Raw genomic sequence first — 57,671 nt, forward strand, 5'->3', positions numbered from 1 at the left:
AAGCTGAGCTGCCTGAAGGATGAGGAATGGGACTGTATCATCCTGGATGAGGCGCAGGCAATCAAAAATCCACTGACCAAGCAGACCAGGGCACTCAAAGGGCTTAAGGGGGCGATGCGAATTGCCATGACCGGTACACCGATTGAAAATGATTTGTCAAATTTATGGTCCTTGTTTGATTTGCTGAATAAGGGATTGCTGGGCACAGCAACGGAATTTAAAGCCTTTGTAAACGTCTGGAGGAACATCCGGAAGGATATCAAAAGCTGAAAGCGATGATTGCTCCGTATATGCTTCGGCGTTTGAAAACGGATAAAACCATTATAGCGGATCTGCCTGAAAAGCTGGAATCCGATGAGTATGTCACACTCAGCAAACAACAGGTTGTCTTATATCGGAAGCTGATTGCCGATATGGAAGAGAAAATCAAAGAGTCTGAAGGAATGGAACGCCGTGGCATAGTGCTGTCCACCATCACAAAGCTGAAGCAGATATGCAATCATCCGGATCAGTATCTTAGAGAGGAATCGTACCGGATAAAGGATAGCGGAAAGCTGGAAATGCTGAAAGAAATCTGTGAAACGATATATGAAAAAAGAGAACGGGTTCTGGTATTTACACAATATAAAGAAATCATTCCGTACCTGCATGCTACTCTGGCCAAAATTTTCCATCAGGAGGGCTATGTTCTGCACGGTGGTACACCGGTGAAAAAACGTTCAGAGATTGTTGCCGCATTTCAACAGGAAGCCTATGTTTCCTATATCGTTCTTTCCTTAAAAGCAGCTGGAACCGGATTGAATCTGACAGCCGCAAATCATGTGATTCATTTTGACCGCTGGTGGAATCCGGCAGTTGAGAATCAGGCAACGGACAGGGCATTTCGCATCGGTCAGAAAAAGAATGTAATTGTACATAAGCTGATCAGTAAGGGAACGGTGGAAGAAAAAATCGACGAACTGATAAAATCCAAGGTGGAGCTGTCACAGCAGGTAATCGGAGATGGTAAAGAGACATGGATTACGGAGATGAACAATGAGGAATTGATGAATCTTCTTCGTTTGGATGCGAGGTGAGCATATGAGCAGATATTGGAAAACAGCAGAATATTCTCAGCTATCGGCAGAGGAGCTGCGATATAAGGCTGAGGAAAGTATGAGGAAAGCAGAAGGTAAGGGCCGCAGCATGGAGCCGGTCACGATAGAAGGAAGAGTAATCACCGTCAGCTGGTGGGGAAAGGCATGGTGTGAGAATCTTGAAAAATATGCAGATTTCGCATCACGGCTGGAGCGTGGAAAGCGATATGTGCGTACGGGAACTGTGATTGACCTAAAGATTCGCGCGGGAAGAATTCAAGCTCGGGTTCAGGGACGGCGGAAAGCACCGTACAAGGTGGAAATTCACATATCACCCTTAAAGGAAGAAGACTGCCAGTGCATAATGCAGGCTTGTGCCAATCAGATTGAAAATCTGGAAGCACTGCTCAGCGGTGAATTCCCACAGAGTCTGCAGGAGCTGTTTACCGGTGAGAGCGGCCTCTTCCCAAGTCCAAGAGAAATCAGCTTTCAATGCAGCTGCCCCGACTGGGCGATTATGTGCAAGCATGTTGCGGCAGTATTGTATGGAGTAGGAAATCGTCTGGATGAAAATCCGTTTCTGTTTTTTACACTGCGTGGAATTGATTTAGCTAAATTCATCGACGTTGCAATTGGGAATAAAGTGGAGATGATGCTGGAGCATGCCAATGAAAAAAGTGCACGTATTATGGATAATGCGGCAATTCACGATGTATTTGGATTATAAGGAGATGTTATGGAAAAAAGAAAAAGTGTGTCCATGGATGCGTTCATGGGGAAGTATGCGGGTGTATATTACATAAAGTTGCTGCTGAAGGAGCCGGTTGAAAGTCGTGCTCTTGCAATCAGGGAGCGACTGCTAAAGAGGTTTAACGAGGTAGATGATGTTATAGAGCAGGAGGGTATGTATTCCTATGCACTCTGTAATCATAAAGTAACCTATAAGGATGATGTGAAGGTGCCATCGCAGCTGTTTATAACGCAGATGATTGCGTTTGATAAAAAGACGATACCGGAACTGGTTTTGCAACAATGCTGGAGCTGTGAAAATGTTGAGGAGCTGCTCGAAGACTGTCAATATGAAATCATGTTTTCCGATTTTATGGCAAGTGGGCTTCCTGTGCGGGAGCGTTGTGAAATACTTGCAGCATTTGCGGATATTATGATGGAGGTTTATCCGGAGGCAGTGGCGATGTACTGGCCGCATGCAGGAAAGATTGTACCAAGAGCTGACTGGTTAAACAGCAGCTGGAGCAATCCTGCGCTGCATTTTCTTGATGGCGGTGTCAATGTGCGATTGTTCAATATTGCGGAGAGCTCGGAAAAGATTGTGGATACGACCGGTTTGACAGCGATAGGACTGTGTGATTTGCAGTGTCACTTTCATGATTTGGATATAGATTTTATTATTCGCTATATGTTTAATTTTACATCTTATCTTTATGCACAGGGAGAAGATATTATCAAAGACGGAGATACTATGGATGGTAGGAATGCACAGGAGCGATGGCGTTGTCAGCACGAGGATGCATTAGTTTCTCCAAGTCGGGTGGTTATTGATGTGAATCCCGGTGAATTTGGTGCTGGAAAGCGTGTTGAGCAAATGGAAGCATAAACAAGGCAGCAAAAGATTATAATGTGAGATTCAGCTGCTATGGTGATTGTTAGTAAGTCAAGTGCTATTCTAATCCTATAGATCTAATTTTATTATGGATGAATGCTGTTTTTGGCCTTCGGTCTAGCCTCTCCTGAGGCTAGTGGATCTAAATGCAACTATGATATGGTTAAGCAATCGTAACCCCAGTATAGCCTCTCCAAGGCTAGCGTATCTAAATTCTGGCAGCTCCTTTTTCAATTGTATCTGACAAATGTCTAGCCCCTCCTCGAGGATTATATGTCTAAATTTATGGATGTTAATTTGAAGATAAAAGGAATGATTGAGCTAGACTTCTCTTGATGCTATCAAACAAAATCGCCTATAAATAAGAAAAGACGAGTATATACCGCTCGTCTTTTTACAATTGTTAAAGGTTATTCCCAGGTTTAAAAAATAGCACAACATTGCTTCCGGTATTACATGATTCCTGATTACATAGAGATATGGAACATGCATACATAAGTAATCACACTATCCTCAGCTACAGATTTGTCTTTTTTTCCAGCTGCCGGCACGCCCATAAAAAGCTGAGGCTTCCCATAAGGATAAACAGCAGCAAAACAGCTGTCAGATTCCCTGTGTCTATTCTGCCATATAGAATCAGAGAACGCAATGCCTGGATCATATGGGTAAACGGATTGAGATTGATTGCAGTATGTAAGAAACCGGTAATACCTGTCATGGGAAACAGTGCATTGCTGAGAAAAAACACCGGAAGTACAATCGCGTTCATAACAGTTTCGTATATCACCTCATTCGGAAGGAGCATGCTGATTCCATAAGACAGCCCTGCCATAAAAAATGAGGTCAGAAAAATCAGTGAAATAAAGATGAGATATCCAGAGAGTGGCAGGGAAAATCTGACAGAAAACAGAAGACTGAGAGCTATCATAATTCCTACCTCCAGAAAGGTACACAATACGGCTTCAAAAAGCTGTGCAAGCACAATGGAGCTGCGTGTGAGCGGAGCAATCAGTATACGATCGAAGCTGCCATCCGATTTCATCAGATAATTCATAATTCCACTGCTGCTGCAGGTCGAGAAGCTGAGTAGGACAATCAGTCCCGGAAGCATGAACGCCGTATAATTTTCGATGCCGGAATGCTGCATCGTTGAAGAAGCGATTGCACTATAAAGTATCAGCCACAGAATCGGCTGTAAAGCTGTCATAACAATGGTGAATTTGTTGTGGAATCTCCATTTTATATTCCTGTATAAAAGGGTAAAAACACTCATACACATTCCTTCCTTTCACTCTGTGTCAGTCTCAGATATACATCCTCCAATGTCGGCTGAGCGATTTCTATTCCCTGAAATGCCGCATGCCTTTTCAATAATACTGCCGTTGCTGCTTCTATATCGCTTTGCGGGGTCTGCGTATAAATCAGAAGCTTTTCAGCACGTAGAAGGATTTCCTTTGACATCTGCTCCTTTAGGATGCCACAGCCTTTTCTTGCCTCTGCTTCAGAGGAAAAGGTGATTTCTATCGAATTCTGCCGCAGTAAAGAGCGCAGCTGTGCGGGGGATCCCTGTGTTACTTCCTTGCCATCCTTCATAATGCAGACGGTATTGCTGAGCTGATCAGCTTCCTCCAGGTAATGTGTCGTAAGAAAAATCGTGACACCAAAATCATCTCTGATTTTTCTCATCATTCCCCACATCGCAATACGGGACTGTACATCCATTCCCACCGTAGGCTCATCCAGAAACAGAATTTTCGGATTCGTCATCATATTCAGGGCAATATCCAGACGCCGTTTCACACCACCGGAATAAGAGGATACCGGATAGCGCCGATACGGCTCCAGACCGAAATCAACAATGAGCGTTTCCATCCGTTTTTCGGCATCCCTTTTGGGGATTCTGTACAAACGGCTATGAAGCAGCATATTTTCTTCCAGAGATAAATACGTATCAATGGAGGTTTGCTGGGCAACGCAGGCAATTTGCGAGCGCAGAGAGGCTGCATCCCTACACAAATCCTTCCCCAGCATTGTTATTCTACCGGATGTCGGCTGCAAATAGGTTGTCAGTATTCTGAGCAGTGTGGATTTACCGGCACCGTTTTGTCCAAGCAAAGAGAAAATCTCTCCCCGTTCAACGCAAAGAGATATACCATTCAGTGCCTGTACGCCGTTTTTATACTGCTTGACTACCTGCTTTACCTGTATGGCGCTCATGCTTCCTCCAGAATCGGAAATTGTATTTCCGTGATATATTTTTTCGGATTTCCCTTGAACAGCATTCCCGGCCCCTTGATGAAAACCTCCCGAAAGGGTGCAGAAATCTTTAGGCTGTGTTTGACCGCATACTGATCAATTGCGGCATAGGCAAGCGGCAGTGTCGCATAGGAGCCGATATGGGTAACACATACCGCTTTGATGCGGGGCATTCGCTTTACTTCAATATCCTGAGTGCATGGCACTTCATCCGTTGGAACACAGAGCTCCAGTGCTCCCTGCTTTGTTTCCGGATTCATAGACAGATAGTTGAAAAACGGTGCCCCGTTTGTTTTCCCGTGTATTGATTGAAACACCTTAGGAAATACCCGGTTTGCTTTTGTAACATCTCCTTCATAACTCATGTATGCCACACAAAGCGGCTCAATCTCTCGTATTTCGATTTTATATTCCATGTTTCTTCTCCTCTTCTTTCTGAATGGCAATCCATACATCGCATTGGTTGTCGTATGGTGCCTGCGTCTGCACAGGATATGCTTCAATATCGGGAAGCCGTGCATATTCATAACCGGAAAACAGCAGCCATTCGGTATAAAACCGGCGGAAAATATCCTGTACATTTTCCTTGAAATTCCCCTTGTTTTCAAACACAGCCCAGGTCGCGGCAGGAATGCGCAGCTCATGAAACCGGGATGGAATCTTTTTGCTTGTGGCAACTGCTATATAGTAGAAAATGTGATCGGGATCCTCATATACGCTGATGCCGAAGATTGCATTCGTACCGGCATCAGATAGCTGACAGAGCTCTGTGTATTGCGGACTTTGCATTGTTTCCTTCCAGAAATGGGGGACAATTTTATGATTCTCCTCCATCTCCTCGCATAGGCGTATCCGGATGCCGGCAAAGCGCAGCTCCTTTTTTTCTGCTATATGATAGGCCATAGGACTTCCTCCTGTGATATTGACAGAAAACTGTATCGGCGGATATGCATGCAGTGTTTTGCCGATATTCTTTGCGGCTGTCGGAGGGATACCGTGAACCTTTTGAAAGGCTCTGTTAAATGCGGTTGGTGAGGTATAGCCATACTTGAGGGCAACATCCAGCACCTTGGCATCACAGCGCTGCAAATCGAAGGCAGCCTGCGACATTCTTCGTCTTCGGATATAATCTGACAGCGATATGCCGGCGACATAGGAAAACATTCTTTGAAAATAATAGGGGGAGCAGCATGCGATACGGGCTGCCTCCTCGTACGATATCTCTGCATCAAGATTTTGCTCTATGTATGCGATGGCATCACTAAGCTTTCTTAACCATTCCATTTCTTTTCCTCCCTTGCATATAGGATATGCCAATACGTTTTTTTAATCCTCGCTTTTCCTGCGCTCTTTTGTAAACTATACGCTATATAAAAATTGTGTGCAAGTATCCCTAATTTTCATACCAGGAATACCGTAAGTGCATGGAAAGGCATATATGCAGGCTCTTTTGTTTGCAATCTCTCTTTGAGATGGCGTATAATGATGAACAGATGAGAGGTGACGTTATGTTAGAGAAAAACATATTGGAAGATGTACTGGAAATTGCCTGCAGTACGACGGGTGATTTTGCGGAGATTTTTGAAGAAGTCAATTACAGTACCAGAATATCCATGCTGAATGACGAGGTTGAAAGCACCAACAGCGGTATTCGCTGCGGGCTGGGTCTGCGGATTTATCATGGACTGGAATCCGTGTACGGCTATACCAATGATACAGATGAAAAAAATCTGAAGGAATTTGCGAAAAAGCTGGCGGACAGTCTGGGGGAACAGGGAAAGCATATTCCTGTGCAATTAAAGGAAATAACGTATGAAAATGCTCATATCATACGGCGCATACCGCGCGAAACTGCGCTAAAGGATAAAGTGGCGCTTATGAGGCGTGCTAGCGAAGCTGCACAGTCCTATGATTCGCATATAACGAAGGCGATTGTGAATTATCAGGATGATGAGCAGCATGTCGCAATATCCAATTCGGAAGGAAAATATATTCGTGATGTCCGGATTCGGACTAGAATGGCGGTATCTGCCGTTGCACAGGATGGAGCATTGCGGGAAACCGGAAGCTGTTCTCCCGGAGGCAGTGAAGGAATGGAGTTTTATGATACATACAAACCGGAGGATATCGGAAAAGAGGCGGCGCGCATTGCGATGACGATGCTGTATGCACAGCCGTGTCCCAGCGGTGTTATGCCGGTTATTATCGACAACGGCTTTGGCGGTGTCATCTTCCATGAGGCCTGCGGACACTCTCTGGAGGCACGCGGGGTTGCGAAAAATCAATCCAATTTTGCAGGAAAGCTGGGACAGAGAATTGCGAGTGAATGTGTAACGGCTGTGGATGACGGTACGATTCCCAATGCCTGGGGAAGTGCAAATATCGATGATGAGGGAAATTTCACACGACGCACGGTACTGATTGAAAAGGGAATATTGAAGAGTTATCTGGTGGATACATTGAATGGACGCCGATTGAACATGCCTTCCACGGCATCCAGCAGACGGCAGTCCTATAAATATGAAACAACGTCCCGAATGACCAATACCTTCCTGTTGAACGGTACGGATCAGCTGGAGGATATGATAAAGGAAACCTCGTATGGACTATATGCAAAGACAATGGCTGGTGGCAGTGTGCAGGCAACCGGTGATTTCAATTTCGCTGTCAGAGAAGCATATTTGATCGAGGACGGAAAGATAACAACACCTGTCAAGGGCGCAACACTGATTGGAAACGGCTCGGATACATTGCTGAAAATTGACCGAGTCGCAGGTAATCTTGCGCGTGCACAGGGAATGTGCGGATCCAGCAGCGGAAGCATACCTACAGATGTCGGTCAGCCGGCAATACGAGTTAGTGAAATGACGGTTGGTGGCAGTAAGGGAGGCAAGGAACATGCATAAGCAACGTTGGCTTGACGCGGCAAAGGCTGCGGGTATCGAACAGTTGGAAATCTATGAACAGAAAAGCAGATCCACATCCATACGGCTGTTTGAAGGAAGTGTGGACGGCTACACCATCAGTGAGTGTAACGGATTTGCGATTCGTGGTATATATAAAGGAAATATGGGTATCTGTTTTCTGGAACAGGATGATGATGCCTTACTGGAGGACACGCTCTGCAGGATAAAGGAAAATGCGGAGGTGATTACAAGCAGGGATGAAGTGGAAATTTATGCGGGTGATTCTGCGTATCCCCAGCTGCAGCTGCGCAGCTGTACATGGAATACACATCCGGATGCAGAAAAGATCGAAATGCTGAAGACGGTGGAGCAGTATATAAAGGAATCGGATGCCAGAATCGCTCAGGTTATGAATACCAGCTATGGCGAAGTCGATGTGGAAATTGCCATTGATAATACATTAGGTGTTCATCTGCATGATGCACAGCATGCGGCGTATATCAGTACAGCAGTTATGGCGAAGGATCAAGAGGATACAAAGATTGCAGGTGACTGGCAGTATCTGTATGATGATGTTTGCTTCGACGCGAAAAAATTTGCAGCAGGTGTGAGCCGTAAGGTGCTGGATAAGCTGTCTGCTGAAAGTGTGCAGAGTGCACAGTATCCGGTTCTGATTGAAAATGAGGCAATGGCAGATTTGCTGGCGGCCTTTAGCGGTATGTTTGACGGAGAAAATGCTTACAAAGGTATTTCATTATTGAATGACAGTATTGAGAAACAGATTTTCAGTGATAAAATTACAATTGTGGATGATCCGTTGTTGAAGAACGGCTATAACTCGAGAAGCTTTGATGATGAGGGGGTTGCCTGCAGGAATAAGATACTGGTTGATAAAGGCGTTTTAAAGACCTATCTGCACAATCTGAAATCCGCAAAGCTTATGAATTGTGAAACGACGGGCAATGGATTTAAGGCGGGATATGCATCCAATGTCGGTATAGCTCCAAGCAATCTGTTTATTGAAAATGGAAGTACATCTATGGATGAAATGATTGCATCGATGGAGGAAGGAATCATTGTTACGGAAATAACAGGTCTGCATGCCGGACTGAATGCCATGACAGGTGAATTTTCACTGCAATCTCAGGGCTGGTATGTGAAGGACGGAAAAAAGGTCAAGCCGGTCAATCTGATCACGATCGCTGGTAATTTTCTGGAGGCAATGAAGCAGGTGGAGATGCTGGGGAATGATGGAAAGCTGAATGCTGGATCTATTGGTTCACCGAGTATTTTGTTTACATCGCTTTCTGTCAGTGGTTTATAATGTGATACAGGCATTGTATGGCTGGTGTAACAGCTGCGTAAAAGTCTGCGTAAAAGCATGAATTTTACATTGAAAATGGCATGAAAATATTCTATAATATAGGTGCCAAATCCAAAGACCGAAAGGTCAAAAGAAAGGGACAGAGTATCTTCCACATAACTCTGTCCCTTTTGACGCAGTAAGAGGCACCAAATCCAGGAGTAATGAAAACGGCGAGTTCACCTCCTTTCCGTAGCAGTATCATCCCAGTTAACAGAACACTGAGATTATCTGCTTACTAATGCCGCCGTTTGTATTTCAGGACGATGTACAGGATGATTCCAAGCTCCCGCAGCACTTTCGGTGTGATACCAATCAGTGCGATGAGAAACCAGAATATGTAATCCATCCTTCCTCCTTTCACCTGGTGCATTTCTAAGGTATAGTGTATGCATACCGATGAACCTCCTACATATATACATACGAATGCAATATACAAAACTCCTAAAGGAAATAAATTTTTTTGTAAAATTTGATAAACTGTATCTCATAGAAAGAAGTGTCTTATGTTTCTTTCTAGTTTTGTGTGTTTGCGAAAAGACAGATTCAAATTCTATTGATAAGTACAATCGTGTTGCATTCTTCAGATTTTGAATTTAACCACAATTGGGTAAGCCCCTATACACGCTATTCATTTTCTTCTCTCTGCCTTCCATGTGGATTTCATACCGATAATATCGTAAGTTTCTGAAAACTTTATTAAGAAATGGAAACTCCTTGGTCCCTGCAAGGATTCTATGGTAAAATAGGATACGGTGATAAAATGAAAAGTTTATATGATTTTACATACGATCAGATGGGCGATATGGCTCTGGAGCAGGGCTGGAAAAAATTTCGTGCACATCAGATCTTTCAATGGCTGTATCGCAAACGTGCAGTCAGCATAGATGACATGAGTGATCTTTCCAAGGACACCAGAGAGACCCTGAAGCAGCAGTTTTCTCTCACGCCGCTAAAGCTGCGTGATAAGCAGGTGGCAAGCGATGGGACGACGAAATATCTGTTTGCTTTGGAGGACGGCTCCCTGATTGAAAGTGTGCTGATGCAGTTTGATTATGGTAAGAGTATCTGTGTTACCTCACAGGTAGGCTGCAATATGGCCTGTGCCTTTTGTGCCAGTGGTCTGACAAAAAAGAAACGCAACCTGACAAGTGGAGAAATGGTGGCTCAGGTGCTGTATGTGCAGCGTGATCTGGATAAGCAGGAGGATCGGCTGAGTCATATTGTGGTAATGGGAACGGGGGAACCGTTTGACAATTACGAGCATGTGATGAACTTCCTTTCTACTGTCAATCATGATCGCGGATTGGGAATCGGTGCGCGTCATATTACGATATCCACCTGCGGTGTCGTTCCGAAAATTTATGAATTTGCCAAGGAGCACACACAATACAATCTGGCAATCTCTCTGCATGCGCCAAACAATGAACTCCGCGATCGTCTGATGCCGGTCAACCGTGCCTATCCACTGGAGGAGCTGATGGAGGCAATCCAGTATTATGCACGGGAGAACAATCGCCGTCTGACGTTTGAATATATTCTTCTGCGCGGGGTCAATGACCAGAAGGAGCATGTGGCACAGCTGGCAAAGCTGTTAAAGGGTCTGAATGCCTATGTGAATCTGATTCCCTACAACGCTGTGGATGAAAACGGCTTTCAGGGAGTGGATCATGCCCATGCCATGGTATTCTATGATGCACTCATGAAGCAGGGAGTGCGTTGTACGATTCGTAAGGAGCATGGTGCGGATATCGACGCGGCATGCGGACAGCTGCGTGTTAAGCATCTGAAGAAGGAACAGGAAGGGAGCCGTTCATGAGTATTCAATATTATGGAGCGAGTCATGTCGGACTTCGAAGAAGAAATAATCAGGACAGCATCTGTTTTCTGGAAAACGGAGAGCATGCTCTGTTAGCTGTAGTCTGTGACGGCATTGGCGGCGGTCTTGCAGGAGATGTTGCGAGTCGTATGGCTATTGAGCATATGAAGGAAAGCTTTTTGAAAATGGAAAAATGCAGCTCGGATGTTCAGGTCAAGCACTGGCTGCAGGATACCATACAGGAAGCAAATGATCTGATTTTTACGCAGTCAACACGCAATACAGAACAAAAGGGAATGGGAACCACACTAGTTGGTATTCTGAAATGTGAAACGACGACCTACATTTTCAATGTCGGAGATTCCCGTACCTATGGGCTGTATGCGGATGATTTTCTGGCATTGACAGAGGATCATTCCTATATTGCGGATATGCTGAAGCGCGGAGAATTGAGCGAAGAGGAGGCAGCGGTGCATCCGAATCGCAACATGCTGACCAATGCCCTCGGCATATGGGATACTGTACGCATCGATATCAATAAAATTAAAAATGATTACAAGGCGCTGCTGATTTGCAGTGATGGTTTACACGGCTATGTCAGTGAAGCGATTATTCGCGAGATTTTGGAAAGTAAGCGCAGCGTGGAGGATAAGGTACGCATGCTGATTGACAAGGCTCTTCTTGCGGGCGGCTATGACAATGTGAGTGTCATCATCGTGGAACAGGCAGGTGATCTCCATGAATAACAACAACAAAATGATTGCCGAGCGCTATATGATCGTTTCTTCATTGGGGGAAGGCGGTATGGCGGATGTCTATCTGGCAATCGATACCATATTGAACCGTGAGGTGGCGATCAAGGTGCTGCGTGGGGAGCTCAGCAAGGATCCGGTGACACTGCTGCGCTTTCAGCGGGAGGCCAATGCGGTCAGCAAGCTGAACCATCCCAATGTAGTGGATGTATACGATGTCGGAGAGTTTGAGGGACGTCACTATATCGTAATGGAATATGTACGCGGCCGTACACTGAAGCAGCTGATTTCCCAGCGTGGGGCACTGCATCAGGAAGAGGCTGTAAACATCATGATTCAGCTGACCAGCGCCGTACAGCATGCCCATGAAAACGATATTATTCACCGGGATATCAAGCCGCAGAATGTTCTGGTTAAGGATGATGGTACGGTAAAGATTACCGATTTCGGAATTGCGCTGGCGCACGATACGGTACAGCTGACGCAAAGTGATGCGGTACTGGGCAGTGCGCACTATCTGGCTCCGGAAACAACACGGGGAGAAACACCAAGCAATCAGGTGGATATCTATGCGCTTGGTATCGTGTTTTATGAGCTTTTGACCGGGAATGTTCCCTTCCATGGAGACAATCCCGTCCAGATTGCAATGAAGCATCTGCGTGAGGAGATACCAAGTGTTCGTGATTTCAATCCGACACTGCCGCAGTCCGTGGAGAACATCATCATCAAGGCAACCGTGAAAAACCGCAAGCTGCGCTATCAGAGTGCGAAGGATATGCTGTATGACCTGCACCGCTGCCTGCTTCCGGAATATGCACATGTCGAAAAGCTGGTGTTTGAGGAAGAGCATCCGCAGCCGACAATGGTCATGGAGCAGCGCAAGCAGAAGCAGACTAAGAAAACTGAGGTGCGCAAAAAGCATGTGGAGCCGATTGAAGAGGATGAAGAGGATGATTCCGGTAATCGGAAAATCACAAAAATCATCATTGCTATGATTGTTGGGCTGTGTGTGATCGGTGTTGCGGCCTTTGTACTGATGAGCGGAATTTTTGATAAAGAAAAGATGATTAAGGTCCCGGAGCTGTCCACATCACAGACGCAGCAGGAGGCAATTCAGACGCTGACCTCCAGCGGGTTTAAAAAGGATAATATTACGATTAAGCAGGAGCTGAGTGATGATGTGGAAAAAGGTCATGTTATCCGTGTATCCCCGGATACTGGAGAGGAAATTGGTGAAAAATCCAAGCTGACGCTGACTGTTTCCAGAGGAACCTGGTTTGTGGTTAAGGATTACCGCCATCGTTTACCGGAGGAAGTGGAAAAGGAACTGAATGAACAGAATCCAAACATCAAGCTGGAAATCAGCTATGAGCAAAGGGCGAATACGTGGCCCGGATATATAGCGGAACAAAGCGGCTTGGAAATCGGAGAAAAGCTGGATCCGGATAAAGAATATACATTAAAAATAACTGTCAGTCAGCTGATGAGCTGGAAGATAGAGGGCGTTGTAGGAAAAACGGCAGAAGAGGCCATTGCTTTAATTAAAGAAAAGACGGGAATACTTCCGGTATCGGATGAGCGTTCCTATGATGACCTGAGTGAAGAGGAACAAAAGACCATTAAAAAAGGAGTCGTTACAGACGTGGATCCTGCAGAGGGAACGGAATATGTCCAGCAGATGGAGAATCCGAATGTTATAACGATAAGGTTTTACAAATGACAGAAACAGGAAGAATTATCAAGATCGTATCCAGCCGCTATGAGGTGCTGGCAGCCAATCAGGAGCGGGTGCTGTGTGTTGCCATGGGAAAGCTGCGTAAGGCGCACTCTCCGGTTGTCGGCGATCTGGTGGAATTTGAACGCTTTGCGGATCAAAACGGTATTCAGAAAATTCTGCCCCGTAAAAATGCCCTCGTCCGCCCATCCATCGCCAACGTGGATCAGGCGATCATCGTCATGTCCTGCAAGGATCCGGATTTTTCAACAACCCTGATTGACCGCTTGATTTTCAGTGTATGCTATGCGGGAATCCGTCCTGTTTTATGCATCACCAAGCTGGATCTCATCGCTGAAAATGATGCAATCCATGAGGAAATCCAGCATTATATCGACAGCGGTTATGAGGTGTATCAGAGTGGGAAAGGCTATGCTAGTGAGGATCTGATACAGGCCTTGAAGGGAAATATCAGTGTGCTGACAGGGCAGAGCGGCGCAGGAAAAAGCTCCCTGTTAAACCGGATTGACCCTACCTTTCATCTTCAAACACAGGAAATCAGCAAGGCTTTGGGTAGAGGAAAGCATACAACACGGCATTGTGAGCTGCATGAGATTGCCGGCGGCTGGGTGGCGGATACCCCCGGGTTTTCCTCACTGGATTTTACTGCGATGAATATCACGCAGCTGGCTGAATGCATACCTGATTTTCAAAATGTTCAGGATGCATGCAGATTCCGCGATTGTATTCATGTCAATGAACCGGATTGTGCCATACGTGCTGCTGTTGAGGATGGGACGATACGCAGGGAACGCTATGCGCATTATCTGGAAATTGTGGATATGATACAAAAAGCAAAGTCGCGGTATTGAAACAGCATACAGAAAATACAATACAATTATGAAGGAGGACACACGTTATGAAAGAATTAGTAATCGCTCCGTCCATTCTGTCACTGGACTATTCCAGAACGAGTGAACAGCTGAAGGAGCTGGATGAAAGCAATGCGAAATGGATGCATTTTGATGTTATGGATGGCCATTTTGTACCGAATCTGACCTTTGGACCGGACCTTCTCAAGGGCTTTAAAAAAGCAGTGGATATGGTAATGGATGTTCATATCATGGTAGATAATCCGGATATGGTTGCGGAAATCTTCGCCAAGGCAGGTGCAGATGTTATCACCTTTCATCTGGAAGCTGTGAAGGATGTGGATGCCTGCATTCAGCTGTGCAGAAAAATCCGTGAAATGGGTGTACAGGCAGGTGTATCTGTGAAGCCGAAAACCAGTGTGGACGCACTGCTGGCACATCTGAAGGAAATGGATCTGGTTTTGATTATGTCGGTGGAGCCGGGCTTTGGCGGACAGTCCTTTATGGAGGATACGCTGGAAAAGGTGCGCATACTGCGTGAGCGGATTGAAAAGGAAGGTCTGAATACACGAATTGAAATCGATGGCGGTATCAATGGGGAAACGGCAAAGCTGGCCGTAGCTGCCGGAGTGGATACGCTGGTTGCCGGAAGCTATGTGTTCAAAAACGGTATCGCAGAATCCGTGGATAAGCTGCTGGCATGTCAAAGGTAGTTCTCGTTGCCGGTATGTGTGAGACTGCGCCGGTCATTGCACATGCCGATTATATCGGCGTAGATCATGGAGCTGTCTGCTGCATGCGGCAGGGTATTGCCATGCGCAAGGCCGTAGGGGACTTTGACAGCATAACAAGGGAGGAGCTTGCACAGCTCAAGCAGTATTGTGAGGTGGAAAAGCTCCCCTCCCATAAAAATGAAACCGATACTGAGGTTGCAATCGAAGCAGCACTGCAGCTGGGCTATGATGACATTATCCTATACGGCGGCCTGGGTGGACGTCTGGATCATGAGATGGCCAATCTGCATCTGATGATCTATCGTGAGCTTCCGCTGACCCTGATGAATGATACCAATATCATCAAGGTATTGCATCCGGGAACCTATGAGGTCGAAAAGCAGCATACCTACTTGTCCTTTCTGCCGCTGGAGGATTCCTGCATCAGTGAGGAGGGGGTTGCCTATCCCTTGAAGGAACGCGTTTTGAAGGTTACGGATATTTATCCGCTTTCCAATGAAATCAATGGCAATATTGCGAGGATCACCATACATTATGGGCGTGTGCTGATGATGCAGTGCAGGGACGCATAACAAACCGGAATCAACATATAGGAAGCTTAAAAATGCTTTCTTTGGAGCATGTCTATACGGCGTGTTCCTTTTTCTTTTGTTTTTACCGGGAAGCGGGTATAATGAAGGGGAATATAAACGACAGCTGTATGAAGCAGGGCTGTCTGACATATACTGATGAAAAAGGAGGGCTGATTATGCTGGAGTTGAAGCTGAAAAGCGGTGAGGTGAAGCAGTGTGAAGCAGGTGCCTATGTTCATGAGCTGCTGGAAGCATGGAACGTAAAGGAGGCGGTTTATGCAGTTACGCTGGATGGAAAGCTGCATGATCTGAATTATCGAATCAAAAAAAGCGGTGCACTGGATTATATTTATGCGGATAGTGAAACCGGGAAGCTTATCTATGAGCGCAGCTTGAATTTTCTGTTTATTGTAGCGGTGCGCAGTCTGTTTCCCGATGCCCGTGTCCGCATGGAGCATGCCCTCAGTGGCGGTCAGTATTGCGAAATCGATAAGGCAGGATACTGCAAGCCGCAGGATGTGCGAAAAATTGAAAAGCGGATGAAGGAGCTTATTGCCGCAAAAGAGGTGATTCACCGACGTGTTGCGGCCACAGCAGAGGCACAGGCGTATTTCGACCGTTTGGGAATGAAGAATAAGGCAAATCTTTTGGCATGCAGGAAAAGTGCGACCAGCAGTATTTATACATTATGCGGATATGATGATTATTTTTACGGCATCATGCTGCCGGATACCTCCTATCTCACACATTTTTCCATTCGTTTTTATGCACCGGGTGTCTGGCTGTCCGCAGGAAACGGATTTCAGAATCAGGCAAAGCTGTTTCATGTGTTTCAGGAGTTTGAAACCTGGGGCAGGCTGATCGGTGTATCCAATATTGCAGAGCTGAATGCACAGATTCAGCAGGGCTATATGGATGATCTGGTGCTGATGAGCGAAACGATGGTAGAAAAGAAGCTGGCAGAGCTTGCGGCGTCCATTGTACAGGGGCATCCGCATACGAAATTCATTTTGATTGCAGGACCGAGCTCTGCAGGAAAGACAACCTTTTCCAGACGTCTGGCCATTCACCTTAAGATTCTTGGGAAAAAACCGATGCCGATCTCTATGGATGATTTCTATAAAAACCGCGAGGACTGTCCAAGGCTGCCGGATGGAAGCTATGATTTTGAAGGGTTGGAGGCACTGGATCTGGAGCTGTTTAATGACACCATGCTGAAACTGCTGCATAAGGAAGCGGTGCATATGCCGCTGTTCAACTTCAAAACGGGGCTGCGCGAGCGGAAGGAAAGAGAAACAGTGCTGGAGGATGATCATATCCTGATTATAGAAGGTATCCACGGATTGAATCCTAAGACCTCCGCCGATCTGCCGGAAGAGGCGAAGTTTCGTATTTATATCAATGCATTGACGCACTTGAATCTGGATGAGCATAATCGTATACCCACAAGTGATTACCGTCTGATCCGACGCATTGCCAGAGACTATCAGTTTCGCAGCTGGAGTGCCCAAAATACCATTCATTTCTGGAAGAATGTAAAGCAGGGAGAGGATCAAAACATCTATCCGTATCAGGAGGAGGCAGATGCCATTTTCAATTCCTCCATGGTATATGAAATGTCCATTCTTAAGAAAATTGTGATTCCGCTGCTGGAACAGGTGCATCCTCATGAAGCAGCGTATCTGGAGGCTAATCGTTTGAAAAAGCTGCTTGCCTACTTTGTGGATGGCAGCGAGGAGGCAGTGCCAAGAAGCAGCATTCTTGCGGAATTCATAGGAAACAGTGTTTTTGATGTCTGATCTCCTACTCCCTTCATGCAGTATGATTAAGTAATACAGTGTATGATTCCGCACTATAAACAGGAATTGATATCCCAATGTATTTGCGCACGCTATATGTCTGCTTCAGATATGGATTTATGCCTGCAATAAACAGGATATTGACGGTATTTCTAAATAGAAGCAATCATTGATGGTATTACAAAAAGGCAGATCACCTGTGTATTTCAGGATGATCTGCTTTCTCTATGATTGGCTCCTTGTTTCCTAAAGAAAGAAAAAAAACAGGTTACCCTGTTTCATATCCACTCTTAGATAGCTTTTTTGTTTTTCAGCGTTTTTAATGCACGAGCACTAATACGGATCGTTTGAGGTTTTCCATCAACAACGACTTTAACTTTCTGTAAGTTTACATTCCAGTTACGACGACTAGCACGCATAGAGTGAGAGCGTTTATTACCTGATAAAGGTCCTTTACCTGTAATTGCACAAACTTTTGACATACCGTTTACCTCCTTCCGTACAATACTTTAAAACACAATTTGCTTAGATATCATACCATCTTATAATGTAAAATGCAACAATAATTTTCAAAAATTGTACAGGGAATTCAGTATCAATAAAAATCACTTACAACCTAATGCAAAGACCTTCTGCCTGATAGATGTAAATGCCTCATAACAAAGCGGTTTCAAGTAAGCTTCAAAAGCCTGACGTAAAATAGTTTCCTGTGACAGTTTTGTGATTGAGAAGGCGACAGGTAAAATATTCCGGAATTCCTGTCTTTTTTTCTCTTCCGCAAAAACTTAAGAATTTCATGTGGAAATAAAATTGCATGTTCTCCTACTTTCTTATATAATTAGACTGACAAACTTTATATGAAAAGGAAATGTGATGATATGAAGAAGAAAATTATGATAGGTATAGCGGCTCTTTTATGTGGTGGCATACTGCTTCAGCAGGGCTACATAGGAGCGCAGAATACTGCAGAAAAAGAACCGGAGGCTGTTTCCTCCAGACTTCCGGAGAATCATGTGTTTAAAAGAATAGATGAAAACGGTAAAATCATCATCGAGGATACTGCCAAGCTGGAGGCTGAAACGAAAAAGGAACAGGCGGCCAGAGAAAACATGGCAAAGGTAAAGGGAATCGGCGGTGCCAGAGATATTAAATATGGTGTTGTCAATTTCAAGACGAAGTCAGATTCCGGAAAAAACACCAGCTATACAGAGGTGGGGACCGGCTATACCGGTTATACCAACGGATATTATGCTGCCGACGGGGCGTTTCTTGGATATGAAAGCAATGGTACCAAGGTGAAGTTCATGCTGGCCGGTGTTGTCGGTCTGGTGGATGCCGATGAGGTGGAGATTCTGAATTATGAGGACGAGGATACGGTGCAGTCCGTAAACTATTACATATGCAAAAACGGAAACATTTATCATTCCATCACGCTGAATATCCGGCAGCCGTATTATACAAGTACAGCAATGGTCGGCAAGCAGCAGAGCTATATGAAGAGCAATACGGTATACTACAGCTATGACGGGCATTATTTCTATACGACCTATCAGAAGATGATTGATGACTACAAGGCCAATACAAGAAAGAATTCAATCAATCCGTCACAGCCGTATTATAATTATTATCAGTATGTTTCATCCCGTACGAAAACGAGCTTTACTGCCAGTGATATAAACGGCTATGTGAAGAGCTATCTGGATGATTTATATAACACCAAGGATACAAAGATGTATGAAATGGGAAAATATTTTATTAATTATCAGAATACATATGGTGCCTATGCACTGTCATCCTTTGGTGTTGCTGTCAATGAGAGTGCATTTGGTACCAGCTCTATCGCGTTAAGCAAGAACAATCTGTTCGGGCACAATGCGGTGGATTCTGATCCCGGATTGGCAAACGGCTATTCCTCACCGCAAAACAGTATTCTGGATCATGATAAATACTATGTGAATCTGTGGTATTCCACACCGAAATATGCAACCTATCACGGAGCATTCCTGGGCGATAAGGCAAGCGGTATGAATGTTTCCTATGCTTCCGATCCATACTGGGGTGAGAGTGCAGCGCACTGGATGTGGCAGCTGGATGAATACGTCAGTGGAAAAAGTGATGCAGGCTCCAAAAAGCTGGTCTTTAAAGATCAGGGGGCAATCAATATCCGCAAGGAAGCGACAACCTCCTCAGCAAACCTGTATACCACACCGAAAAATGGAAATATGTCCTTTAACATCCTCGGGAAGGTAAAGGGAGAAAGCGTAAGCGGAAGTACAGACTGGTATAAAATTCAGCTGGATGTACCGTTGAACAGTGCGAGAACGGCGATTGATTATTCCGGAAACAGCTATAATTTCGGAACCAGCTACGGCTATGTACACAGCTCTCTGCTGTCTGAAAACGGCTATACAAGCGACTCCTCCGGCGGAAGTGATTCCGGCAATAACAGCGGTGCCTATAAGCTGGGGGATGTGAATAACGATGGAAAAATCACCCCTGCCGACTATGTCAAGGTAAAAAACCATATCATGAAGAAATCCACACTGAGCGGCAAAGCATTAACGGCTGCCGATGTGAATAAGGATGGAAAAATCACCCCTGCCGATTATGTGAAAATCAAGAACCATATTATGGGGAAGAGTACGATAAAGGAGTAATTTGATGAAGAAATTCAAACTGAAATTTGTAAAACTGGCAGCTGTGTTCATCGTAGCGGCTGGAATCTTAAACCTGTCCGGCTTTATACATGCAGCCAGTCTGAGTGTTACGGCCAGTGCAAGTACGATATATGTCGGTGACAGTGTTACCTTTACGGTTAGCGCATCCGGCGGTGCGGGAAATATAAGTGTCAGCGGAGCGGCTAATGGAACCTATTGGCTGGAAAACAGCTCACAATCCTTTACGGTGACTGCTTCTGCAGAAGGAACTCTGACTGTTTCAGCATCCGGTACGCTGGGAGATTTTAATACGGAAAAGGATGTGCCGGTATCCGGTTCTGCATCCGTGCAGGTTGTCACAAGACCGACAGAAACTCCGAAAAATGAAACACCTCAGAAACAGGAAACACAAAAGCCGGAGGAAAAAAAGCAGGAAGAAAAGAAGCTGTCAAGCAATGCCAATCTGGCAAGTCTGAGTATCTCACAGGGAACTCTGAGCCCGAAATTTACCGCCTCTAAAACGCAATATACCGTAAATCTGAATGGGGATGTTTCCAGTATCAAGGTGAATGCAACAGCTGCCGACAGCAAGGCTATGGTATATGGAACAGGCACAAAGAGCCTGAAGCCCGGAAAAAACACGATATCCGTCAGTGTTGCGGCAGAGGATGGAAGCACGAAGGAATATACGATTACAGTTACTGTCGATGAAACACCGCTTGTATACGTAAGCTACAATGGAGCGAAGCTCGGCTTTGTCCGCAGTCTGGATGGCGTCGATAAGCCTGCGAAATCCTTTGAAGCTGTGAAAATCAAGGTGGACGGCAAGGAAGTAAAGGCATGGAAAAGCAACCTGTTGAAGAAGACGGTTGTCTATCTGCAGGATGATAAAACAAAGGAAAAGAATTACTATATCTATAATACGGATACCAATACAGTCGAGACTATGCTGCGTCCGATGGCTCTGCTGGGAAACAATGTGTTTGTCGTTGATGTGCCGAAGAATCTCCAGACGCGCGAAGGGATGAATTTCACAACGGTGAAAATCGATAACTATGAACTCAACGGCTGGACCTTCAAGGATACGGCATTTGAGAATTACGCTATGATCTATGTCATGGATGAAAAAGGCAACATGGTGTATTACCAGTACGAAGCTACGGAAAAAACGCTGCAGCTGTATTCCGGTGCCGCAACGATACCGCAGAGTGCCTATGATCAGTATCGCAAGGATGTAGATGCGTCGCTGAAGAAGCATAAGTGGGTCATCTATGGCTTGGCCGGCGGCTGTGTGGTACTTGCGGGATTGAGTGCATTTCTCTTCTTCCGCAGGAAAAAGACGGTGAAATATCAGAAGCGGACAATCTCTGATTCAAGAAGAGATGCGGAGGCGGACGCTTTGAGAAACATATCCGATGACAATTAAGAGAGGGAAAACCTCTCTTTATTTTAACCTTTGTGCACCTCTTTGAAAAAAAAGAAAAAATTTATGAGAAATCCTTGGAAATGGTTTTTAAACCGCTTAAATTATGATATCATATATGAGTATAAATGTACGCCAAAGGCTGGCTTAGCCAGTGTGGGTAAGGAGGTAACCTTATGAACAAAAAGGAAATATATGCCTCGATAGAAGTAGCGGATCATGAAGTGCGACTGGTTGTCGGTGAATTTTATGAAACGCGGTTTAATATTCTAAGAGTGGAAAAAGCTCCCATACAGGGAATTGAAAAACAGAAAATCATGGATGAACAGAATGTTGTGAACGGCATTATCAAGGCCAAGAAGCAGGCTGAGGATGCACTTGGATATCATATCGAGCGTGTTCTTGCGGCGATCCCTTCCGTCAACGTACAGCGTCATAACAAAAAAGTAAGCGTTGTTCCGGAAGCAAGCAGTAAACGCATTCGTCTCAGTGATATTCAAAAGGGGTTGAATGAAGCGGTCAGCTTTAAACCGGATCCACAGCTGGAGCTGGTAAATATCGGCTGCGTCAAATACATAACAAACGGTATCACGTCCAGAAAAATGCCGATTGATGAAACAGCAGAGGTTCTGATCATGAATGTGGATCTGCTGTATGCGGATAAAGAGGTTGTATATGCCTATGCGCGCTGCATTGAGAAAGCAGGACTGGAAATTCTGGATGTATGTCTGGATTCCTATGCCATGGCCAATGAAGCAGCCGTATTTGAACAAACAGTCGATAAATATGTTATACAAATCGATCTTGCGAGAGATCATACAACGCTTTCCCTGTTTACACATGGCAAGCTCGTGAATTGTGAAGTTATTGAGGATGGATATGGAGTGTGGCTGCAGGATCTGATGGAACAGTATCATCTGAGCGGCAATGTAAGCTATCGACTGGCACAGAATACCTGTACCTTTGATGCGGACTCCGCAAAGGATCAAATCATCTATATCTGGTCAAAGTCCGGTGAACAGAAGCAAATCAGCGAAAAGCAGGCGTGTGAAGCCATAGTTCCCCATGTGAAGGACTGGCTGAATATGATCAACGAAACCTGTGCTCCAATCATTGAGAGTGGCGATGTGCGCTATCTGCTGAGCGGAGAGGGCTGTGAAATACCTTCCCTGCAGGAGCTGCTGCGCTATCTGAATGCACCTGCACAGATTTATGTTCCGCAGACCATTGGTGTCCGCGACTGTTCCTATGTAACCTGTCTGGGTCTGTTCTACAGCTGGAGAGAGCAGATGGCAATCCGCAGGGATGAGCGTGTGTGCTGCAATCCGCAGGAAGTGGAAGAAACCATGGATACGGTTACGAAGAAAAGCTCCGTCGATGAAGAGGGCGGATTTACAAGAAAACTGAAAAGCATTCTGTTAAGCGATAAATAAAAAGAGAGAGCGAGGAATAACGATGAGCGATTTACAGTTTGAACAGGTAGCAAATATTAAAGTGTTTGGTATTGGCGGAGGCGGCTGCAATGCCGTAAACCGCATGGTTTCCGAAGGTGTCAAGGGTGTGGAGTTTTATGTTGCCAACACAGATCTTCAGGCACTAAATATTTCTCCTGTTGAAAATAAAATTGTCCTTGGACGGGAAGTGACTAAGGGTCTGGGTGCCGGTGCGAATCCGGAAATGGGAAGACGTGCTGCTCAGGAAAATGAAAATGAAATCCGGGAAGCCATCAAGGGAAGCGATATGGTGTTTATCACCACAGGACTCGGGGGAGGAACCGGAACCGGTGCTGCTCCGATGTTTGCGAAAATTGCAAAGGAAGAAGGGGCATTAACGGTAGGTATCGTTACAAAACCGTTCACCTTTGAAGGAAAGAAGAGAATGAAATCTGCCGAGGACGGTCTTGCCGAGCTGAAGCAGTATGTGGATTCTTTGATTATCGTATCCAACAACAATCTGATTGAAGTCATTGGCCGTCGTCCGCTGACAGAGGCCTTCCAGGCGGCGGACAATGTGCTGCGGCAGGGTGTACAGACGATTACCGATCTGATTGCTGTTCCTGCACTGATCAACCTGGACTTCGCGGATGTGCGCACCATCATGGAAAATCAGGGCTCTGCACTGATTGGAATCGGTATGGCAGAGGGCGAAGACAAAGCCCGTGCTGCAGCCGAAAAAGCAATACAGTCTCCACTGCTGGAAGCGCAGATTACCGGAGCGAGCAATGCCATCGTTAATATCACCGGTGGGGAATCGATTACACTGTTTGACGCAGAGGATGCTATGGCGCTTGTACGGGAAGCTGCAGGCAATGACATCGATGCGATTTTCGGTGTTGCTATCAATGAAAAGCTTGGAGACTCCATCATCGTAACCGTTATTGCGACCGGTTTTGACAAGGAAGAGGAAGAAGAGGAAGAAATTCCAGCGGCATCCGCATTTACTCAGCCGGTTTCCCGGCCAAGTGCAAGAGTGCAGACAGAGGAAAAGCCGCGGTATCAGGAATTGGAAGAAGATGACCGTGAAGGTATTCCATCCTTTTTCTCCCGTCGTTAACCATCATGATATTTTATTATATTGATGACAGTATGCTGGCAAGAAATGAGTTTGCTACAGCTGTTCTGCATCGTTTTGAATGCTGGATGGAGCATCATCCGGCAGATCTTGTGCTGGTAAGTACAGCACAAAAGAATCATCCGCAGTTAGAGCACTTTGTGGATGCCATGAAGCGTACGACCGTGCTTGCCAGCCCGGCTCAGTTTGAATTTCAGGGTGTTCGCGGAGATCTTCGCAACGGCTTTCTCTGCGTAGAGGGCTTTCCCGAAATGCAGAGCTTCAGCGGTTCCTTTGTAGCCTATGATACCAAGCGTGCTGCCTGCGAGCGTATCTATCTGGAGCTGTTTATGGAGCATGATGCATCCGATATGGACAGCTTTGTAGAGGAGCTGGAAGAGATGCTCAGTGAGAAGCTGCAGATGCTGCAGAAAAAGAAATCAATCCTGAGCTGAATACGAGGACATGTCATTGCGGCTGTCCTTTTTTTCTTATGCAGAAGCTTTCAGGGCAGATAAAGCTAGGGGTGAGTACAATCGAAGGCCTATAAGCCAAATGGCTTTCTGCTTTCGGATATGAACATAGGATAAAGCAGATCGGTTTAGATGATGCTTGTATTCCTTCTTGAAAAATCCCAAAGCTATGAGCTTACTTTTTTCTGTCTGTTTCACAGAGGTTTTGTCGAAGCACACATATATCCTGTACGGGCACATACATTGTGGTAGTGAAGGAGGGTGTATATGCCTTATCGAATGAACATACAGGAGGTAGTTCAGGAAACCTACAGTGATCTGGATAAGGGGCTGAGTGAACAGGAAGCTGCCGCCAGACTCCGGGATCAGGGAAAAAATGAGCTGCTGAAGAAGAAAAAGGAAACTGTCTTCCAGATGTTTCTGGAACAATTTCAGGATCCGATGGTAATTATATTGATTATCGGAGCAATCGTATCCATATTTTTAAAGGAGTATATTGATGCATCCATCATTCTGACTGTGATTATCCTGAATGCCATCATCGGCGTTGTACAGGAATTCAAGGCGGAGAAAGCAATTGATGCACTGGAAAAGCTGTCTACGCCGAAGGCTTTTGTTGTCAGAGAGGGTTTTCTCAAGGAAATCGACTCCAAGGAGCTGGTTGTTGGCGATCTGGTGGAGCTGGAAGTGGGGGGATACATACCGGCCGATATGCGTCTGGTGTCATCCGTCAATCTGAAGGTGGAGGAAAGTACACTGACTGGAGAAAGTGAAGCGGTGGAAAAGGATGCGGCCCTTGTATATGATGAGGAAATCAATATCTCCGATCAGAGAAACATGGTCTTTATGTCCACCTATGTTACATATGGAAAGGCCAGAGGCATTGTTGTACGCACCGGCATGAGCAGTGAGGTCGGTAAAATTGCGCGGATGCTGGATGAAACCAAAGAGGACATGACACCGCTGCAGGTGCGTCTTGCCCATCTGTCTAAAATATTGGGAATCGGTTCCGTCGGTATCTGTATTGCGATGTTTGTAGTTGCTGTATTGCAGGGACGAGACCTCTTTGATATGCTGCTGCTTTCAATTTCTCTCGCTGTCGCTGCCATACCGGAAGGACTTCCTGCAGTCGTTACCATTGTACTTGCATTGGGGGTTCAGGTCATGAGCCGCAACAATGCCATTATCCGTAAGCTGCATGCTGTGGAAACACTTGGTTCCGTAAGTGTCATCTGTTCCGACAAGACAGGAACGCTGACACAGAATAAAATGCATGTGGTTTCCTCCTATGCAAACGGTGCCTTGCAGAACCGCAGTGAGGAGCTGCTGCGCGGCTTCTGTTTATGCAACAATGCAACCGTGCAGAAGGAGGAAATCCTCGGAGAGCCTACCGAAGCCGCTTTGATGGCGTTCTGTGAAGAAAACGGGATGCATAAGGACGCAGAAGACCTGTCCTACGTGAGAGTGAATGAGATCAGCTTCGATTCCACACGTAAGCTCATGACAACGATTCATCAGCATGGAAAAGAGTATGTGGCATTCACCAAGGGTGCCCTGGAAAAGGTACTGGATTTGTGCACACAGGTTCGTATGGATGGCACAACCGTGCGGATGAGCAGCTATGAGAAAAACCGCATACTGGAAGCAAGCAAAAAGGTAAGCAGTGATGCGCAGCGTGTTCTCGCTTTAGCAATGCGCTCCCTGAAAAGTCCGCATGAAAGTGCTGTGGAGAGTAAAATGACGTTTATAGGCTTTGCCGGCTTAATCGATCCGCCTCGCGAGGAGGTACGGGATTCCATCAGGCTGTGCCACAAGGCTGGAATACAGGTTGTTATGATTACAGGAGATCATCCGCTCACTGCATTTGCCATTGCCCGCAATCTGGGAATCGCAAAAACGGAGCAGCAGGTGATCACCGGAAAAGATCTGGATGAAATGAATGAGGAAACACTGGCGCAGCATGTACAAAGCTATTGTGTATATGCCCGTGTAACACCGGAGCATAAGGTGCGAATCGTCAACGCATTTAAAAAGCATCAGCTTGTCGTTGCCATGTCAGGAGACGGCGTGAACGATGCACCGAGTTTAAAGAATGCCGATATCGGTATCGCTATGGGAAAGACGGGAACTGATGTATGCAAGCAGGCCTCCGATATGATTCTTGCGGATGATAACTTCGCAACGATTGTTGAGGCAGTGGAGCAGGGAAGAAATATATATCTGAATATTCAGAAGGCTGTGCTTTATCTTCTAAGCTGCAATCTCGGTGAAATCATGTCGCTGTTTCTTGCCATTGTCTTTATGCCGCATGTTGTCTCCACCCTATCTGCCATACAGATACTGTGGGTCAATCTTGTGACAGATGCCTTTCCGGCACTGGCGCTTGGCGTGGATCCGATGGATAAATTCATCATGGAAGAAAAACCGCGGGACCGAAGAGAAAGTCTGTTTGCGCACGGCGGTATGATATTCACGATTATGAACGGTATGTTCATCGGTACCATTACTCTGGTTGCCTTCCGTAACGGTCTGGATGTCAGCCCTGCCAAGGCACAGACCATGGCCTTCATGGTATTATCGATTTCCCAGCTGTTCCATGCATTGAACCTGCGCTCCCGTACACATTCCATACTGGAGGTTGGAATCATGCGCAATAAGTGGCTGATTCTGACAATGGTGTTTGGAATCACACTGCAGATTGCAGTCTGCCAGCTGCCAATCTTCAATATGCTGCTGAAAACCGTTCCGCTGGATCTGTCCTCCTGGACAATGGTTCTCGGCATGTCCTTCAGTATTATCCTTATCAATGAAATCAGTAAATGGATAGCCAAAGAGAGGTAGCATGTAGCCATAAAAATATGGTATACTACTCCTGTTGACCATTGGCAGGTACATATGACTCTGGTCCTGTGTGCCTGCTTTTTCTATGGTCTTTTTGAAAAGGAGTAGATGTATGAAGCATTTTGAAGAACATGTTGAGGATGTTTCTCTCATTCTGGACGAAGAGGAATGTTCTGATACAAAACAAACGGATATGATTCTGGATGTCGGGGATCGCCCGCCGCTTCTGCAATGGCTGTTTCTGAGCTTTCAGCACGTATTTGCAATGTTTGGGGCAACGATCCTGGTGCCTACACTGACGGGCTTACCCGTTTCGGTGGCACTTTTTGCAAGCGGTGTGGGAACGCTGATTTATACGTTTGTGACAAAGCGCAAAGTACCCGTATATCTGGGAAGCTCATTTGCCTATATCAGCGCAGTGGTAATTGCAATCAAGGCGATGGGTGGCAGTGTGGATGCTGCACAGACAGGACTGATGCTGGTTGGTGTGATCTATGTAGTTGTTGCATTGATTGTACGTGTTATCGGAAAGGAATGGATCGATAAGCTCCTTCCACCCATCGTAATCGGACCGATGATAGCGGTTATCGGATTGGGTCTTGCCGCGAATGCTGTCAGCAATGCACAATTCATAAAGGACGGGGATCCCCGTGCCATGATCGTCGCAATCGTCACCTTTTTGATTGCGGCCCTGATTTCCACAAAGGCGAAGGGCTTTTTCAAAATTATTCCGTTTCTGATTGCCATTCTCGGAGGCTATGTGTTATCCCTTTGTCTGGGACTGGTTGATTTTCAGGCCGTCGTGGATGCCAAATGGCTGTCCTTTCCTGATTTTATCCTGCCTTTTAAAATTGGAAATTTCCGCACCTATAATCTGTACTTCGGTCCGGAAACGCTTGCGATTCTTCCGGTTGCACTGGTTACGATTTCCGAGCATATCGGCGATCATACGGTACTTGGAAAAATCTGTGGACGCAATTTCTTAAAGGATCCGGGCTTGGAGCGTACACTGATGGGAGATGGTATCGCAACCGCGGTTTCTGCCTTCCTCGGAGGTCCGGCGAATACGACCTATGGAGAAAATACCGGTGTGATCGGTATGACGAAAATAAGCAGCGTATATGTAACAGGCGGTGCTGCCTGCATCGCCATTCTGCTGTCCTGCGTTGGGAAGATTTCCGCCTTTATCTCAACGATTCCTGCCTGTGTACTGGGTGGTATGAGTATTCTTTTATACGGGGTCATTGCCAGCAACGGCTTGCGTGTACTTGTCGATAACAAGATTGATTTCGGAAAGCAGCGCAATCTGGTAATCGCCTCTGCCATGCTCGTCATCGGTCTTGGCGGTGCCATACTTCCTGTGGGAAGCTTCATGACCCTTTCGGGAACCGCGTTATCTGCGCTTGTCGGCATTATCCTGAATCTGATTTTGCCCAAAGCGTCTTAATACTTGAGAACAACGTAGCATATGAAAATGGATGAATCCCTGCAGATACCGGGTGTTCATCTGTTTTTATTATGGATTGAAATCAGTTAATTTTTTTATTTGCTATACAGATATCACGTGAATTCCGTTATAATATAGGATATGAACGAGGAAATAAAAAAGGCTTTGACACCAAAGGAAGCAAAAAAAGAGAAGATGAGAAGAAAACGGCAGCTGCGAAAGGAACGGGAAATACGAAAATTGTGCAGGGATACAACAAAAGAGGATCTGCTGTTTCGCGTCATGAAAACATATTCCGTGAATGAAGCAATGGCGCTGAAGACACTGAACGAATACCATATCGAAATAACCCGGCAACAGATTGCCTTTGCAAGGAACAGGATGAAAGGAATCCAGGCGAATAATAAAAGAAAGAAATCACATAGGAAAAAGCGAAAGCAACGATTGTCGGAGGAAAAGGAATATCAGGCATATAAAGAGGATGTCTGTCTGCGTTTTATGGAGACAGGGCAGGTATACACGCTGGATGAATATGCGATTATCAAGGAAGAAATTTTCTAAAGGAGAAGAGAATGCAGTTTAAACGAATATATGTGGAAATAACGAATACATGCAATCTGTCCTGCAGCTTCTGCATACAAAATCAAAGAAAGCCCCGCAGGATGTCAGTTGCACAGTTTTCACATGTCATCAGAGAAATCAAGCCATACACCGGGCATGTATATCTTCATGTGCTGGGAGAACCGCTTTCCCATCCGGATCTGAAAACGTTTTTGCAGATTTGTGATGAGCAGGGAATGCAGGTGAATCTGACAACAAACGGCACTCTGCTGAAAGCATGTCGTGATGTTCTTATAAACAGCAGACTGCGGCAGGTCAATGTGTCCCTGCATAGCTTTCCCGAGCATGAGCAGCCACAGTATCTGGAGCATGTCTTCTCCGTGTGTGAGGAGCTTGCCCAGCGTGGTGTACATATCAGCTATCGCTTGTGGAGTGTACAAAACGGAATGCTATCCGGTGAAAGCACAAGGCTGCTGCAGCGACTTGCCCGGCATTATCACATATCGCATTCGCAGGAATTTGAAAAGCGTATGCGGCTGGATGTGGGAGATCATCTGCATCTAAATCTGGAATCGGTATTTCAATGGCCGTCCCTGCAGCATCCGTATGTATCCGATTGCGGGCGCTGCCTTGGGATGATGCAGATGTGTGCAATTCTGAGTGATGGAACTGTTGTACCCTGCTGTCTGGATTCCAGAGGAGATGTGGCACTTGGAAATATATTTACGCGCTCGTTTTCCTCTATTCTTGACAGTGAGCGTGCTGAACAGATGAAAGCGGGCTTTGCGCAGCATAAAGTCGTGGAGGAGCTGTGTAAGCATTGCAGCTACCGCCTGCGCTTCACAGAACATAAGAGAGGAGAAAAAAGTGTATGAAAGTAGAAAGCATTAGAGAATTATCATGTTTTCAACAGTATGCTACGAAATTGAGCGAGCAGGGTATTGGGATGAAGGCTGCTGAAGCCTGTATTGTAAAGGAACTGCTGGAAGCGGATAAACAGCTTCCGGAATTAGAGCTTTTGACCAATTCTTCGGTAGTGGAATTCATTATGATGAACATTGTTAAAGATGCAGCACATGAGGAAAAGGACATCACCCTTTCCCGGGTAATGGAAACCATAGAGGAGCTGGCATCTGCAAACACCGAAGAAGAAGCACTTCCGTTGATGACAGAATTTGTCAATAATCTCAGAAGGCTTTTAAAGAAAAAGAGAACACGGGATATCCGCAAGCTTACAACTACAGATAAAAACTATTATGAGATTGAAAATCTGTTAAATGAATTGGATATGCATCTGATGAATGCAAGCTCCTATCCATGGTCACAGGCACTACTTGTGGATGTTTTGAGAAGTGTGGATCTGGATTCCATAACGAAAGGAAATTATGAACGCGCCTATGCGGATATTTATGAAATGCATGAGAATCAGGAAGCCTGTGATGCGTGTTATAATCGGTTAATAAAACACTCTCCTGAAGATGCCAACATTTTATATGGATGGCTGACACAGTTGTGGCAGCGCAGGGACTATGATGCCTGTTATGATATGATTACACGTGGACTACAGCTGCAGGACAGCTTTTTTCAGGAGATGTTTTTGGATATTGCACGGGATATCGCAGAACAAACCGGTGATGACAGTGCCTATGTGCAATGGAAAAAGCAATATGGGAAGAGGGATACATATAAACAGAATTTGACGGATACCCGAGTAAACAAAGTTCAGCTGCCACTGGATACCAGCGCCTATACGGACGCAAAGCCCAATAAACCGTGTCCCTGCGGCAGCGGGAAGAAATTCAAGGCGTGCTGTAAAAAATACTGGATAAAACAGAGGCACAGGGTGTATGAATATACTGGTAGGAACAACCAACAGAAACAAGGTACGCTCTGTACAGCGTTATCTGCAGGCATATGATGTGCAGCTTGTGACACCGCAGGATGTACGGCTTCATGTAAGGATTAAAGAGGATGGTGCGACACCAATTGAAAATGCAAGGATCAAGGCGCTTGCCTATTATCGCTCTGCCCGGATACCGACCGTTGCCTTTGACAGTGGTCTGTATTTCCTCGATTTGAAAGAGGATGACCCGCTGCAGCCGAAAACACATGTTCGCCGTGTACAGGGCAGAGAATTAAATGATGAGGAAATGATCAGCTATTATCGCAGAATAGCCGCAGATTTCGGTGGACGCCTGCTTTCCGCCTACCGTAACGGAGTTTGCGTTGTGTACGATGAACAGCACATCTATACGTATATGGAGGATATGGAAACGGCAAGAGACTTCGCCTTTTATCTCTGTGACACGCCGCATGAGCAGCGCACACCGGGATGGCCGCTTGATTCTATTTCCATCGATGAAAAAACAATGAAGTATTTTCATGATATGGCGGATACAGAGTATGCAGCTGCAGGGGAGGATGAAAAACGCCTTACCTCGTATAGAAATATGCTGGCATTTTATCGCAGGGCATTCCATCTGGAAGAGACATCATAACACCTGTTTTCCAAAGAAAGGCTGTTTATCGCGTTGGAAAAGGATTTTGTTCATCCTTTTTGCTTTCAGGTTATAAAGAATGCCGGATTCATGGTATAATAACACTCGAAAAGGATGCGTGGACATGGAATTAAAAGCATTGCGTATATCAGAAAAAAAGGCAGAGGTTCTTCATAGTATGCAGATTATGCGGGCAGAGGATCTTTTGACCTGTTATCCGTTCCGGTATGAACATCTGGAGGCGAAGCCCCGGGATACATGGAAAAAGGAAGACAGGATCATCTTCGAGGCGGTTATTTTGAATCGGGCAAGGGTGATCCGTTTCAGGGGAAAACAGAGTGTTACCCGCTTTAAGGTGATGCTGGAGGATGAGGAGCTTGATGTTTCGCTGTTTAACCGCCCCTGGGTGTCGGCTTTTACGATGGGGAAGGTAATCACGATTATCGGCAAATATGACGGAGGAAGCCGTGTCACGGCGCTGCAGTATAATTTTAAGCCTATGAAAGAGCAGCTGGGCATCCATCCGGTATACAATGTTCGTGAGGGGATCACACAGAAGGAGCTGGTCCGCTATATTGATAAGGCATGGCAGGCCCTGCAGAATCAGATTCCGGATGTGATTCCAAAGCCGTATCTGGAGAAATATCGTCTGATTCCCAGAAAGCAGGCCTTGTATTTCATTCATCACCCAGCCAGTATGGAGGCGGTGAAGCAGAGCCTTCGGCATTTAAAATATGAGGAATTCCTGAAATTTCAGCTGAGCATGCAGGCGTTAAAGGCCAGGGACACGGAAATGGTTCAGGGGAGTGCCAAGCAATTCTCCATGGAGGACGTTATGGATTTAAAGCATTCCCTGAGCTTTACCCTGACAAATGACCAGAACAGGGTGGTTGAGGAAATTTTACAGGATTTATCCAGTGACAAGGTGATGTATCGCATGGTGCAGGGAGATGTCGGCTGTGGAAAGACGATGGTGGCGGCCTTTGGCCTGTATGCCTGTGTGTTGGCACATAAGCAGGCGGTTTTCATGGCACCCACGGAAATTCTTGCCAAGCAGCATCTCACAAATCTGAAGCGGCTGTTTTCGGACTTTGACATTACCGTTGACGTGCTGTATTCGAGCCTGAAGCCGGCACAGAAAAAGGATGTACTGGAGCGCTTGAAGCATAATGAAATTGATATTCTGGTCGGTACGCACGCACTGTTTCAGGATGATGTGGAATATTATGATCTGGGTATGGTGGTTGCGGATGAGCAGCACCGTTTTGGTGTTGCCCAGCGAAAGAAAATGCTGGAAAAAGGGGAAAAGGTTGATTTTCTGTTGATGAGTGCAACACCGATTCCCCGTACGTTGGCGATTTCCCTGTATGGCGATATGGATGTGTCCACAATTCAGGAGCTTCCCAAGGGGCGCTCTGCGGTTACGACAAAGCTGATATCCAGCCGTTCCATGAGTCCGATTCTGGAAGCTGTGCTGGAAAAAATAGATGAAGGGGATCAGTGCTATGTGGTCTGCCCTGCGATTGAGAAAAAAGAGGATATGGATATGCGCAATGTGACGGATATTTATGAAGGGATGTGCGCATCTTTGGGGCGGCGCTATCGCATAGCATTGCTGCATGGGAAAATGAATACACAGGAAAAGGATGAGGTCATGGAGCGCTTCCTTCACAGGGAGGTTGATATCCTTGTGTCCACAACAGTGATTGAGGTTGGCGTGGATGTGAAGGATGCCAATATCATGGTGATTTACGATGCGCACCGATTCGGACTCTCACAGATTCATCAGCTGCGGGGCCGGGTGGGAAGAGGAACACGTCCCGGATATTGTTATTTATTAAGCAGTACAAAGGATCCGGATTCCCTGCAGCGCTTGAAAATCTGCGAACAGACAAGAGATGGCTTTGCGATAGCCCGTGCGGATCTGCAGCTCAGAGGTCCCGGCGATATTCTTGGAACCAGACAAAGCGGTGTACCGGGCTTTATTCTGGGAGATGTGATTCAGGATGCCAATATTCTGGAGGTCGCGCGTGAGGACGCAGCGGAAATTCTTGCACATCTCGACACAAGCGGCTATGAAGAGATAAAAATGTATGTTGAGCATACAGTTGGGAGTGCCACATATCTGGATTAGTGGTATAATATACAGGAAAACAAGAGGAGATACTACGTAATGGATACAATATTTGAATGGTTAAAGAATCAGAATATCGCTTATTCCGATAAAAAGCTGATTACACAGGCACTTGTGCATTCCTCCTATGTGAATGAGCATAAGTCCTATGCACATGATAATGAACGTCTGGAATTTATGGGAGATGCCGTACTGCAGCTATGGACGACAAAGAAGCTGTTTCTGCTGGAGCCGGAGCTGAGTGAAGGGCAGATGACAACCCTGCGTGCACAGCTTGTCTGTGAGGAGGCACTGGCGGAATACAACCGGCAGCTGGGTCTTGGAAAATATCTGATGCTTGGCGTTGGTGAGGAAAAGACAGGTGGAAGACAGCGCGATTCTATTCTGGCGGATATGTTTGAGGCACTGCTTGGTGCGGTGTTTCTGGATCAGGGGATGGAGGCAATCGACATTATTCTGTCTGCAGTCGTTACACCTGCCATCAGCCGTCCGAAAAGTGAAAAGGTGATTGATTATAAGACGAAGCTGCAGGAATACATACAGTCAGATTCCCGTAAGACGGTGCATTATGAAACTGTAAACGTTTCCGGACCAAGCAATAAGCCGGAATTTGAGGTTATTGTTATGCTGGATGATATCAACCTGGGACGCGGCAAGGGCTTTTCGAAAAAGCGGGCGGAACAGATGGCAGCCAAGGATGCATTTGAAAAAATGGTAAAATAACAGAAAAGAGCCGTAACAGGTTCTTTTTTTACGGTATAACGGACATGATAAAGTCATAAATGTCTGTGTATAAGCAGAGATAATAGGGGAGTATCGGGAAGCTATGAGACAATCGCTGCAAACATGTGTGAGCATATGAACCGGTAAAACGAAGTGTACCGTCGTTTCAATTCTCATACGACTGTAGAGCACCTCGTTATTGTTTACATGAACCCGACTTTTGCCCCCCAAAAGCAGGAGCTTGTAAAATATTCAAAAAATATCATGTTAAATTTAGGAGTTTTGCCCTTTCCATACGTATATAAGAGTGTATATGGAAAAAAGGAGGATGATACATATGCAAAAATCGAAGGAAAGGGAGTATCCGATTCCCTTTCACAATGATGTATTTTTCAAGTATATGCTGATTGGTGAGGATGCAGGCTCTGCCATGCTGAGAAGCAAAATCATTGAAGATTTTACGGATTGAAGGTTCAAAAGACACAGGTGCTGAATCCGGAGCTACTGCCGGAAGCCTTTTTCGGAAAACGAGCGGTTCTGGATGTTGTATTGGAGGATGAAACAGGTCACCTCTATGATTTGGAGATGCAGGTATCCGGGTATACGAAGGAGGAACAGCTGCGTTTTCAGCAGTATGGCTACCGCCTGGTCGGAAGACAGTTGAAGCAGGGGGATGATTACACAAAGCTGAAGCCGTTTTATCAGATTATTTTCATAGGAGCCCAACGGTACACTGCATCGCGCGATTGTGTTTTTACCGATGATCAGGCAGCGTGTAAAGGAGGTTGGAGGCATAGAGAACCTGACGGAGTTTGAAACCTTCTGCTATGTACTTGCATATAATCCGGGTGATGCTATACTAAACATGAAGAGAAGGATGGTGAATGTGGCTATGGAAAAATATAATGAGATGCGCGAGGATGGCTCATTATTCAGCTGGGCGGAATCCATTGAATTTGCAGAGCGAGCAGTACAGGCCAATTTGAGAGAGCAGACAGCAGAGGCTGAAAGGCTCGGACTTGAGAAGGGGTTTCAGAAAGGGCTTGAACAGGGCATTGAAAAAGGTATCGTGAAAGGTTTGGAAAAAGGCATCGAAAAAGGTATCGAAAAAGGAATGGAAAAGGGTCTGGAAAAAGGGAAAAGAGCATTGTTGAAATCACAAATAGCACACAAATACGGCAAGGAGGATGACTGGATAAATACACTGCCAGATCATCAGGTTGAGGATGCAATTCTTCATATTCTGGAATGTGATACATATGATGCTTTGAAAGACAGGCTGAAGGGTAAAGAAGTGAAATAAGTATACACATCGAGCTGATAGGAAAATCTGGAGCATAACAAACGTAAGGGAGCGATAGTAATCGATCAGCTTCCTTTTTATATTGCAGGGCATGGAAAAGAACAGCTGCTTTTACAGCCGGTTCATTCTTACTTCAGGATGTATGTTCAACTTCTATTGATCAATACAATCGTGTTGCGTCTGTATGCTTTAAAGCTACCTGCAATTGAACAGGAACCTTACAAACGGATACGTTTCTGTATAGAAATAACACTTTCGCAAAAAAAGCGATATAGAAATGAAAACGGTATCTTTTTTCATTTACGGATGGGGATTCTCATGTTATAATGCTTTTGCAGTGGTATATACCACTAAGGAGGACGAGATGAAGAAAGATCTTGTGAAAATCGTGACGATAGGAGGCGGCTCCTCTTATACGCCCGAGCTTGTCGAAGGATTTATTCGACGTTACGACGAATTGCCGGTCGGTGAATTATGGCTGGTTGATATCGAAGAAGGACGAGAAAAGCTGGAAATCGTCGGTGCTCTCGCTCAGCGCATGGTGAAAAAGGCAGGATTGCCGATGAAGGTGATTCTTTCCTATGATCGAAGAGAAGCATTAAAGGATGCGGATTTTGTGACTACACAAATGCGTATCGGTCGTTTACCGGCACGTGTTCTGGATGAACGGATTCCCTTATCCCACGGGATGATTGGACAGGAAACCAACGGGGCCGGGGGAATGTTTAAAGCATTCCGTACGATTCCGGTCATACTGGATATTGTAAAGGATATGCAGGAGCTTTGTCCGAATGCATGGATGATTAACTTTACAAATCCGGCAGGTATGGTTACGGAAGCTGTTCTGCGTTATACGGATTTCAAAAAAGTGATCGGATTGTGCAATGTCCCTGTCAATATGGTTGCCGGTATCGCCAATATCCTCGGGGTAGAGGAACATCGTGTGACCATGCAGCTGCAGGGAGTGAATCACCATATCTTTGCGACAGATGTGTTTCTTGACGGCATGAGTGTGATGGATGAGGTTGTAGAGCGCTATGCGAATGTAAAGCCGGAGGATGTTCTGGCAATGAAAAACTTCATATCCCTGCCATATTCCCCTGCCTTTATCCGCGGGTTGCATGCAATACCATGCCCATATCATAATTACTATTTTTTCACAAAGGAACAGCTGGAGGAAGAACAGGAACAATTCGCAAAGGGCAATGTGCGCGGTGAGGTCGTTTCCCGTGTGGAAGAGGAGCTGTTTGAACTGTATAAGGATGAGCAGCTGGATGTCAAACCAAAGCAGCTGGAGATGCGCGGGGGTGCAAAATACAGCGATGCGGCATGCAATCTGATTGCGTCCATCTATACGGATAAGCGTGATATCCAATATGTGGATGTACAGAATAACGGCTGTATCAGTGATCTGCCGGATGATAGCGCTGTTGAGGTTGCGTGCATGATTACTGCGGATGGGCCTAAGCCGCTGGCTACCGGGGAAATGAAGCCGACGATTTCCGGAACGATTCATATGATCAAGGCATTTGAGCGTATGGTTGTTGAGGCTGCGGTTACAGGAAACCGCGATTTGGCAGTAACGGCATTGAATATGAACCCATTGTGTCCAAGTGATCATCTGGCAAATATCGTAGTAGACGAGCTGATTGAGGCGCATAAGGAATATCTGCCTCAGTTTCGTGGGAAGTAGCCATGAGACTGCAGGGGAAGGATATTTATGTTCGCAATCAGACCGCGAGCAGAATTACGGATCTATGCTTTCTGTATCCGGGGGGAACCGCACCGCATACCGTAAAGAAGATTCCACCGCATCAGCACCAGCTGGAATTTATTTATGATTTCAGCATAGCAGGCGCAAAGGATCTGGCATTTTATTTTCTTGATGATGAGGATACGAAGTTCATTTTTCATAAGGAGCTTGATGCTGAACATCAGAATCAGCCGTTGTATGTTTACATAACCATACAGGATGGCAGACGCTGTGTGCGAAGGGATCCTCATGGTAAGGAATTGTATCAGGAATAAGGTGAGTACCTGAAAGCTAAACGAAAAGAACACGTATCTGTTTCGGAGTTCTTTCTCGACTGTGGGTAAACATAAAACAGGGAGAATGCAACACGATTGTATTTATCAATAGAAGTTGAATTCTCTCTGTTTGCAGACACCCTAAAGTAAGAAAGAACCTGATTTCGGTAGACGTGTTCTTTTTAGTGGATGAAAAGCATATCGGTTACATGGAATGGCACAGAAACGGTGGATATCATATATGCTGCCGGAAGAGGCACTGCAGAGCCTGTGCAGGAAGGTAGCAGGCAGAGCAACTAGCCTGTAAGCCTTTGTTTATCATGTTAGTTAAGATTTAAAACTCCGGCCTTTGAAAAGGCAAGGTATGACCTTTTCTACATATGGAAACTACGAAATGTTTAGATTCCCTAGCCTCCAGAGGTGTCATAAATAGATTATGATACAGGGGGGAGAAAAGAGTGATATGCAATAAAACAAAAGATATCCTCTTTATAATGCAGTATGAATCTGCCTTGTGACAATACTTTTGTATGTCTGCATTTTCCATAAGGAATGCAGTTCATGGGCTGTTTCCAATGTTCAAAAGGCTTACAGCCTGCTTTAGCCAGATGCTGTGACCTGCGAATTTTGGCTATCGAAATATTCATAGCTTATTTACTGAATCTGTTCCTGCGGCTGAAAGAGCTGTTGACAGTATACAAATAAAGCGACATAGTCATTGGAAAGCATATTTCAAGCAGTGTCGATACACCGCCATTTAACAGATAAAGCAAAAGCTCGAATACGACGAGCATGGCATAAGGTCCTGCCACCTTTTGAAAAGCAGCTATATCTCTGGTAAGCAGCTCACACAGTATATGAAAAATCAAAAGCACATACAGGATGGTGGATCCCATCGCAAGGCGAGTATGCCATTTTGACAGTGTTGCATGTACATAGGGGGCATAGGGAAGCAGTACGGAAAATACCATACCGAGACAGCTGAGTAAAAGTACAAGCCAACCCAGCCTGTTGCGGTATTCAAGGGAAGCCATCCATTTTCTCGTATACACATAAAAGTATAAGGCAGCGCTGGCCGCCCATAGCATCAGATACCAGCGCATATGCAGTGCATTTCCCAGATGGGAAAGATTTTGTGAAAGTGGTTTGACAAACCACAGGGTATTGAGATTGATGATCCAGATCCCCGCAATGCATAATGTTTGATTTAGGCGCATGAACATTCTCCTTTACAGCAATCTATTATACCATTTGAAAAATGTGAAAAAATGTGAAATCATGAAATTTTTAGGAGTTTCATGATTTTTTTACGTATTTACTAGTGTAAAAAGCAAGTCGAGGTGATAAAAATGGATGCTATGTTAAAGCATATGGAGGTTCGTGATGATGGTTTTCTGGAGGTGGTGTTAAAGCGGACAAAGGATTTTGATGAGTATATCTTTCAACAGATTCATAAGGATGAGCGCTGTCTGCTCTGTGTGCGTGATCCCCGCAGCAAAACCAGGCTGTATTATGATACGAAGGGGTATCTGACATTGAAGGAGTATTTACAGGCGCATCTGTTTGCGGAAAGAGAGCTGTTGCCGTTTCTGCTGTATGTACTCGAGGATATGGTGCAGGTAAATGCCGGAAAGCCGGTATCCATGCGGCTGGAGCATGTATTTCTCAGCTATGATGGAGGTCTTTTGCGCTTTCTTGTATTTCCGCTGGTTGTGGACAACTGGCTGTTTCAAAAGGAGGAGCTGAAGCAGTTTTTAAAGGATTTACTGGATTGTGTCCGTGTAACACAGGATTTTGCGGCACTGGGATTTCTAGGTTATTGCCTGCGCAGCGAAGATCTGACGCTGCCTCAGGTTTTACAGGGGCTGCATGATTTGCAAGCTGCACAGGCTAAGCCTTTGGGATTATTGGAAAAGCTGTTTCATATCACAAGGGAAGAACCGTTTCAGGTACGCGATCTGCCCGCTCCCAAGACGATGGCTGTACCTTCCTTTGCAATCGCAGAGGAGAGTGGCGGCTATGCGGTACAAAAGAAATTGGAGAGTCCGACACAGGAGCTGCTTGCACAGGATTGCAGCTGTCTGGTGGATCTGAAGTCATGGAACAGCATACGTGTGGATAAGGCGCAGTTTACAATCGGGCGGGCAAAGGACAATGATCTGGTGCTGAGTGGGAAAACGATATCCCAGCATCACGCCTGTATCGAGGAGGGTGTGCTGAAGGACTGTGGCAGTGCCAATGGCACATATATCAACGGTGAAAGAATAACATCCCGTGAACTGAAGGATCAGGATGTTATACGGTTTGCGAATCTGCAGTTTCGCTGGCAGAAGGAGGAAATCGTATGAATCTGCGCTACCAGATCTGTGCCTGCCTGTATCAGGGAACGGCCTGTGAGGTGTTTCTGGTACGGGATATCGTCACATCACAGCTGTATGCATTGAAACGCATTGTACGGCATCATGCAGAATTTTCAGATGCTTATCTGCGGGCGGTATATCAAAGAGAGGCATGTATGCTGGGATGGCTGCAGCATGAGCGTATCCCGCACCTGATATCAGCATTTGAGGAGGAACAGTACCGCTGTATTCTGATGGAATATATTCCCGGTGTTTCCTTATCGCGTATACAGGGCTGCAGCAGCGAGCAAAAGCGTCTGCAGTGGTGCCTGCAGCTGGGAGAGCTTCTCCGGTATCTCCATGAGCAGCAGATTGTACATCTGGATATCAAGCCGTCCAATCTGCAGTACTGGAAGGGAAATGTCTATCTACTGGATTTTGCGACCAGCCGTTTTCTGCAGGAACAGGATGTCGCAGCCGCGGTGTCTCCCCGGCTATTCTCCCAAAGAGGCTGGTACGCTGAACTGTGATGAGCGAAGTGATATTTACAGCTTTGGAAGAACCTGCTATGTCCTGCGTCATGGACAGTTTCCTGCAGATGGTACATGCAGGGATGCATTGGATGCGTTGCTTCTGCACTGCTGTCAGGAAGAAAAGAATCAGCGCTTTAGCAGCATGCAGGCTGTTATGAAAGAGCTCGTAAGGCTATGCGAAGGATAAAGCTCTGTGTGTTGCAGGACAAGGGTATACAAACGATTCTGCTGATAAACCAGCGAAAGACGGTGCCTGTTTATCAGTATCGGGATGTTGCGGTGCAGGCAGTATGGAGAATAGGCGGATGGAGCTTTCATGTTACGCAGTCTGCTTCTCCTCTGTATCAGCTGCATAAGAAGGAAATAGAACCGGGCTTTCATTGCGTGATTGCACTAGAGGGGCAGCGGATACGCTTTTATGCAGAAGAACTGTGTGCAAACGCTCTGCGCTTTCATGGCTATGCCCTGGCGGGCATTGTGCATATCGGGCGCTCCTCCACACAGGAGCTGTGTCTGAAAAGTGCTGGAATATCTCTATGTCATGCGCTTTTACAAGCGAAGGATACGGAGTGGGAGCTGGTGGATCAGGCGAGCACCAATGGCTGCTATGTCAACGGGGAGCGCATTACAAGGCATACAGTAGTGCCGGGCGATGTCATTTATCTCGGGAATGTGATGCTGCTGATGGGAAAGGACAGTATCTTCGTTCCAGAGCAAATAGCGGATACAAGGCTTTCTGAAATTCCCTATTGCAAAGCTGTCATAGAGGAAAAGGAAGCAGGCACAGCCATATGCCTGACACCGGAGCCTGTGCAGAAATTAACGATGGAAATCGAGCTGCCTCTGGCCAAAGGCACACAGGAAAATCTTCCTGCAATCTTTGTACTGGGACCCTCCATTACCATGGGGCTTTCCTCCACCGCAATGGGGATGTTTTCCTTCTGGCTGGCAGCAGAGCGAAAGCAGGATTTGCTTTCTGTGGTGCCGACACTGCTCATGTCCCTCAGCATGGCGCTGGGAACAATCCTTTGGCCGCTGCTCTCCAAGCGTTATGAGCGAAAGCAGCAGCGCAGAAAGGAAGAAAAACGATGCTATGTGTACTCCTGCTATCTGCTGGAGGTGAAACAGCGTATTCAACAGGCAATGCAGGAGGAGACTGCATATTTACAGCACTGGTATCCGCCGGTTTCCAAGCTCTGTGTCGATTTTCTTGCTCAAAAGCCGTATCGTCTTCGCTGTGTGAATCATGCGGACTGGCTGCATGTGGTGCTGGGACAGGGCAGCTGTCCTGCAGGCATTGATCTGCAGATTCCTCATGTATCCTCCATGACGCAGGATATGCTACTGGATAAGCTGCACGGATTGCAGGCTGGTCAGTTCAGATTGGAAAATGTCCCCATCGTGGCAGATCTTCGCGAGTGTCAGTCTCTGTGTCTGGAGGGAGAACGATCCGTATGTATCGACACGCTGCTGAATATCCTGCTGCAGCTGGTCATACAGCAGCCGGAAAAGGAAACCCGTATCTGTATCGCTGCGGATAAAGCGCTGATTTCAAGGGAAAAGCTGTTCTGTCTGCCACACCTGTTTGTGGACAGGCAGCGACTGCTTGTATGGGATGAGACAAGCGCAGGCCGATGCAGGCGTCTTTTGGAAGCGGTGGTGGACGATGAAGGTATCAAGGATGTCATCGTTTGTATTCTGGAGCCGTGTCTTACCGGTTCTCTGCAGCTGCCTGCGCATGAAAAAATTCACCAACTGCGCTGGAGCGATACGCTGAACAACGCTGCTGATCTTCAGCTGCAGATAAACGGTGGCAGTGTGCGATGGCCGCAGCGTCATGCGGACTTCACAATCGATACATGCACAGCAAGGCAAAGACGTGCTGCCTTTGTTCAACGCTCAGCGTATCCAAAGGATAGTGCACGGGGTAAGAAAATGCTGAGCTTTCTAAAGCTGTTTCACTGTCACAGTGTTGAGGAGCTTCAGATAGCCTCCCGCTATCAGGGGAGTGATGCTGCGAAAAGTCTGCGCGTGATCATCGGACAAAGTGCAGACGGCGGTGAGCTGTATCTGGATGCGCATGAACACAGCCACGGACCGCATGGATTGCTTGCGGGAATGACCGGCTCCGGCAAAAGTGAATGTCTTCTAACCTATCTGCTGTCGCTGGCTGTTACGTTTTCCTGTCAGGATGTCAGCTTTCTGCTGATTGATTTCAAGGGGGGGACAATGGCCAATGCTCTGGCAAAGCTGCCGCATACCGCTGGTATCATTACGAATCTGGATAAGGGCATTCTGATGCGCTGTATGTGTGCAATAGAGGGCGAGCTTACCCGCAGACAGCAGCAGCTGGCGGATACAGGGAAGCGGTATGGAATCAGCAGTATGGATATCGATAAATACATGCAGCTCAGAAAGCAGCATCCCTCCCTTACGGCGATGCCCCACCTGTTTCTGGTAGCAGATGAGTTTGCCGAGCTGAAGCAGCTCTTTCCGGCGGTTCTTGATCATCTGCGTCAGTGTGCCAGAATCGGAAGAAGCCTGGGTATCCATCTGCTGCTGGCGACACAGAAGCCCTTCGGTGTTGTGGATGAACAGATTTGGAGCAATGCGCGCTTTCGTCTCTGTTTAAAGGTTGCCGATCGCAATGACAGTATGGATATGCTGAAAAAGGACTCCGCTGTCCATCTGCAGCATCCCGGTCAGCTGTTTTTACAGGTAGGACATGATGAGGTCTTTGTGCAGGGGCAAAGCGCCTGGACACAGGCACCCTATGATCCCTGCGGAAAGGAGGCATCGGATCTGTATCTTTCCTATTATGACAGTGACGGGAATATGCAGGATATCCCGATGGCAGGCGGTACGGTGGCAAAAACCGAGCTGGAGGCGGTTTGTGATGCACTGTGTGCTATCAGCACAGAGCGTGCCACTCCTTTGTGGATGCCGCCATTAAAGCCGGATCTGCAACAGGAGGAGCTTCCGGCTAAGGAAACTGCATTGACCCTTGGTTTGCTGGATGATCTTGCCCATCAGCAGCAGATTCCCTTTTCCATGTCCGTGTGGGACGGACGCAACCTCGCTGTGTGCGGCATGGTGGGGAGCGGGAAAAGCATGTTTGTGGAAACGCTGATTCAAAGCTGTCTTGTGAAGTCTGAGAACATACTCTATCTGTTTGATTTCGATAAGCCGCTGTTCATGAAATATGCGCAGTACCAGCAGGTTGCCGCTGTATTTCAAAGAGAGGATGCAGAGGGAATTCAAAGCTTTTTCAGCTTTATGAGGCGCATGATAAAACAGCGCAGAGCACAGAGAAGCGAACAGGGAATCCTTTGTATTCTTCATAATTATGAGGTGTTTCATGAACTGTATCAGGAGCTGGAGGAGGAACTGCTTTATCTGCTGCGCGAAGGAAAAAAATACGGCATTGTATGCTGTATCACAACGGCTGTTCTGCAGCAGATTCCCATGCGTATACAGGCCTGTCTGGAAGACTGGTATGCCCTGCAGTGTGCACAGCATGAGGATTACAGCTATCTCTTCTCCTGTGAACAAAGCTGTATTCCGCTGACACAGCCGGGCTGTGGTCTTATGAAATATAACGATACTCTCTGTATGTTTCAGATTGCCGTCTATCGCAAGGAGGCATGGATGAAGGCATCCCGTTCGCAAACACCGCCGGCTTATGCTGTTCCACGTATGCCGGCACATGTTTCCCATCCTCTTGCAATGCAATGTGACAGCAGCTTTTTGGGCAGGGAAATCAAAACGCAGGAGGAAATTTATACAGCCTATCCCACAGGGCGCTGTCTGTTTCTACTGGCTGCCTACCGTCTGAATGACAGCTTCATTTCCCTCTATCTGAAGCAGCTGGAAACAGGAGGCAGTGTCCATATATTCAGCCCGCATCCGCTTGCGAAACGAAAGCCGTCCTCCTTGGATACGCTTGATCGACTGCTGAAGCAGCCGCAAAAGCAATATATCGTATGGCATCAGCTGGATGAGCTGACTCTGGATGCAGCCTTCATGAAGAAACTGCTGGAGGCAGAGCAGCTGCATCATATTTTTATTGAAACCATACCCCATCTAAGTGCGTATTCCCTATGGGACTGGTATGCACCTGTATGGCTTGATGCCGCTGTTCTATGGATGGGAAAAGGATTTCAGGAGCATTCCTATACGTTAAAAAGGAATGTGCAGACAGATAAAATACTGAAAAGCAAGGAAGCGATTTACTGGGAGGAGGATTCATGCAGAATACTGCAGCTATGGGAGGTCGAGGAAAATGGATGAAAGAATACTGGTGGAGGTGTATGTACCAGCGGTGCTGCAGGGTATGGAGGTGCTGCTTCCCGCGCAGGCAAAACTGGGTGTTGTACACTGCTTTGTATCACGGTTACTGGAGACTGCCTGGCATTTGGAAAAGGGCAGTCTAAAGGATGCTATATGGTATCTGGAGCAGCAGGACAGCATGCCGGATTTCGCATTGTGTGTTAAGGATGCCGGCATTCGCAACGCAGAACGCATCATCATCTTATAGGAGGAATGAAATGAGTATAAAAATACAAGTGGATCCTGCCAGACTGGACAGTGCGGCAGGACAGATTGAGCAGCAGACCCTGTCCTACGAAAAGAATTACCGCCGTTTATTTCAGGAAGTGGCGGCGATGGGCAGCGGCTGGCAGGGAAAGGATAATCAGGCCTTTGTATCACAGATTCAGGGGTTTGAAAAAGATTTTCAGCAGATGGCGGCACTCATGCGCGAGTATGCGGCTTTTCTCAAGCTGAGTGCCAAGACCTATCGACAGACACAGGATGAACGAGCACAGATGGCTCGCCGTCTGGTCAATTAGGAGGTGTATCATGGATCAGCTACAAATTACACTGGCACAGGTAACTCAGACAGCTGCCAGTATCCGTTCACAGAATCAACAGCTGAATTCCTGTCTGCAGGAAATCGGTACTTCAATGAATCAGCTTGCTGCCTATTGGCAGTCTCCGGCTTCAGAAAAAATAAGATCCCGCTTTCACGGAATGCTGCCGGTTTTTGACAATTATCGGTCAATTGTCGAATCCTATGCAAAATTCCTTGATCAGACGGTATCTACCTATCAAAGCATGGAGGCACAGCTGAATGCCAGTGCCGAAGGCTTCTAGGATTCTTATCCAGACCATGGCAAACGGCTACTTGCAGCAGCTGTATGCATTGCAGACACAGCTGCGCCAGCAAACCGTCATGCTGCCAAGTGCAGCACAGGGCGCAGAGCTTCCCCTGCTGCAGCGACAGTATCGCAATATCCTGCATAATGTGCAGGAACAGATTCGGATATGTGAGGGTCTGCGTATGCTGTAGGCAATAGCCGAATGATAAAGATACATACCGGAAAACTGCTGCAGCTTCAGCAAAGCACACAGCAAACCTGGAAACAAAGCAGCCGCCTGAGTGCCTCTGTTTACCAGCTCCAGAATATTCTGGGACAAAAAACGCAGCTAAACCGTTTATCTGTCCTGCAGCGACAGCTGTCTGCTCAGCTGTATCAGCTGCAAGCCTTTTTCCATGAATCACAAATGCAATATGAATCGATGGAGCAGCGTCTTCTGAAGCAGGCTGGACAGCTGCGAACAGCAGCATCCCTATCCAGTGACAGCGATTGGTCGGATGCCTGGTATACACAAAAGGACAGCTGGAAAACCACCCATCGCACACATACGACCTTCGGCAATGGCAGATCCCTTGTCGATTATGCGAAAAACGGTATCTGTGCCGGAATTTTCGGCGGCTTTGATGCCTTTCGCTATGCAGTAGGAAAAAACAGCAAATATACATCGGCAAATGCCCAGTTTACACTTGGCAGTGCCCACATGTCTGTGGATGGGAAGGGGCTGCTGTATGATGACGGCACCTGGAATCCGCAGCTGCAATTGGAGGCGGAAGCAGAAGCTGCGCTCGCACAGCTGAAAGCCGGTTTTGATATCGGAACCTCGTATGTGCATGCCGGGATTGAGGCTTCTGTAGGAGTCGGTGTTGCCAAAGGAGCCGCAAAGGCAGTGATTAAGAAGGATGAGGTTACGCTGAAGGGCGAAATCGGAGTGGCGGCCGTACAGGGGGAGGTAAAGGGCAAATTCTCTTTGTTTGGCGCAGACATAACGCTGAGTGGTACCGGTGAGCTTGGTGCTGCCGGCGTTGGTGCAGAGTTTTCCAGTAAAACAGGGGAAGTGGAGTTTGGCGGAAAGGCTTCACTGCTTGCAGGTCTGGGATTTAAAGTTAAAATCAATTACTGATGGGAAGGTATAAGGAATGAAAAAGGAAGCATTACGAAATATTCTGCCTCTTGGCAGTGTAATCACCCTGAAGAAAGGGCGAAAAAAACTAATGATTATCGGTAGAATTCAGGAGGAGCGTTCCAGCGGTATCCTGTATGATTATGCTGCGGTGCTGTATCCGGAAGGCATACTGGATGCCTCCGAGCTGTATATGTTTCAGGGAGAGGACATTGACCGCATCTATCATGTCGGGCTGCAAGAGGAAGAGGAATTCGCCTTTCGCAGCTATATGGAACAAAAGCTTAAGGAATTGAAGCTGCTGGAATAAGCTGTTGGATGCCCTGTAGAATCAAAACACGTCCGCATCTCTCAAAGAGAAAGGACGTGTTTTATATAGGATAGGCGACTGACGGAAATTCAAGCAGCATGCTCATTCGATAAAAGAAAAAAGCTGTGCCCGGAAATGAATACCAGACACAGCATTTTCTGTATATAAGTGCTATCGAATGCTGAAGGAAAGCAGTGCAGCCAGTGATATAGCAAGTCTGGAATATCGCACTCTTCTTCCGCCCTGCAAAAGAATTTCGCTGATGGCGCAGTATTTATCAACAGCCTGCAGAACCCAGCCCTCCTTTGTTTTGGGGCAGTGCAGAGTCATCGGCCACATATGGTGTACGATGGCATCTTCGATAATCGTGTTAACCGAGGTTGCCTTACGTGCATTTTCCAAAGCAATCTGTGGATGTACGGCACAGTGTCTTCCTTCTATGGGACGCTCTTCCTTATCCAGATTTCTCCAGTCATAGTGATACAGATCATGAAGAAGGCCGGCTCTTGCGGCGCTGCAGGAATCCAGATGGAATCGCCGTGCTATCAGAAATGTATAATAAGAGACATTCAGCGAGTGCTGAAATCTCGATGTATTCATATGCTGTGTAAATGTTTTGAGGTCCTGTACATCATGCAGATGCAGCAGATCCCGGATACAGCTCAGATACTCCTGAGCCAGATCATTGTTGGCGTTATTCAAATCAATTCTGGAAAAAATCGCTTTTTGCATTCCATGACCACCTTTTTTACATTGACATTACTATAGCACTACTCTGTGAATAAATCATGTGAACATTTTGTGATTTTTAAATTCAGAGACAATTCATACTATGCAAAGACTGCAAAATGGGGTATCATAAACAGGCAAAGACATGGAATGAATAGGAATGTCTATCAAAAGGAAAGAGGGAGCTTATGCCGGATTTTGAAAAGGTGATTGTCCACGTTTTGGACTGTGAACAGAATACATGTATTATGAGTACCGCCTGTATGCAGGAGCTGCAGCCGGAGGTTGAAAAAATGATGCAGACCAAGGCATCCAAGGTTTTTTCAAGCTCCTCCAAAAAAAGCGGAAAATTCAAGGAAAGCTCGCAGGTTAAGCAGTGGCTGGACAGCTATAAGCTGCAGGAACAAAGTTTTGAACAGCTCAGTGAGCAGCTTGCACGCCATATATTCGATGCAAAGCTGCGATGTGCCTTATACTATCCAAGCGATCTGCTGATTGCACAGGTGATGGAAGAGGGAAGGCGCTATCTGCTGGTCATCGACAATGCCTACAGTGAGGGAATTACACATACGCTTGTACAGGAGGAAGCCGGTATGCGGAATGAAATCATCCCCTATCGCACGCTGTTATCCTCCTCTTTAGTCAAGGCGGATAAGGCATTTCTCGTAGAGCTGAGTGATTATGCGCTGCATTGTGTGGAAAGCAAGGTCGAAATTGAAGCGGAGAAGGTGAATTTCTTTGCGGATATCATACTGGAAAGCACAACCTCCCCCTCTTACAAGGAAGCGGTATCCTCACTGGCGAAAATCACAGAGGAAATCAGCGATAAATACGACCTGGATCAAATGGAGGTCGTTCCGAAAATGAAAAGTATCATCAAAGAGAATATCGAGCAGCAGACACCGATTGAAATTGAGGAGGTCGCAGAGCTGCTGTTTGCAGAGAAGCCGCTAGCCAGGGATGATTTTCGCGAAGAACTGCGCAAGCAGGGCGTTGAAAAGCCGATTGAAGTGGAATATGTGAAGCCGGCACGTTCGGATAAGGTGCAGAAAATCAAAACGGATAAAGGAATTGAAATTATCATACCGGTGGACTATATGAACTCCCGTGATTTTGTGGAATTTAAAAATCAGCCGGACGGAACGATTTCCATACAGCTGAAAAACATCACCCGTATCACAAGTAAATAGTTGCATCGGATAATAAAGACAGTATGTTTGAGGATATGAAAAAACACATGACAGCAGGATTTAAAAATATAAACTGCAGCATGTGTTTTTTTGTCTTATAACTACTCAATCAGCGCAACGCCACTGACACCTTCCACCTCATCCAGAAGAATCGCCTCAATACCTCCCTGAATGGTATCGTCGATGGACATGCAGCCGACGCATGCTCCCAGAAGACGCACACCGACAATGCCGTCCTCAAAGGATACGAATTCAACATCGCCGCCGTCTCTTTGTATGTATGGACGTATTTTTTCAATGGTTTGCTTGATTTCATCTATCTTAGTCTGCATCCTATTCCTTCTTTCTCTAATGGATAAGCTGATACATGGACAGGGATACCAGTATGCCCAGCAGGATACCTCCAAGTATTTCAATGAATTTATGGCCGAGAACGCTTTTGATCTTCTCGTGATAGATCGGATCGTTGAATTTCAAACCCTTCAATGTTTCCAAATCGCTGATCAGCTGCTTTGTCAGCTGGATATTTCTGCCTGCGTAGTAGCGGACATTGGCTGCATCGTAAATAACGATGAAGCTGAATACACAGGTAATCGCGAAGAGGGCGGAATCAAAGCCTTCATTCATGCCGATTGCAATCGTCAGGGCTGTTACCGTAGAGCTGTGTGAGCTTGGAAAGCCTCCGCAGGCGATGCACTGATGCACATCCAGTTCCTTGGTACGGAAATAAAGCACGATCGGCTTTAGAACCTGGGCGATGACATTTGCCAGAAGGGCAGCCACCAGGGGGTAAATCGAACTCATGTCTGTATCACCTCATATAGTCCAGAGTGCTGTATGTATAACGTTTCGCTGCTGTTTATGCAGATATATGGAACTAGAAACACGGTGGAATCATCCCCATCGGTATTGCATGGGAATCTGTGTATTCCGCATCCATTATCAGCAGTTACCGGCGAATCATCAGCCTTTTACGCTCTCTGCCATATTATTATAACACAAAATCGGAAAAGATATGATATAATAAGCATGATGAAATGAGGTGAGTGGATGCATTATATGGTTGGAGAGGTCGTGGAAGGTGTCGTTACCGGAATCAAGCCCTACGGCGCATTTGTTTATCTGGACAGCAAGCACAACGGATTGATTCACATTTCTGAAATCAGTGAACGCTTCGTGCGGGATGTGCATACGTATGTAAAGGTCAATGAACGCGTAAAGGTGAAAATTCTGGATGTTGATGAAGACGGCATGCATTTCAAGCTGTCCTTGAAAGCTATAGAAGCAAATAAAGCTCGTTCCATGCGAAAACGCAGATTCGTCCACGAATTGCCGCAGATGAAAATCGGGTTTGCTTCATTGGCGGAGCATCTGGATCAGTGGATCGAAGAAGCAACAAAGTAAAAGGAGAAAACGCATATGATGAAATTAGACACTAAGCATGCATTTTTGAAAGAAGACATTGCAAGTTATCAGGACATCGTTACCAAATGTCATGAGGATCTCCACAACAAGACCGGTAAGGGAAATGATTATGTCGGCTGGGTGGAATGGCCAAACAAATATGACAAGGAAGAGTATGCAAGATTAAAGAGCGTTGCGGCTGACATCCGCGAAAAATGCGATGTACTGATGGTTTGTGGTATCGGTGGTTCTTATCTGGGAGCCAGAGCTGCCGTTGAAATGATCAATGGAATGTACAGTGATAAAAAGCCGGAAATCATTTTCTTCGGTAATACGTTCTCATCCACGTATATTGCGCAGGTTATGGAGTATATCAAGGATAAGGAAGTCGCAGTCAATGTAATTTCCAAATCCGGTACAACTACGGAAACAGCGCTGGCATTCCGACTGCTGAAGCAGTTTATGGAAGAAAAATACGGAAAAGAGGAAGCAGCGAAGAGAATTGTTGCGACAACGGATAAGGCAAGAGGTACGCTGAAGACGATTGCAGACAAGGAAGGCTATGAAACCTTTGTTATTCCGGATGATATCGGCGGGCGTTTCTCTGTTATCACACCGGTGGGACTGTTTCCAATCGCAGTTGCGGGTATCGATACCGATGCGATCATGACCGGTCTGAAAAAAGCATATGAGGATTTAAAGGATCCGGATTTGAACAAGAATGCAGCGTATGCGTATGCGGTATGCCGCCGTATTCTGGAAAATCAGGGTAAAGATGTCGAAATGCTGGTAAGTTATGAAACACAGATGACAATGGTTGCGGAATGGTGGAAGCAGCTGTTTGGAGAAAGTGAAGGTAAGGAATGCAAGGGAAATCTGCCGACAAGTGCAAACTTCTCGACTGATCTTCATTCTCTGGGACAGTTCGTACAGGACGGGAAAAAGGTTCTGTATGAAACGCTTCTGCTGATTGAAAAGCCGACACTGGATTTAAAATTTCCGGAGGACGGGGAAGATTTGGATGGTATGAACTATCTGGCTGGTAAGTCCGTTGACTGGGTAAACAAGATGGCATGTCAGGGAACGCTGGAAGCACACGAGGAAACAGGAGGTGTTCCAAACCTGATTCTGACACTGGATGATATGAGTGCGGAGAGCTTCGGTTATATGTGCTATTTCTTCTTCAAGGCATGTGCTATCACCTGCTATATGCTGGACATCAACCCATTCAATCAGCCGGGGGTAGAGGTCTATAAGAAGAATATGTTCCGCTTACTTGGCAAAAAATAAGGCGAGAGCAGATAAGATAATTGAGCTTGTTGTTTTATAGGATAAATGCAGTCGCATATAAATGATGGACAGGGCAAGCTTTATTTTGTATCATTTGTGTATAACGGGGTGTTTCCGAATCGGAAATATCCCTTTTTTAAGGAGAGAAAAGAGCTGCTATGTAGAAGGATAGAATAGATGACGGTGATATTTTGCGGGATATGCTGTCATTTTCAGCGGAAATATGGAAAAGGGCTGTATGATGCGCAGCTTGCGTGATAGAAAAAAAGAAAACGAGCAGACAGCTTGATAAGATCAATGCAAAGCAGACTGTGGAAATGAAGCATTGCATTTGATTCGCTCTGTTCGTTTTTTTTGTATTGCGGCATTTAGGTATCGCATTGCCCATCGGTGTGCGGCTTCTACAAAATTGCAGGCACAATCCTCTCAGATAGTAAGCTCTTTTGCGGAAGTAGTATTTTATACGGCGGTATTACTTTTTACGCATATTGATACCGCTGACGATGCCATAGGTCACCAGCCATGTGACGGCGATAAGTATCCAGCCGGTTCGCCATGCTTCTTTACCAAACAGCATTCCCAAGCCGACATAGAGAATGGAAGCACAGCCAAGGGTGACATAATACAGCCAGGAATAGCGGTTTCCATGCTTTTTTTTGCGATATGTTTCGTTATCAACTAGCAGTTCATATGTGTCCATAGAGCAGCCTGCATAAATAAACAGGAAGACAGCGATGGAAATCAGCAGCAGATAGCCGGCATCCATTGGTGCTTTCTCCATATGCAAAACATCCTCACTGATAATCGCGATGATGCAGCTTAGAAAAATCAGCAGCAGGCCGCCGATGATAAGGCGCTTGAATTTTTTCTGCAGACCGTCATTTTCTTCCTTCAGCTCCTGCAGATGGTCATGATCGAAATACAGTGGCTCCTGTTTGAGTATCTTGTATTCATTCTTATCAAAGGACAGCGATACAAGGACGGCGATTCCAAGGGCGATCAGGATCATGGAAAAGATACTCATGACATCCTCCTGCTGAGGATATATAAGAACCGGCAGTCCGGAAAGAATACAAAGCAGTGTCCCGACAGCAATCCGCAGCGTAATTCTTTTCTCCTGCTGCAGATAGCCCTGTACACATTCCCGACTTGCATAAAAGCCCTGTTCCTGCGGCTGCTCTCCTCCTTCATCCTTTAACAGATAATCCATAGTTACGGAAAAGATGTTTCCAATCATCAGCATTTTTTCCGTTTCGGGATAACCCTGATCATTCTCCCATTTGCTGACAGCCTGTCTAGATACGTGCAGACGAGCAGCAAGCTCCTCCTGTGACATTCCCTTCTCTTTTCTTAGTTTCTGTAGTTTTTCTCCAAATTTCATAGTAGTTCACCTCACACCTATATCCTAGCAAAAGGGCAGCAGCTGTGCTACCAAGCTCCTCTTGCGTTTTGTCAACCTGCGGTTGCAGCTGCTGCTATATCTCTGAAAGTATAGCATATTCGAGAATTTTTGACATCCTTGTACGATGCGCAAGGGAACGACGATAATAATAGGAAGGAAACACATATTCATCCTTCTGTATGCATATAGTAAACAGAGCACCTTGTGAATTGCATAACTTTTTAACTAATACTAGGAAAATAAATGAAAATGCTGTATAATATAGAATATCAAATGTAAACGATTACATAAGAGGAGGAATGCTTAATGGGCAAAAAGTATGTTTACCTGTTTTCAGAAGGAAATGGGCAGATGAGAGAGCTGCTTGGCGGTAAGGGCGCAAACCTGGCAGAAATGATGAACCTCGGTATGCCTGTACCTTTTGGTTTCACTGTTACCACTGAGGCATGTAACCAGTATTATGCGGACGGTGAGGCAATCAATGAAGCAATTCGCAAGGAAATTTTTGATTATTTAATGAAATTGGAAGAACTGTCTGAAAAGCAGTTTGGGGATCCGAAAAATCCGTTGTTAGTATCCGTAAGATCTGGTGCGCGTGCATCTATGCCAGGCATGATGGATACCATTTTAAATTTGGGACTCAACGATGAGGTTGTGGAGGGCGTCGCCAGACTGACGGATAATCCGCGGTTTGCATATGATTCCTACCGTCGTTTTATCCAGATGTTTGCTGATGTTGTCATGGGACTGAGCAAAGCGAAGTTTGAAGACATTATTGATGAAATGAAGGAGAAAAAAGGCGTAGAGCAGGATACTGATCTTGATGCGGACGACATGAAGGAAATGGTGAAGCGCTTTAAGAAATTCTATAAGGATTCCCTGGAGGAAGATTTCCCATCCGATCCGAAAGAACAGCTGTACCGCTCTATTGAAGCAGTTTTCCGTTCCTGGAACAACCAGCGTGCGATTTTCTATCGTAAAATGAATGATATTCCAGGAGACTGGGGAACAGCTGTCAACGTACAGATGATGGTTTTCGGCAACATGGGAAATGACTGCGGTACCGGCGTTGCCTTTACGCGTAATCCAAGTACCGGTGAAAACAAGCTGTATGGTGAATTCCTGATGAATGCACAGGGAGAGGATGTCGTTGCAGGTATCCGTACCCCGCAGACCATCGATCAGCTGAAGGAAATCGCACCGGCTGCCTATCAGAAATTTACAGAAATCTGTGCAGCACTGGAAAGTCATTATAAAAATATGCAGGATATGGAATTTACCATTGAAAAGGGTAATCTGTTCATGCTGCAGACACGTAACGGGAAACGTACTGCTGCTTCCGCTTTAAAAATTGCATGTGATATGGTGGATGAAGGCATGATAACCAAAGAGGAAGCCTTGATGATGGTGGAGCCGAAGCAATTGGATTCCCTGCTGCATCCGCGTTTTGACGATGCGGATTTGAAGAGCGCAAAGCCGATTGCCAGTGCATTGCCGGCATCTCCTGGTGCTGCCTGCGGACAAATCGTATTCTCTGCAGAGGAAGCTATTGAAGAAACTGCACTCGGACACAAGGTGATTCTTGTCCGTCTGGAAACCTCACCGGAGGATATTGAAGGGATGCATGTATCGGAAGGTATCCTGACCGTGCGCGGCGGTATGACTTCCCATGCGGCAGTAGTTGCCCGCGGTATGGGGGCATGCTGTGTTTCCGGCTGCGGTGATATTAAAATCAATGAAGAGGAAAAATATTTCATAGTGAATGAAGAACGCTATAATAAGGGCGATTATATTTCTCTGGATGGCTCAACAGGTAATATTTACGGACGTAAAATCAAAACGGTTCCGGCAGAGATTTCCGGTGATTTTGAACGCTTTATGAAATGGGCGGATGAGATTCGTACACTAAAGGTCAGAACGAATGCCGACACACCAAAGGATGCAGCGCAGGCAGTGGCATTTGGTGCAGAGGGAATCGGACTGGTACGTACAGAGCACATGTTCTTTGAAGGTGACCGTATTAAGGCTGTCCGTGAAATGATTGTATCCAAAACAGAAGGACAGAGAAGAAAAGCACTTTCCAAGCTTCTGCCGATGCAGCGTGGAGACTTTGAAGGAATTTATGAGGCAATGCATGGTCTTCCGGTGACAATTCGCTATCTGGATCCACCCCTGCACGAATTCCTGCCAACAAGCTCTTATGATATTGCACAGCTGGCTAAGGATATGAATATTGATCTGGATGAGCTTAAGAGCGTTATTTCCGGATTACATGAATTTAACCCGATGATGGGTCATCGCGGATGCCGTCTCGCTATTTCTTATCCGGAAATCGCTGAAATGCAGACAACAGCTGTAATCGAAGCGGCGATCAACGTAAATCGCAAGCATCCGGAATGGAAGATTGAACCGGAAATTATGATTCCACTTGTTGGCGATAAGGCAGAATTAAAATTTGTCAAGGATGTTGTCGTATGTACGGCAGATGAAATTCTGAAGCGTGAGGCTTTTGATATGAAATATCATGTAGGTACGATGATTGAAATTCCGCGTGCTGCATTACTGGCAGATGAGATTGCAGAAGAGGCTGAGTTCTTTAGCTTTGGAACCAATGACCTGACACAGATGACCTTTGGATTCTCCCGTGATGATGCAGGTGGATTCCTGAACGATTACTATGAAAAGAAAATCTTTGAACAGGATCCGTTCGCAAGAGTTGATCAGAAGGGTGTCGGAAAGCTGATTGAAATGGCAGTTGCAGGCGGAAGAAAGACACGCCCTGAAATCAAGCTGGGAATCTGCGGAGAGCATGGAGGCGATCCTAGCAGTATTGATTTCTGTCACCGTATGGGACTGAGCTATGTATCCTGTAGTCCGTTCCGTGTACCAATTGCCAGATTGGCTGCAGCACAAGCCGCAATTATAAATAAATAAGAGAATGATAAGATGTCTAGCGAAAGCAGGCATCTTTTTTGGTGACGGGCATGACACACACCTAGGGTAAAAATCTCAAGAGGTGCAATTGCCAGCGTACTCAAGAGCGACTTGCAAGTTTCATATCGTACGGCATGGTAGAGAGGAAGCAATAGCGAAATCGTGGTCTAACGAACAGGAAGTCCGATTCAACTGGTTGGGAGCTTCAAGCTGTTTGATTACATCAACTGTAGTCTATTTTTGTTTGAAATGGAGTTCATATATAAAACCATCCTTTCCATAGTTATTATTTTGTCAGTCATTATAAGCCTCTTATTCTGTAAGAGAAAATTCTACTGGAATTTACTGAAAGACTAATTTCAATTTTTGCATCTTTGAAGCAGAATTTAACTTTTCACTTCAGAAAAAACTGTTGGTACATCGTTGGAGGATAGAAAGAAGATGGTTGGTATGTTAAAATAGACTTAATATTTCTTTAATGAAGTAGAGCTATGTTATATGCTTGATAACATGAAATTTGAATTATTAGCAAATTGTATAAAAGAAATAAATGTAAAAGCAGGAAGTGCTGCTAAAAGAACAGTAAATCAGTCTGTGACACTTCTAAACTGGGCTATTGAGTTGTTATATTTTTGAATATGAACAAGGTGGAAGTGATCGTGCGAAATATGGGACAAACTTATTGAAAAATTTGGAAGAACGAAAAAGGAATGAACTTAATAATTGACAACCTGAATCGTTAGAAATACAGTAAGCGCAGCCTGTTCTAAGTCACAAAACAGTTTATATGATATCAGAAAATCACAAAAGGTATAAGCATCTGCATAAGGATTGTCCATAATCGTAGGTTACAGGAAGACCAAAGAAGGCTTCCGATGTCCCTTTTCCCGCTTATTCTTCCTTATGCAGGAATGAAATCCTTCCTTTTGAACATAATGAGTCATTAGAGCGTAAGGATAAAGTCAGTTGAGAATGCGGTACAGTTTAGACGGAGGTGTAGGAATGGTGAAAAACAAACATATTTACATGGCGATCGATTTAAAATCATTTTATGCCTCCGTGGAATGTGTTGATCGAAAGCTTGATCCACTCACTACAAATCTGGTTGTTGCGGATACGGAGAAAACCGAAAAGACAAT

The 57,671-nt window shown here is 45.8% G+C and carries 52 protein-coding genes and 2 pseudogenes (2 of these 54 cut by a window edge); 44 read left to right on the forward strand and 10 right to left on the reverse strand.

The features are described 5' to 3' along the window. The 3 genes and pseudogenes from G4D54_08045 to G4D54_08055 form a co-directional block, all read left to right on the forward strand. Positions 1-1,076: pseudogene (locus tag G4D54_08045) on the forward strand (DEAD/DEAH box helicase) (it extends 102 nt beyond the left edge of the window). 4 nt (positions 1,077-1,080) lie between these two features. Further along, positions 1,081-1,803: a hypothetical protein gene (locus tag G4D54_08050; protein QJA02372.1), complete on the forward strand. Its 723-nt coding sequence runs from the start codon at positions 1,081-1,083 to the stop codon at positions 1,801-1,803. A 9-nt stretch (positions 1,804-1,812) separates the two neighbouring features. Continuing rightward, the gene (locus tag G4D54_08055) at positions 1,813-2,691 is read left to right on the forward strand and encodes a DUF4261 domain-containing protein (GenBank protein QJA02373.1); all 879 of its coding nucleotides are present in this window, start codon (positions 1,813-1,815) and stop codon (positions 2,689-2,691) included. Between the two features lie 523 nt (positions 2,692-3,214). Here G4D54_08055 and G4D54_08060 read toward each other — a convergent pair. Genes G4D54_08060 through G4D54_08075 form a run of 4 tightly spaced genes read right to left on the reverse strand, consistent with a single transcriptional unit; the run spans position 3,215 to position 6,237 of the window. Then, the gene (locus tag G4D54_08060) at positions 3,215-3,970 is read right to left on the reverse strand and encodes an ABC transporter permease (protein QJA02374.1); all 756 of its coding nucleotides are present in this window, start codon (positions 3,968-3,970) and stop codon (positions 3,215-3,217) included. Further along, entirely contained in the window at positions 3,967-4,914 is a 948-nt protein-coding gene (locus G4D54_08065; protein QJA02375.1) for an ABC transporter ATP-binding protein, read from the reverse strand. Before G4D54_08065 ends, G4D54_08060 begins: the two co-directional genes overlap by 4 nt. Next, positions 4,911-5,369, reverse strand: coding sequence for a GyrI-like domain-containing protein (locus G4D54_08070; GenBank protein QJA02376.1), 459 nt, complete (start codon positions 5,367-5,369; stop codon positions 4,911-4,913). The genes G4D54_08065 and G4D54_08070 overlap by 4 nt, the downstream gene beginning before the upstream one ends. Further along, on the reverse strand, positions 5,359-6,237 hold the full coding sequence (locus tag G4D54_08075; GenBank protein QJA02377.1) for an AraC family transcriptional regulator: 879 nt from the start codon (positions 6,235-6,237) through the stop codon (positions 5,359-5,361). The genes G4D54_08070 and G4D54_08075 overlap by 11 nt, the downstream gene beginning before the upstream one ends. 224 nt (positions 6,238-6,461) lie before the next feature. On the opposite strand from G4D54_08075, the gene G4D54_08080 reads away from it, so the two are divergent. From G4D54_08080 to G4D54_08120, 9 genes are all read left to right on the forward strand, one after another. Then, complete coding sequence (locus tag G4D54_08080) at positions 6,462-7,859, forward strand: TldD/PmbA family protein (GenBank protein QJA02378.1); 1,398 nt, start codon at positions 6,462-6,464, stop codon at positions 7,857-7,859. Further along, positions 7,852-9,183 carry a TldD/PmbA family protein gene (locus G4D54_08085; GenBank protein QJA02379.1) on the forward strand — a complete coding sequence of 444 codons (1,332 nt, stop codon included), beginning with the start codon at positions 7,852-7,854 and terminating at the stop codon, positions 9,181-9,183. Before G4D54_08080 ends, G4D54_08085 begins: the two co-directional genes overlap by 8 nt. An 802-nt stretch (positions 9,184-9,985) precedes the next feature. After that, positions 9,986-11,041, forward strand: coding sequence for a 23S rRNA (adenine(2503)-C(2))-methyltransferase RlmN (rlmN, locus tag G4D54_08090; protein QJA02380.1), 1,056 nt, complete (start codon positions 9,986-9,988; stop codon positions 11,039-11,041). Next, positions 11,038-11,787 carry a Stp1/IreP family PP2C-type Ser/Thr phosphatase gene (locus G4D54_08095; protein QJA02381.1) on the forward strand — a complete coding sequence of 250 codons (750 nt, stop codon included), beginning with the start codon at positions 11,038-11,040 and terminating at the stop codon, positions 11,785-11,787. Before rlmN ends, G4D54_08095 begins: the two co-directional genes overlap by 4 nt. Further along, on the forward strand, positions 11,780-13,513 hold the full coding sequence (gene pknB, locus G4D54_08100) for a Stk1 family PASTA domain-containing Ser/Thr kinase (GenBank protein QJA02382.1): 1,734 nt from the start codon (positions 11,780-11,782) through the stop codon (positions 13,511-13,513). The genes G4D54_08095 and pknB overlap by 8 nt, the downstream gene beginning before the upstream one ends. After that, the gene (rsgA, locus tag G4D54_08105) at positions 13,510-14,379 is read left to right on the forward strand and encodes a ribosome small subunit-dependent GTPase A (GenBank protein ID QJA02383.1); all 870 of its coding nucleotides are present in this window, start codon (positions 13,510-13,512) and stop codon (positions 14,377-14,379) included. The genes pknB and rsgA overlap by 4 nt, the downstream gene beginning before the upstream one ends. A gap of 47 nt (positions 14,380-14,426) precedes the next feature. Then, positions 14,427-15,092 (forward strand): ribulose-phosphate 3-epimerase, encoded by a 666-nt coding sequence (rpe, locus tag G4D54_08110; protein QJA02384.1) that lies wholly within the window; start codon positions 14,427-14,429, stop codon positions 15,090-15,092. Next, positions 15,080-15,685, forward strand: a complete 606-nt coding sequence (locus G4D54_08115; GenBank protein QJA02385.1) for a thiamine diphosphokinase — start codon at positions 15,080-15,082, stop codon at positions 15,683-15,685. Before rpe ends, G4D54_08115 begins: the two co-directional genes overlap by 13 nt. A 32-nt stretch (positions 15,686-15,717) precedes the next feature. Beyond that, positions 15,718-17,484 carry a nucleoside kinase gene (locus G4D54_08120; GenBank protein QJA02386.1) on the forward strand — a complete coding sequence of 589 codons (1,767 nt, stop codon included), beginning with the start codon at positions 15,718-15,720 and terminating at the stop codon, positions 17,482-17,484. 290 nt (positions 17,485-17,774) lie between these two features. On the opposite strand, the gene G4D54_08125 is transcribed toward G4D54_08120, so the two are convergent. Continuing rightward, positions 17,775-17,966: a 50S ribosomal protein L28 gene (locus G4D54_08125; protein QJA02387.1), complete on the reverse strand. Its 192-nt coding sequence runs from the start codon at positions 17,964-17,966 to the stop codon at positions 17,775-17,777. A 396-nt stretch (positions 17,967-18,362) separates the two neighbouring features. On the opposite strand from G4D54_08125, the gene G4D54_08130 reads away from it, so the two are divergent. The 16 genes and pseudogenes from G4D54_08130 to G4D54_08205 all read left to right on the forward strand — a co-directional run bounded on the left by G4D54_08130 (position 18,363) and on the right by G4D54_08205 (position 38,122). After that, a complete protein-coding gene (locus tag G4D54_08130) occupies positions 18,363-20,141 on the forward strand; it encodes a cell wall-binding protein (protein ID QJA02388.1) in 1,779 nt (592 codons plus the stop codon). A gap of 4 nt (positions 20,142-20,145) precedes the next feature. Continuing rightward, positions 20,146-21,567, forward strand: a complete 1,422-nt coding sequence (locus G4D54_08135) for a cadherin-like beta sandwich domain-containing protein (GenBank protein ID QJA02389.1) — start codon at positions 20,146-20,148, stop codon at positions 21,565-21,567. A gap of 173 nt (positions 21,568-21,740) precedes the next feature. Continuing rightward, entirely contained in the window at positions 21,741-22,997 is a 1,257-nt protein-coding gene (locus G4D54_08140; protein QJA02390.1) for a cell division protein FtsA, read from the forward strand. A gap of 22 nt (positions 22,998-23,019) precedes the next feature. After that, on the forward strand, positions 23,020-24,117 hold the full coding sequence (gene ftsZ / locus G4D54_08145; GenBank protein ID QJA02391.1) for a cell division protein FtsZ: 1,098 nt from the start codon (positions 23,020-23,022) through the stop codon (positions 24,115-24,117). A gap of 5 nt (positions 24,118-24,122) precedes the next feature. After that, positions 24,123-24,569 (forward strand): hypothetical protein, encoded by a 447-nt coding sequence (locus tag G4D54_08150; protein QJA02392.1) that lies wholly within the window; start codon positions 24,123-24,125, stop codon positions 24,567-24,569. A gap of 285 nt (positions 24,570-24,854) precedes the next feature. Continuing rightward, on the forward strand, positions 24,855-27,428 hold the full coding sequence (locus G4D54_08155; protein ID QJA02393.1) for a cation-translocating P-type ATPase: 2,574 nt from the start codon (positions 24,855-24,857) through the stop codon (positions 27,426-27,428). A 112-nt stretch (positions 27,429-27,540) separates the two neighbouring features. Next, a complete protein-coding gene (locus G4D54_08160; GenBank protein QJA02394.1) occupies positions 27,541-28,875 on the forward strand; it encodes a uracil permease in 1,335 nt (444 codons plus the stop codon). A 240-nt stretch (positions 28,876-29,115) separates the two neighbouring features. Next, positions 29,116-29,436 (forward strand): hypothetical protein, encoded by a 321-nt coding sequence (locus G4D54_08165; protein ID QJA05176.1) that lies wholly within the window; start codon positions 29,116-29,118, stop codon positions 29,434-29,436. An 11-nt stretch (positions 29,437-29,447) separates the two neighbouring features. Continuing rightward, complete coding sequence (locus G4D54_08170; protein QJA02395.1) at positions 29,448-30,311, forward strand: radical SAM protein; 864 nt, start codon at positions 29,448-29,450, stop codon at positions 30,309-30,311. Next, entirely contained in the window at positions 30,308-31,354 is a 1,047-nt protein-coding gene (locus G4D54_08175; GenBank protein QJA02396.1) for an SEC-C domain-containing protein, read from the forward strand. The genes G4D54_08170 and G4D54_08175 overlap by 4 nt, the downstream gene beginning before the upstream one ends. Next, positions 31,284-31,934, forward strand: a complete 651-nt coding sequence (locus tag G4D54_08180) for a non-canonical purine NTP pyrophosphatase (GenBank protein QJA02397.1) — start codon at positions 31,284-31,286, stop codon at positions 31,932-31,934. Before G4D54_08175 ends, G4D54_08180 begins: the two co-directional genes overlap by 71 nt. A 124-nt stretch (positions 31,935-32,058) precedes the next feature. After that, positions 32,059-34,068 (forward strand): ATP-dependent DNA helicase RecG, encoded by a 2,010-nt coding sequence (gene recG, locus G4D54_08185; protein QJA02398.1) that lies wholly within the window; start codon positions 32,059-32,061, stop codon positions 34,066-34,068. A gap of 39 nt (positions 34,069-34,107) precedes the next feature. Next, the gene (gene rnc, locus G4D54_08190; GenBank protein QJA02399.1) at positions 34,108-34,791 is read left to right on the forward strand and encodes a ribonuclease III; all 684 of its coding nucleotides are present in this window, start codon (positions 34,108-34,110) and stop codon (positions 34,789-34,791) included. A 337-nt stretch (positions 34,792-35,128) separates the two neighbouring features. Continuing rightward, a pseudogene (locus G4D54_08195) lies at positions 35,129-36,094 on the forward strand (transposase). Between the two features lie 364 nt (positions 36,095-36,458). Beyond that, the gene (locus G4D54_08200; protein QJA02400.1) at positions 36,459-37,787 is read left to right on the forward strand and encodes a 6-phospho-beta-glucosidase; all 1,329 of its coding nucleotides are present in this window, start codon (positions 36,459-36,461) and stop codon (positions 37,785-37,787) included. Between the two features lie 2 nt (positions 37,788-37,789). Continuing rightward, the gene (locus G4D54_08205) at positions 37,790-38,122 is read left to right on the forward strand and encodes a hypothetical protein (GenBank protein QJA02401.1); all 333 of its coding nucleotides are present in this window, start codon (positions 37,790-37,792) and stop codon (positions 38,120-38,122) included. A 650-nt stretch (positions 38,123-38,772) separates the two neighbouring features. Here the strand turns inward: G4D54_08205 and G4D54_08210 are convergent. Then, complete coding sequence (locus G4D54_08210; GenBank protein QJA02402.1) at positions 38,773-39,339, reverse strand: hypothetical protein; 567 nt, start codon at positions 39,337-39,339, stop codon at positions 38,773-38,775. A gap of 132 nt (positions 39,340-39,471) precedes the next feature. Between G4D54_08210 and G4D54_08215 the strand changes: the two genes are divergently transcribed. The 10 genes from G4D54_08215 to G4D54_08260 are packed head-to-tail and all read left to right on the forward strand — an operon-like array spanning position 39,472 to position 47,583. After that, a complete protein-coding gene (locus tag G4D54_08215) occupies positions 39,472-40,470 on the forward strand; it encodes an FHA domain-containing protein (protein QJA02403.1) in 999 nt (332 codons plus the stop codon). Then, positions 40,467-40,991, forward strand: coding sequence for a protein kinase (locus tag G4D54_08220; GenBank protein QJA02404.1), 525 nt, complete (start codon positions 40,467-40,469; stop codon positions 40,989-40,991). The genes G4D54_08215 and G4D54_08220 overlap by 4 nt, the downstream gene beginning before the upstream one ends. Continuing rightward, complete coding sequence (locus G4D54_08225; protein QJA02405.1) at positions 40,930-41,181, forward strand: hypothetical protein; 252 nt, start codon at positions 40,930-40,932, stop codon at positions 41,179-41,181. Before G4D54_08220 ends, G4D54_08225 begins: the two co-directional genes overlap by 62 nt. 8 nt (positions 41,182-41,189) lie before the next feature. Continuing rightward, positions 41,190-45,284 (forward strand): FHA domain-containing protein, encoded by a 4,095-nt coding sequence (locus G4D54_08230; protein QJA05177.1) that lies wholly within the window; start codon positions 41,190-41,192, stop codon positions 45,282-45,284. Continuing rightward, positions 45,277-45,531 (forward strand): hypothetical protein, encoded by a 255-nt coding sequence (locus G4D54_08235; protein QJA02406.1) that lies wholly within the window; start codon positions 45,277-45,279, stop codon positions 45,529-45,531. The genes G4D54_08230 and G4D54_08235 overlap by 8 nt, the downstream gene beginning before the upstream one ends. Positions 45,532-45,541: 10 nt before the next feature. After that, the gene (locus tag G4D54_08240) at positions 45,542-45,844 is read left to right on the forward strand and encodes a WXG100 family type VII secretion target (GenBank protein ID QJA02407.1); all 303 of its coding nucleotides are present in this window, start codon (positions 45,542-45,544) and stop codon (positions 45,842-45,844) included. A 10-nt stretch (positions 45,845-45,854) separates the two neighbouring features. Further along, on the forward strand, positions 45,855-46,148 hold the full coding sequence (locus G4D54_08245; protein ID QJA02408.1) for a type VII secretion protein: 294 nt from the start codon (positions 45,855-45,857) through the stop codon (positions 46,146-46,148). Beyond that, positions 46,126-46,344: a hypothetical protein gene (locus G4D54_08250; protein ID QJA02409.1), complete on the forward strand. Its 219-nt coding sequence runs from the start codon at positions 46,126-46,128 to the stop codon at positions 46,342-46,344. Before G4D54_08245 ends, G4D54_08250 begins: the two co-directional genes overlap by 23 nt. A gap of 11 nt (positions 46,345-46,355) precedes the next feature. Continuing rightward, positions 46,356-47,273, forward strand: coding sequence for an amino acid transporter (locus G4D54_08255; protein QJA02410.1), 918 nt, complete (start codon positions 46,356-46,358; stop codon positions 47,271-47,273). A 16-nt stretch (positions 47,274-47,289) separates the two neighbouring features. Further along, entirely contained in the window at positions 47,290-47,583 is a 294-nt protein-coding gene (locus G4D54_08260; protein QJA02411.1) for a DUF4176 domain-containing protein, read from the forward strand. Between the two features lie 171 nt (positions 47,584-47,754). Here G4D54_08260 and G4D54_08265 read toward each other — a convergent pair whose 3' ends face one another. Further along, positions 47,755-48,315, reverse strand: a complete 561-nt coding sequence (locus tag G4D54_08265; GenBank protein ID QJA02412.1) for an HD domain-containing protein — start codon at positions 48,313-48,315, stop codon at positions 47,755-47,757. Between the two features lie 185 nt (positions 48,316-48,500). Here G4D54_08265 and G4D54_08270 point away from each other — a divergent pair, with 185 nt between their 5' ends. Next, positions 48,501-49,502, forward strand: a complete 1,002-nt coding sequence (locus tag G4D54_08270; GenBank protein QJA02413.1) for a nucleoid-associated protein — start codon at positions 48,501-48,503, stop codon at positions 49,500-49,502. A 101-nt stretch (positions 49,503-49,603) separates the two neighbouring features. Here G4D54_08270 and G4D54_08275 read toward each other — a convergent pair whose 3' ends face one another. After that, positions 49,604-49,834, reverse strand: coding sequence for a NifU family protein (locus G4D54_08275; GenBank protein QJA02414.1), 231 nt, complete (start codon positions 49,832-49,834; stop codon positions 49,604-49,606). Positions 49,835-49,850: 16 nt separating this feature from the next. Beyond that, the gene (locus G4D54_08280) at positions 49,851-50,306 is read right to left on the reverse strand and encodes a divergent PAP2 family protein (protein ID QJA02415.1); all 456 of its coding nucleotides are present in this window, start codon (positions 50,304-50,306) and stop codon (positions 49,851-49,853) included. A 246-nt stretch (positions 50,307-50,552) separates the two neighbouring features. Between G4D54_08280 and G4D54_08285 the strand changes: the two genes are divergently transcribed. Both G4D54_08285 and G4D54_08290 read left to right on the forward strand, forming a co-directional pair. Beyond that, positions 50,553-50,906 carry a S1 RNA-binding domain-containing protein gene (locus G4D54_08285; protein QJA02416.1) on the forward strand — a complete coding sequence of 118 codons (354 nt, stop codon included), beginning with the start codon at positions 50,553-50,555 and terminating at the stop codon, positions 50,904-50,906. 15 nt (positions 50,907-50,921) lie between these two features. Then, entirely contained in the window at positions 50,922-52,196 is a 1,275-nt protein-coding gene (locus tag G4D54_08290; protein ID QJA02417.1) for a glucose-6-phosphate isomerase, read from the forward strand. A gap of 472 nt (positions 52,197-52,668) precedes the next feature. Here the strand turns inward: G4D54_08290 and G4D54_08295 are convergent, their stop codons facing one another. Then, a complete protein-coding gene (locus tag G4D54_08295; protein QJA02418.1) occupies positions 52,669-53,577 on the reverse strand; it encodes a helix-turn-helix transcriptional regulator in 909 nt (302 codons plus the stop codon). A 327-nt stretch (positions 53,578-53,904) separates the two neighbouring features. On the opposite strand from G4D54_08295, the gene G4D54_08300 reads away from it, so the two are divergent. The 3 genes from G4D54_08300 to G4D54_08310 all read left to right on the forward strand — a co-directional run. Then, positions 53,905-56,532, forward strand: a complete 2,628-nt coding sequence (locus G4D54_08300) for a pyruvate, phosphate dikinase (protein QJA02419.1) — start codon at positions 53,905-53,907, stop codon at positions 56,530-56,532. A gap of 498 nt (positions 56,533-57,030) precedes the next feature. After that, positions 57,031-57,168 carry a hypothetical protein gene (locus G4D54_08305; GenBank protein QJA02420.1) on the forward strand — a complete coding sequence of 46 codons (138 nt, stop codon included), beginning with the start codon at positions 57,031-57,033 and terminating at the stop codon, positions 57,166-57,168. A gap of 366 nt (positions 57,169-57,534) precedes the next feature. Then, on the forward strand, positions 57,535-57,671 hold the 5' portion of the coding sequence (locus tag G4D54_08310; protein QJA02421.1) for a DNA methylase. It continues 1,384 nt past the right edge of the window; only the first 137 of its 1,521 coding nucleotides appear in the window; it begins with the start codon at positions 57,535-57,537; its stop codon lies beyond the right edge, outside the window.

Origin of the sequence: [Clostridium] innocuum (assembly GCA_012317185.1) — a bacterium.
Taxonomy (GTDB): Bacteria; Bacillota_I; Bacilli_A; order Erysipelotrichales; family Erysipelotrichaceae; genus Clostridium_AQ; species Clostridium_AQ innocuum.

What these genes read in the sequence shown, in the direction of transcription:
- G4D54_08255 (QJA02410.1), top strand. Translation starts at nt 46,356, where the DNA reads ATGATAAAGATACATACCGGAAAACTGCTGCAGCTTCAGCAAAGCACA.
- G4D54_08095 (QJA02381.1), top strand. Translation starts at nt 11,038, where the DNA reads ATGAGTATTCAATATTATGGAGCGAGTCATGTCGGACTTCGAAGAAGA.
- G4D54_08250 (QJA02409.1), top strand. Translation starts at nt 46,126, where the DNA reads ATGCCAGTGCCGAAGGCTTCTAGGATTCTTATCCAGACCATGGCAAAC.
- G4D54_08305 (QJA02420.1), top strand. Translation starts at nt 57,031, where the DNA reads ATGCTTGATAACATGAAATTTGAATTATTAGCAAATTGTATAAAAGAA.
- G4D54_08275 (QJA02414.1), bottom strand. Translation starts at nt 49,834, where the DNA reads ATGCAGACTAAGATAGATGAAATCAAGCAAACCATTGAAAAAATACGT.
- G4D54_08175 (QJA02396.1), top strand. Translation starts at nt 30,308, where the DNA reads ATGAAAGTAGAAAGCATTAGAGAATTATCATGTTTTCAACAGTATGCT.
- rlmN (QJA02380.1), top strand. Translation starts at nt 9,986, where the DNA reads ATGAAAAGTTTATATGATTTTACATACGATCAGATGGGCGATATGGCT.
- G4D54_08205 (QJA02401.1), top strand. Translation starts at nt 37,790, where the DNA reads ATGAGACTGCAGGGGAAGGATATTTATGTTCGCAATCAGACCGCGAGC.
- G4D54_08225 (QJA02405.1), top strand. Translation starts at nt 40,930, where the DNA reads ATGTCGCAGCCGCGGTGTCTCCCCGGCTATTCTCCCAAAGAGGCTGGT.
- G4D54_08080 (QJA02378.1), top strand. Translation starts at nt 6,462, where the DNA reads ATGTTAGAGAAAAACATATTGGAAGATGTACTGGAAATTGCCTGCAGT.
- G4D54_08220 (QJA02404.1), top strand. Translation starts at nt 40,467, where the DNA reads ATGAATCTGCGCTACCAGATCTGTGCCTGCCTGTATCAGGGAACGGCC.
- G4D54_08210 (QJA02402.1), bottom strand. Translation starts at nt 39,339, where the DNA reads ATGCGCCTAAATCAAACATTATGCATTGCGGGGATCTGGATCATCAAT.
- G4D54_08085 (QJA02379.1), top strand. Translation starts at nt 7,852, where the DNA reads ATGCATAAGCAACGTTGGCTTGACGCGGCAAAGGCTGCGGGTATCGAA.
- G4D54_08285 (QJA02416.1), top strand. Translation starts at nt 50,553, where the DNA reads ATGCATTATATGGTTGGAGAGGTCGTGGAAGGTGTCGTTACCGGAATC.
- G4D54_08215 (QJA02403.1), top strand. Translation starts at nt 39,472, where the DNA reads ATGGATGCTATGTTAAAGCATATGGAGGTTCGTGATGATGGTTTTCTG.
- G4D54_08150 (QJA02392.1), top strand. Translation starts at nt 24,123, where the DNA reads ATGATATTTTATTATATTGATGACAGTATGCTGGCAAGAAATGAGTTT.
- G4D54_08140 (QJA02390.1), top strand. Translation starts at nt 21,741, where the DNA reads ATGAACAAAAAGGAAATATATGCCTCGATAGAAGTAGCGGATCATGAA.
- G4D54_08170 (QJA02395.1), top strand. Translation starts at nt 29,448, where the DNA reads ATGCAGTTTAAACGAATATATGTGGAAATAACGAATACATGCAATCTG.
- G4D54_08125 (QJA02387.1), bottom strand. Translation starts at nt 17,966, where the DNA reads ATGTCAAAAGTTTGTGCAATTACAGGTAAAGGACCTTTATCAGGTAAT.
- G4D54_08235 (QJA02406.1), top strand. Translation starts at nt 45,277, where the DNA reads ATGGATGAAAGAATACTGGTGGAGGTGTATGTACCAGCGGTGCTGCAG.
- G4D54_08130 (QJA02388.1), top strand. Translation starts at nt 18,363, where the DNA reads ATGAAGAAGAAAATTATGATAGGTATAGCGGCTCTTTTATGTGGTGGC.
- G4D54_08290 (QJA02417.1), top strand. Translation starts at nt 50,922, where the DNA reads ATGATGAAATTAGACACTAAGCATGCATTTTTGAAAGAAGACATTGCA.
- G4D54_08245 (QJA02408.1), top strand. Translation starts at nt 45,855, where the DNA reads ATGGATCAGCTACAAATTACACTGGCACAGGTAACTCAGACAGCTGCC.
- G4D54_08075 (QJA02377.1), bottom strand. Translation starts at nt 6,237, where the DNA reads ATGGAATGGTTAAGAAAGCTTAGTGATGCCATCGCATACATAGAGCAA.
- G4D54_08280 (QJA02415.1), bottom strand. Translation starts at nt 50,306, where the DNA reads ATGAGTTCGATTTACCCCCTGGTGGCTGCCCTTCTGGCAAATGTCATC.
- G4D54_08295 (QJA02418.1), bottom strand. Translation starts at nt 53,577, where the DNA reads ATGAAATTTGGAGAAAAACTACAGAAACTAAGAAAAGAGAAGGGAATG.
- G4D54_08120 (QJA02386.1), top strand. Translation starts at nt 15,718, where the DNA reads ATGCTTTCTTTGGAGCATGTCTATACGGCGTGTTCCTTTTTCTTTTGT.
- G4D54_08070 (QJA02376.1), bottom strand. Translation starts at nt 5,369, where the DNA reads ATGGAATATAAAATCGAAATACGAGAGATTGAGCCGCTTTGTGTGGCA.
- ftsZ (QJA02391.1), top strand. Translation starts at nt 23,020, where the DNA reads ATGAGCGATTTACAGTTTGAACAGGTAGCAAATATTAAAGTGTTTGGT.
- rnc (QJA02399.1), top strand. Translation starts at nt 34,108, where the DNA reads ATGGATACAATATTTGAATGGTTAAAGAATCAGAATATCGCTTATTCC.
- G4D54_08050 (QJA02372.1), top strand. Translation starts at nt 1,081, where the DNA reads ATGAGCAGATATTGGAAAACAGCAGAATATTCTCAGCTATCGGCAGAG.
- G4D54_08265 (QJA02412.1), bottom strand. Translation starts at nt 48,315, where the DNA reads ATGCAAAAAGCGATTTTTTCCAGAATTGATTTGAATAACGCCAACAAT.
- G4D54_08260 (QJA02411.1), top strand. Translation starts at nt 47,290, where the DNA reads ATGAAAAAGGAAGCATTACGAAATATTCTGCCTCTTGGCAGTGTAATC.
- G4D54_08060 (QJA02374.1), bottom strand. Translation starts at nt 3,970, where the DNA reads ATGAGTGTTTTTACCCTTTTATACAGGAATATAAAATGGAGATTCCAC.
- G4D54_08115 (QJA02385.1), top strand. Translation starts at nt 15,080, where the DNA reads ATGTCAAAGGTAGTTCTCGTTGCCGGTATGTGTGAGACTGCGCCGGTC.
- rsgA (QJA02383.1), top strand. Translation starts at nt 13,510, where the DNA reads ATGACAGAAACAGGAAGAATTATCAAGATCGTATCCAGCCGCTATGAG.
- G4D54_08160 (QJA02394.1), top strand. Translation starts at nt 27,541, where the DNA reads ATGAAGCATTTTGAAGAACATGTTGAGGATGTTTCTCTCATTCTGGAC.
- G4D54_08065 (QJA02375.1), bottom strand. Translation starts at nt 4,914, where the DNA reads ATGAGCGCCATACAGGTAAAGCAGGTAGTCAAGCAGTATAAAAACGGC.
- G4D54_08270 (QJA02413.1), top strand. Translation starts at nt 48,501, where the DNA reads ATGCCGGATTTTGAAAAGGTGATTGTCCACGTTTTGGACTGTGAACAG.
- recG (QJA02398.1), top strand. Translation starts at nt 32,059, where the DNA reads ATGGAATTAAAAGCATTGCGTATATCAGAAAAAAAGGCAGAGGTTCTT.
- G4D54_08300 (QJA02419.1), top strand. Translation starts at nt 53,905, where the DNA reads ATGGGCAAAAAGTATGTTTACCTGTTTTCAGAAGGAAATGGGCAGATG.
- pknB (QJA02382.1), top strand. Translation starts at nt 11,780, where the DNA reads ATGAATAACAACAACAAAATGATTGCCGAGCGCTATATGATCGTTTCT.
- rpe (QJA02384.1), top strand. Translation starts at nt 14,427, where the DNA reads ATGAAAGAATTAGTAATCGCTCCGTCCATTCTGTCACTGGACTATTCC.
- G4D54_08240 (QJA02407.1), top strand. Translation starts at nt 45,542, where the DNA reads ATGAGTATAAAAATACAAGTGGATCCTGCCAGACTGGACAGTGCGGCA.
- G4D54_08180 (QJA02397.1), top strand. Translation starts at nt 31,284, where the DNA reads ATGAATATACTGGTAGGAACAACCAACAGAAACAAGGTACGCTCTGTA.
- G4D54_08200 (QJA02400.1), top strand. Translation starts at nt 36,459, where the DNA reads ATGAAGAAAGATCTTGTGAAAATCGTGACGATAGGAGGCGGCTCCTCT.
- G4D54_08135 (QJA02389.1), top strand. Translation starts at nt 20,146, where the DNA reads ATGAAGAAATTCAAACTGAAATTTGTAAAACTGGCAGCTGTGTTCATC.
- G4D54_08155 (QJA02393.1), top strand. Translation starts at nt 24,855, where the DNA reads ATGCCTTATCGAATGAACATACAGGAGGTAGTTCAGGAAACCTACAGT.
- G4D54_08055 (QJA02373.1), top strand. Translation starts at nt 1,813, where the DNA reads ATGGAAAAAAGAAAAAGTGTGTCCATGGATGCGTTCATGGGGAAGTAT.